This window comes from Enterococcus sp. 12C11_DIV0727 (genome assembly GCF_002148425.2).
Taxonomy (GTDB): Bacteria; Bacillota; Bacilli; order Lactobacillales; family Enterococcaceae; genus Enterococcus_L; species Enterococcus_L lemimoniae.
In genome coordinates, this window is record NZ_CP147248.1 from 230686 (window position 1) to 288356 (window position 57671).

Here is a 57671-nt window from a genome sequence, read left to right on the forward strand (position 1 = left end):
GAGCTGAACGTCCGTTGAAGAAAGAAAGCGACTATGAAAAAGCAGTTGGAGAATTTATCCATGTTTCACTTTATCAAACAATTGATGGTGAAAAGCAATTTGAAGGTATCTTGAAAACCGTTGATAAAGATCAGTTGACCTTAACAGTCAAAATCAAAACAAGAGTCAAAGACTATACATTTGAACGAAAAAACATTGCAAAAGCTCGTTTAGCAATTCAGTTTTAATTAAGAAAAAATAAAGCAGAACTTTCCGGTTTTTGCCTATCAAAGGAAGCAAGGTTCAGCGTTCAAGTTGACCAGCTCCGTTTACCTTTCATTTAGACAGTAGGAGGAAATGATAAAAAAATGAGCAAAGAAATGTTAAATGCACTAGATGCATTAGAAGCTGAAAAAGGTATTTCTAAAGAGATCGTGATTGATGCATTGGAAGCAGCGTTAGTTTCCGCATATAAAAGACATTATGGACAAGCGCAAAATGTTGAAGTTGAATTTGACGGTAAAAAAGGCAACATCCATGTTTACGCCGTTAAAGAAGTAACGGAAGAAGTATTTGATTCACAATTAGAAGTATCATTGAAAGAAGCGATGGAAGTTAATAAAGCTTACGAAATGGGCGATAAGATCCGTTTTGAAGTAACACCAAAGGATTTTGGTCGGATTGCTGCACAAACAGCGAAACAAGTTATTTTACAACGCGTTCGTGAAGCGGAAAGAAACATTATCTACAATGAATTTAGTGCATATGAAAATGATATCATGCAAGGAATCGTTGAAAGACAAGACCGTCGCTATATTTATGTGAACTTAGGTAAAATTGAAGCTGTTTTATCAAAACAAGATCAAATGCCAAATGAATTTTATCAACCACATGATCGTATCAAAGTCTATGTTTCAAGAGTGGAAAATACGTCAAAAGGCCCGCAAGTCTTTGTTAGCCGTAGTCATCCAGATTTATTGAAGCGATTATTTGAACAAGAAATCCCAGAAGTGTATGATGGAATTGTAGAAATTGTCAGCATTGCACGTGAAGCCGGCGATCGTTCAAAAGTTTCCGTTCGTTCAACTGATCCGAATATCGATCCTGTTGGAACTTGTGTGGGACCAAAGGGACAACGTGTTCAAGCAATTGTCAATGAATTAAAAGGCGAAAACATGGATATCGTTGAGTGGAGCGAAGACCCTGCAGTGTTCATCAGTAATGCATTGAATCCAGCACAAGTAGTAGATGTTATTTTTGATCAAACTAATAGTAAAGCTTGTACAGTTGTCGTTCCAGATTATCAGTTATCACTTGCTATCGGTAAAAGAGGGCAAAATGCTCGTTTAGCTGCTAAATTAACTGGCTTTAAAATCGATATCAAACCAGAATCTGAAATGGAAGAGTACTATGCACAACTTGCGGAAAATCAAGAAACTCCTGAAGAGGAAGCTCACGATGATGCAATCGTGGCATCTGATATGACTGCTGATGAATATGAAAACATTGCGTTTGAAGAAAAAACAGCAGAAGACGAAGAACAAGTTTAACCATTTGGAGGGAAGCAAATGAAAAAAAGAAAAATCCCGATGCGTAAATCTGTTGTTTCAGGTGAAATGAAACCCAAAAAAGAATTAGTTCGAATCACACGCTCTAAAGAAGGTGAAGTGGCGATTGATCCCACTGGGAAGATGCCAGGTCGTGGCGCTTACGTTTCACTTGAACCGAAAGAGGTTCAGCAAGCGTGGGACAAACACATTTTAGATCGTGTGCTAGAGACGACATTGACAGATGCGTTTTACCAAGAATTATTAGACTATGTTGAACATCAAAAAGCACGTAATGAGTTGTTCGGAAATGGATAAAGAGAAACTACTAAATTTATTAGGTTTGGCTATGAGAGCTGGGAAACTAGTGACTGGTGAAGAATTGACCATCGGTGATATCCGTAGCAACAAAGCAAAATTTGTTTTTGTTGCCGCTGATGCTAGTGATAATACAAGAAAAAAAATCAAGGACAAGTGTTCTTATTATAATGTTCCTTGTGATGAATCATTTTTTCAAGCAGAGTTAAGTCATGCGATCGGTAAAACACGCATGGTGATTGGTATCAATGATTCCGGCTTTGCGAAGAAATTCAAGGAACTAATCAAAGCTTAGGAAGGTGATTGCATGGGGAAAAAAAGAATTTATGAATTAGCAAAAGAAATAAATCAATCGAGTAAAGATGTTGTCGAAAAAGCACATGCTTTAGGTATGGATGTGAAAAATCACATGGGCGCAATTTCTTCTGAGGACGAATCGAAACTTCGTAACTCATTTGGAGGAACTAAACCTGCCAATACGCAACCAAAACCTGCGGCAAAACCACAAGTAACACAAGGAAATCAGCCGCAAAAAAAACCAGCAAATCCAAAACCAGCTAACCAAAATGGACATAGACCAAACCAACCACAACAAGCAAATGGACAACAAAATCGTCCACAGCAAAATAATCAAAATCGTCCAGCGCAACAAGGACAACAAAATAATCAAAATCGCAACAACCAAAATCGTAACATGCAAGGAAGCAGCCAAAATATGACTCAAAACCGTTCAAATCAAGGGAAACAAAATCGCCCGCAACAAAACAACCAAAATCGTCCAACACAACAAGGACAACAAAATAATCAAAACCGTAACAATAACAATACACAAAATCGTCCGACTCAAGGGAACACGCAACATACAAACCAAAATCGTACGAACCAAAATACAACACAAAACCGTCCGGCACAAACTGGACAACAAAATCGTCCGAGCAACAGCAATGCTCAAGGAAACCAAAATCGTAATAATACCAACACTGGTAACCGCAACAATAGCTTCGGTGGTGGAGGTGGCAGCCAAAATCGTAACCGTAATGGCTACAACAATCAAAACCGCAACCGATTCAACAAAAAAGGCAAAAAAGGCAAATACCAAGAATCCACAAAACCAGCTGTTCCAGCACGTAAATTCCGTGAATTGCCAGATGTATTAGAATATACGGAAGGAATGAATGTAGCGGACATCGCGAAGAAAATTCACCGTGAACCAGCTGAGATCATCAAGAAGCTATTCATGATGGGCGTAATGGTCAATCAAAATCAATCTTTAGACAAAGAAACAATTGAACTATTAGCAGTAGATTATGGTATGGAACCAAAAGAAAAAGTTCAAGTTGATGTAGCTGATATCGATAAATTCTTCGAACCAGAAGCATTAGTTGAAGAAAATCTTGTAACACGCCCGCCTGTTGTAACCATCATGGGTCACGTTGACCACGGTAAAACAACATTGCTTGATACCTTACGTAATTCACGCGTAACTTCAGGTGAAGCTGGTGGTATCACACAACATATTGGTGCGTACCAAATCAATATCGATGGTAAACCAATCACTTTCTTAGATACACCAGGACATGCGGCGTTTACAAGCATGCGTGCTCGTGGAGCTGGTATCACAGATATTACGATCTTAGTCGTTGCAGCAGATGATGGTGTGATGCCACAAACAGTTGAAGCGATTAACCATGCGAAAGCGGCAGAAGTGCCTATTATCGTAGCGGTCAATAAAGTCGATAAACCAGGTGCTAATCCTGATCATGTGAAACAAGAATTAAGTGAACATGGCTTGATCCCAGAAGAATGGGGCGGAGATACGATCTTCGTGAATATTTCAGCAAAATTCAACCAAAATATCGATGAATTATTAGAAAATATTCTATTGATTGCTGAAGTTGAAGATTTAAAAGCTGATCCAACGCAACGTGCGATTGGTACAGTGATCGAAGCTCGTTTAGATAAAGGCAAGGGACCTGTTGCAACGTTACTTGTTCAACAAGGTTCATTAAGAGTTGGAGACCCAATCGTTGTCGGTAATACTTTTGGACGAGTTCGTGTTATGACAAATGATATCGGCCGTCGTGATAAAGCGGTTGGACCTGCAACGCCAGTTGAAATCACTGGGTTGAATGATGTACCGCAAGCGGGTGATCGTTTTGTAGTTTTTGAAGATGAAAAAACAGCTCGTCAAGCAGGTGAAGAACGTGGCAAGCGTGCTCAACTTGAACAACGCTCATCAAATAATCGTGTAACATTAGACAACTTATTTGAAAGCCTAAAAGAAGGCGAATTGAAAGATGTTAATGTCATCATCAAAGCGGATGTACAAGGGACAGCTGAAGCATTAGCAGCTAGTTTACAAAAAATCGAAGTTGCTGGCGTTCGTGTGAAAATCGTTCACTCAGCCGTTGGTGCAATCAATGAAAGTGATGTCACACTTGCAGCAGCAAGTAATGCAATCATCATTGGCTTTAACGTTCGCCCAACACCGCAAGCGAAACAACAAGCGGATCAAGAAGAAGTGGATATTCGCCTACACCGCATCATCTACAAAGCGATCGAAGAAATCGAAACAGCAATGAAAGGGATGCTTGATCCTGAATTCGAGGAAAAAATTACTGGTCAAATGACTGTTCGTGAGCTTTACAAAGTCTCTAAAGTTGGGACGATTGCCGGTTGTTACGTAACGGAAGGCTCTATCCGTCGTGATAGTGGTGTTCGTGTGATTCGTGATGGAATCGTGATCTTTGAAGGGAAATTATCTAGCTTGAAACGTTTCAAAGACGATGCGAAAGAAGTGAAACTTGGCTTTGAATGTGGTGCAATGGTTGAAAACTTTAACGATCTTAAAGTGGATGATGTCATTGAAGGCTTTGTAATGGAAGAAATCAAACAATAAAAAACAATTAAAAATAGAGAGAAGGAGAAACAGTATGGCAAATTATCGTGACCGCCGAGTAGGTCAAGAAATCATGCGTGAAATCAATGATATATTGAGAAAACGTGTGAGAGACCCACGTGTGCAAGACATTACGATCACTGATGTTCGTGTAACAGGTGATCTACAGCAAGCGACGATTTATTACAGTTTGTTATCTGATCTAGCTTCTGATCATCAAAAAGCGCAACAAGGATTAGATAAAGCAAAAGGATTGATCCGCAAAGAATTAGGTCAACGTTTAACACTCTACAAAACGCCTGAGCTGATTTTTGAAAAAGATGAATCTGTGCAATATGGAAATCATATTGATGAATTGATTCGTAAATTGAATCAAGGCGAATAGAGAATCTTCCTACTAGAAAAGTCGAAAAAGCTAAATGAGCCCATTTAGCTTTTTCGGCTTTTTTGTAATAGAATTATTTTTTGTAACTATATTGAAAGAAATTGTAATACTTTTAGCGACCAAAAAAATAGAATTTATGGTATCATTTTAAAAGTATAGATCTCATTAGAGACACTGTTGAAAAAATGGAGGGTTAATAGTGAAAAATAAAAAATTATCATTATTACTAGTTAGCATGATGACAGTTGCGGGAACCGTAGCACCAATTAGTTCATTAGCCGAAACAACTGATAAAAAAATAGAACAACAAGATAAAGAAATCTCAGCGTTAAAAGAAAAACAAAAAAGTGTGACGTCACAAATCACTGCATTAGAAGAGGAAATTTCTTCAATTTATGATGAAGGGATTTCATTGAGCAAAGAAAAAACAGCTTTAAAAAATGAATCAGAACAGCTGAAAAAAGATATTGCTGCATTAGATGTCCGCATCAACAAACGAACAGAAGCCATTCAAAAACAAGGTAGAAACGTTCAAGTAAACGGACAAGGAACTCAAATTCTGGATATGATTTTAAATTCAGAATCAATTTCAGATGCTGTTGGCCGAGTTCAAGCGATTTCTTCCATTTTAACGGCGAATAATGACTTAGTAAAACAGCAAAAAGAAGATAAAAAACTTGTTGAAACGAAAAAAACGAATATCCAAACAAATTTAACTGCTATCGAAGAAGCAGCAAATCAGCTTGAACAAGAACAAGCAAATTTGGTTGCCAAACAAGCCGATTTAAATGTATTGAAAGCAGAGGTTGATTCTGAAACTTCCGGAGCTGAAAGTTCAAAAAATGCGTTGCTAAAACAACAGCAAGAAGCATTAAAAGCTCAGCTTGCAAAGGAAACGAAAAAGAAAGAAGTTAAAAAGGTCGAGACCGCTAAAATGGAGGAAACCAAAACGGATACTTCAACTACAACAGAAAAAGCAACGGCTCCAAGTGAAACTGTAACAGAAACTCCGACTGCACCTTCTAATGCCGGTGAAACCAATGAATCAACTGGTAATACCAATGGGGGAAACAACTCAAACACTCAAGAAAGCACTGGTCCTGCAGAAAAGCCTGAGGAACCTGTAGTACCACCAGTTACTTCTGGTGACGCCACGTTTCAAGCTCTAAACGCTTTACGGGCGGCTCATGGATTGAGTCCAGTTAGTTGGGATGCAGGACTTGCGGCCGCAGCTAGCAGCCGTGCTTCAATCATGCAAGATTTCCAAGTACCGTCAGATCACTGGAATAGAGGAGATGAAGTTATTGCGTTTATGTTTGCTCCAGGTAATTCAGTTATTATGGCTTGGTATAATGAGACGAACATGACCTCTCCATCTGGAACTGGGCACCGTGATTGGGAGCTTAATCCTGGTATGACACGTGTTGGATTTGGCTATGCTGGTGGCGTAATTGTCGGTCATTCTGCTTAACAATTCGATCGAATTGAGTTCATATTATATTGACATAGTCGCGTGAAGCAAAACAACGTAATTTGTTTTGCTTCACGTTTTTTTTGTTGCTACGTACTAACTAATAAAACTGGTTTTGAAAAAATGAATTTTCTTTCTCTTCTATGCTATAATAAATAAGTTAATAATCTAATGGAGGAAAACAATGGACGGTATTTTACCTTTATGGAAAGAAGCGGGCATGACCAGTCATGACTGTGTTTTTAAACTAAGGAAAATTTTACATACAAAAAAAATTGGTCACGGCGGTACACTTGACCCAGATGTTTCTGGTGTTTTACCGATTTGTATCGGCAAAGGGACGAAAGTGATTGAATATATGGTTGATTCTGGCAAGACTTATGAAGGACAAATCACTCTTGGTTTTTCTACAACAACGGAAGATGCCAGTGGGGAAATAGTTGAGTGCGCTGCACTTACTAAAGCTTTCTCAAATGAAGAAATCGATGCTGCTATGCAAACGATGACAGGTGAGATCACGCAAATTCCACCGATGTTTTCAGCGGTCAAAGTCAGCGGTAAACGTCTCTATGAGTATGCTAGAAATGGCGAGGAAGTCGAACGCCCAGTCAGAAAAGCAATGATTTATTCTTTTGAGCGAACAAGTGATCCTGAATTTGACGAAGCAAAAGGAACACAAAGCTGGAGCTTTAAAGTGGTCTGTGGTAAAGGGACTTATGTTCGGACGTTATCTGTAGATACAGGACTTGTTTTAGGTGTTCCAGCACATATGTCAGATTTAACGCGCACAGCAAGCGGTGGATTGACTGCTGAGCAAAGCTTGACGTTAGCCCAAGTGGCAGAAATAATGGAGAAAAATGCAATTACTGAAACCCTATTGCCAATTGAAACAGCAATTGAACGTTTCCAACGAATCGATTTATCTGCTGAACTTTATCAGAAAGTTAAAAATGGGGTTCGTTTAACTCCAACTGAATTATCTCTAAATGAAATGCCAAAAGATTTAGTCGCGCTATTTTATCAAGATCAAGTTGTGAGTTTATACATGGCGCACCCAACAAAACAAAATATATTAAAACCTAGCAAGGTACTAAGAAATAATTAATAGAAAGAAGTTTTATCATGCAAATCATTCCAATCCGACATCCATATACCGCAGACCAAATTCCGACAGATGAAGTTGTTATGGTCTTAGGTTTTTTTGACGGAGTTCATCGTGGACATCAAAAAGTAATTGAAACAGGCAAAAAATTAGCACAAGAAAAAGGCTTAAAGTTAGCTGTAATGACGTTTAACCAACATCCGTCTATCGTTTTCCAAAAAGTTCTACCTGAAAATATGAAATATTTAAATAGTCTAGAACAAAAAGAACGATTGATGGAAAAGCAAGGAGTAGATATTCTATATGTGATCGAATTTACATCAGCATTTGCTCATTTAGCACCGCAAGAATTTGTGGATCAATATATTGTTGGTTTACATGCAAAAGTTGCCGTTTCTGGCTTTGATTATACTTATGGACCAAAAGATATCGCAGATGTTGCTCATTTGCCAGGATATGCTAAAAGCCGCTTTGAAATTGCTACTGTAAGTAAAGAAGAGCTAGATGGTGAAAAAATCAGTTCAACACGAATTCGAGATTTAATGGAACAAGGTAAAATGGAAGAAGTCACTGAATTATTAGGCTATGTATATGAAACTGACGGAACAGTGGTTCATGGGGATGCTAGAGGTCGTTTGTTAGGATTTCCAACTGCTAACATCAAAGTCAAAAGCACGGTGCGTTTACCTAGAATTGGTGTGTATGCCGTGAAGATTCAAATTGGTGAGAGCTGGCATATTGGCATGGGGTCGATCGGACATAATGATACGTTTGGCGATGGTCGCGATCTTACAGTAGAGGTGTATATCTTAAATTTCCATCAAGATATTTATGGTGAGCAAGTCACTGTTCGCTGGAATCATTATTTACGTGATCAAGTTAAATTTGATGGAGCTGAGAGTTTGATTGTACAGCTTAAACAAGATGAACAAGATACAGCTGACTACTTTATATAAAAGAGTTTAGTCTAGATTTTAACAATAAGCTAAATAGGCAGCGTAACTTTTATAGGCTGTTTATTTAGCTTTTTTTGTAAAAAAAGAATAGTGTCATAACGATTTTAGGATGGTTCATTTATTCTATTCTGTCATAATTGAGAACAAGTAAAAATTAATTGCTTACGAACTTTTAGGAGGATAAAGTCTATGAAAAAAATTATTTTAGGAGCAACAGTTGTGCTTTGTTCACTAGTTTTAGTAGGATGCAGAAAAAATTTGGAGAAAAAAGATCATCATGAAACGTCATCCTCTCAAGTGGAGAAAAGTAGTCGTTCTTTAGAATCAAGTAAGAAGCAAGGAGATGAAAAAACGTCGAAATCAACTACAAAAAAGAACAAGGGATAAATAAGTAACGGACGATTCATTCAATTGTTTATAATGTTTGAAGGAAATGTTAAAACAACTATTTTGATAAATCGTTCTGTATCAAGCTGTTTATGTGATGATCTTATAAGTGAAAACAGGAAAAATTGAGACAAAAGCCAGCATTCACCAAAAGTTTTGTTTTACTTTTGATGAATGCTGGCTGATTTAGTAGGAAGCTGTTTTGATTTCATGTAGCAAAGCGAACAGTCGAATTTTAGCCGCCTAAAGCGTCATAAGAATCACTAAAATGATGGATCAGCAAAAGAAGATAGGACTTGCTTCAAGTGGAGGCCCATATACTTATTTTTTAGATAGTAAATGGACATTACTCTGGTCGGCAGTTTTTTATGATTGATTGCAGTAATATTTAACGCATTAAAGTGGCGTTCTAAGTACTGCAGTCTTTTTAATCAATGGCATCACAAAAGGTAATTGGAGTGAGGCCTTAATGTTTGCAATTGCAACAGCGGTTGGTCTTACACCGGAAATGTTGCCAATGATTGTTACGACCAATTTAGTTAAAGGCGCTAGAGACATGGCAAAAGAAGGCACGATCATGAAAAATATCAATGCTATTCAAAACTTTGGCGCCATGGATATTTTATGTACAGATAAAACGGGTACACTAACACAAGATAAAGTGATTTTAGAATATCATTACAATACTTCATGTCAAGAAGATCGAGAAGTCTTACATTCAGCATTTTTAAATAGCTACTTTTAAACAGGCCTGCGCAATCTAATTGATAAAGCAATTATTGAAGCAACGTCAAAAGAGTTATCTATTGATGAAGAAGACTACTTTAAAATTGATGAAATTCCATTTGATTTTAATCGTAGAAGAATGAGTGTGGTGGTAAAAAATAGAAGATCCAATCAAAGTTTTTTGATTACCAAAGGAGCAGTGGAAGAAATGCTGAAAGCTTGTTCTCATATCAACCAACATGGTGAGATTGTTCCAATCACGCCCCAAATAAAGAAGCAAGTATTAAAAACAGTAAACGAATTAAATGAAGATGGATTGCGTGTATTAGCGATTGCCGATAAAAAGGTCAATAATCAATTAGATGACTATTCAGTTGAAGATGAAAAAGAATTGATCTTACAAGGGTATTTAGCATTTTTAGACCCTCCTAAAGAAACGGCAGCAGCTATTAAAGTGCTAGAAAATAATGGTGTTTCTGTGAAAATCTTAACAGGTGATAATAAGTTAGTTACCCGTTCAGTCTGTAAAGAGGTTGGTCTTGGTTCAGAAAAAATGATCAATGGTTCAGCTCTTGCAAAGCTATCTGAAACGGAGTTAGAAGAAACGGTGAATGAATACAACATTTTCACAAAAGTAACACCTGATCAAAAAACAAAAATAGTGAAAGCTTTGAAAAAAAATGAACAAACAGTTGGTTTTATGGGGGATGGAAACAACGATGCAAGAGCGATGAAGGTGTCAGATATTGGAATCTCTGTCGATACAGCAGTTGATATTGCAAAAGAATCTGCAGATGTTATTTTATTGCAGAAAGACTTGATGGTTTTAGAGAAAGGAATAATTTCCGGTCGCAGAGTTTTTAGCAATACAATGAAGTATGTCAAAATGACTGTAAGTTCAAATTTCGGTAATGTATTTTCAGTTATTCCAGCAAGTATCTTTTTACTATTTTTACCTGTTGCACCGATTCAATCACTCTTTTTGAATTTGATTTATGATACACATCTTGTATGTCTGTTCCTTGGGATAATGTAGGTGCAGGGTATGTAGAAAAACCAAAAAAATGGGAAGCTAAATCGATTGGTTCATTCATGAGATGGTTTGGACCAACGAGTTCGATTTTTGATATTGTGACCTATTTATTTATGTACTTTATTATTTGTCCAGCAATTTTGGGCGGAGGCTTTTTCTCATTAACAACGGATGAACAATTACTATTTATAGCTATTTTCCATGCCGGTTGGTTTATTGAATCATTATGGTCATAAATTTTGGTGCTCCATATCTTAAGAACACCGAAAATTCCATTTCTTCAAAGTAAGGCGTCTGGCATTTTAACGTTAGTTACGTCAATTGGGATTTTGGTTGGGACTGTTTTACCTTTCACGCGTCTTGGAGCAAGTATTGGATTTGCACCATTACCTGGAAATTACTTCTTTTATTTGATTCCAACGATCATTGCCTATTTACTTTTAGTAACAGTGATAAAAAAAATTTATATGAGAAAATATCAAGAGTTGCTATAAAAAAAAGCACGGCAGCGTTATGATATGTAATGGTATTTTGACCTTTATGGAGGAGGCAAGGTATCATTTTTAATTTGTATCCAATAATAGTAATAGTTGAGTAAGAGAATAAGAATTTATTGAATCAAATTAGAACATTTTATGATGGGATATGTTAAGATAAGAAACGTCTTCTATAAATAATCTGTAAGATAGAAGGCTTTTAAATTGGAGGAATAGGAAATTGAAAAACGATAATACAAAAATTTCAGCTTACATACATATCCCGTTTTGTGAACATATCTGTTTTTATTGCGACTTTAATAAAGTGTTTTTAGAGGGGCAACCAGTCGATGAATATATTCAAAGTCTTTTGAAAGAGATTCGCTTGACCAAAGAGCAATATCCGAGTAAAACGACCGAAACAATTTACATAGGTGGTGGAACCCCAACTTCTTTATCGGCAAAACAACTGGATGTATTGTTAAAAGGTGTCCGTGAGTTACTACCAATTGATGCTAAAAATGAATTTACAATAGAAGCAAATCCAGGTGATTTAACGCAAGAAAAGCTACAAGTGATGAAAGAATATGGTGTAAATCGCTTATCAATGGGGGTTCAAACATTCGATAATCAATTGTTGAAGAAAATTGGACGCAAACATACAGCAGAAGATGTTTATGAAACAATGAAATTTTTAGAAAGAGAAGATTTCCTAAATGTCAGTATCGATTTGATTTATGCGTTGCCTGGTCAAACACTAGAAGGATTTAGAGATACCTTGAAACGAGCGATCGAGCTTGATTTACCACATTACTCGTTATACTCTTTGATTTTGGAGAATAAGACGATGTTTATGAACTGGGTGCGTCAAGGACGTTTACAGTTGCCAGATCAAGATGTGGAAGCGCAAATGTTTGAAGAGACGATTACTGCAATGGAGAAAGCAGGACGGCATCAATATGAGGTGAGTAATTTTGCTTTAAAGGGACAAGAAAGTCAGCATAACTTAGTTTACTGGAACAATGATCATTATTATGGATTTGGTGCTGGAGCTAGTGGCTATTTAGGTCACACTCGATATAAAAATCATGGACCGATCCAGCATTATTTAAAACCGTTACGTAAAAATCAATTACCAACTTTGGAAACTGAAGTGTTGACCTTGAATAATCAAATGGAAGAAGAATTATTCTTAGGACTACGAAAAAAAATGGGCGTTTCAAAGACAAGATTCCAGGAGAAGTTTGGGTTGACCTTGAATCAGGTCTACCAAGAAACGATTCTTGATTTAATTCAAAAAGGATTGCTACTAGAGGATAAAGAGTATATCCAATTAACTGAACAAGGACTTTTTGTAGGAAATGACGTGTTTGAAGCTTTTCTAATCGATAAGGAAAAGTGATCATAACGGGAACGAAAGTAGAGATGTATAAGCTCTATTTTCGTTCTTTTTTATTGATTTAGCACTCGATGATAAAGAGTGCTAAAAAAGAATGTTTTTCTCTTGACAATTTTAGCAGAACTTGCTATATTAATAATTGTATTAGCACTTGAATAACATGAGTGCTAATGAAGGGTGGTAACTATGATAACAGAAAGACAAAAGAATATTTTGCGACTTATCATCCAAGAATACACCAACACAGGAACACCTGTAGGATCAAAGAAGCTGATGGAAGAAGGAATCAAGTCAAGCTCCGCAACAATCCGTAACGATATGAAGGCTCTGGAAGAGCATGGGTTGCTGTTAAAAACTCATTCATCTTCAGGGAGAATTCCATCAATGGATGGTTATCGCTATTATGTGGATCATTTACTAAATCCAACGGAAGTTCAGCATGATGAATTGGAAACCATTCGTCACTCCTTTGGAAAAGAGTTTCACGAGATCAATGATATCATTGAACAATCTGCGGAGATCCTTTCCAATTTGACGAGCTATACGGCGTTTTCTTTAGGTCCTGAGGTAAAAGAACGAAGACTAACAGGTTTTCGGATCGTTCCTTTAAATGACCGACAAATCATAGCGGTCATTGTGACAGATAAAGGAAATGTCGAAAGCCAAGTATTCGCAATTCCAGCGTCTGTTTCCAGCCAAGATCTAGAAAAAATGACGCAAATCATCAATGACAAGTTGGTGGGGCAACCATTATTAACGATTTATCATCGCCTGCGAACTGAGATTCCGATGATTTTACATCGTTATTTTCAAACACCTGACGGTATGATGAGTTTATTCGATGCTATGTTAGGTCATGCATTTGAAGAAAAAGTCTTCGTCAGCGGTCGTATGAATGTGTTAGATTTTGGTATAAAACAAGATATGGATCAATTGAAATCCGTTTATTCATTTATGCAAAATACAGATGCTATCACGCATTTATTAACGAATGAAGACGAAAATAACTCGTCGATCGCTATTCGAATCGGCTCAGAAATCGGCAATGACTTGTTAGCGAATATGAGTATGATCACCGCTACTTATGAAGTAGCAGGTCACGGTAAAGGAACGATCGCATTGCTAGGTCCAACAAGCATGCCATATTCTAAAATGTTTGGTTTAGTGGATGTATTCCGCGATGAACTAGCTTCAAAACTTGGAGCCTATTATCGTTTTCTTGACGAATAGACACTAAGTGAAAATATAGAATTCTACCAATTCTACGGAAATGAGAAGGGAAGTTGCCAGAGTGAGTAATAAAGAAGAAACAAATGAAGAAATTCAAGAAGAACATACGGAAGCAATTGATGATTCTGGAGTTTCTGAAACAGAAGCTGAGATGACAGAATTAGAAACGGCTCAAGCTGACTTATCAGAAATGGAAGACAAGTTTTTAAGAGCACGTGCTGAGATTGCCAATATGAGCAATCGTTTCAAAAACGAGCGTGAATTGCTCGTTCGTTATCGATCACAAGATTTAGGTAAAAAATTATTGCCCTCGCTTGATAATCTAGAGCGTGCGATGGCAATCGAAGTCGATGATGAGCAAGGCGCAAGCTTGAAAAAAGGCATTTCAATGGTTCTTGAAAGCTTACAAGCTGCTTTGAAAGAAGAAGGAATCGAAGAAATCCCAACGATGGGTGAAGTCTTTGACCCTAATTTACATCAAGCAGTTCAAACGATTCCAGCAAGTGATGAAACACCTGCGGACACAATCGTTGAAGTCTTACAAAAAGGCTATAAGTTACATGATCGTGTTTTACGAGCAAGCATGGTTATCGTTGCTCAATAGCAACATAAAACAATGCTTGTATACTATAAATTAAAAAATTAAATTGAAGATAGGAGATCATTAATTATGAGTAAAATTATTGGTATTGACTTAGGAACAACAAACTCTGCAGTTGCAGTATTAGAAGGCGGAGAAGCAAAAATCATTGCAAATCCAGAAGGAAACCGTACAACTCCTTCAGTAGTGTCATTTAAAAATGGCGAAATTCAAGTCGGTGAAGTGGCAAAACGTCAAGCAGTGACAAACCCACACACGATTTCTTCAATTAAACGTCATATGGGTGAAGCAGGCTTCAAAGTAGAAGTAGATGGAAAATCATATACACCACAAGAAATTTCTGCAATGATCTTACAATATCTAAAAGGTTTCGCAGAAGAATATTTAGGTGAAAAAGTGGATAAAGCTGTTATTACAGTTCCAGCTTACTTCAACGATGCACAACGTCAAGCAACAAAAGACGCTGGTAAAATCGCTGGTTTAGAAGTTGAACGTATCGTTAACGAACCAACAGCTGCAGCTTTAGCGTATGGTTTAGATAAAACAGATAAAGATGAAAAAGTATTAGTATTTGACCTTGGTGGTGGTACATTTGACGTATCGATCCTTGAATTAGGCGATGGCGTATTCGACGTATTATCAACTGCTGGTGACAATGAACTAGGTGGAGATGACTTTGATAACAAAATCATCGACTACATGGTAGCAGAATTCAAAAAAGAAAACGGTGTTGATTTATCTAAAGATAAAATGGCTGTACAACGTTTGAAAGATGCTGCTGAAAAAGCGAAAAAAGATTTATCAGGTGTTACTTCAACACAAATCAGCTTACCATTTATCACGGCAGGAGACGCTGGTCCATTACACTTAGAAATGAACTTAACTCGTGCGAAATTTGACGAATTAACAAGTGACTTAGTAGAACGTACGAAAACACCTGTACGTCAAGCCTTGAAAGATGCTGGTTTGAACCCATCTGAAATCGATGAAGTAATCTTGGTTGGTGGATCTACACGTATTCCAGCTGTTGTAGAAGCTGTACGTAAAGAAACGAACAAAGAACCAAATAAATCAGTTAACCCAGATGAAGTCGTTGCAATGGGTGCTGCAATTCAAGGTGGCGTTATCACTGGTGATGTGAAAGATGTCGTGTTATTAGACGTAACACCATTATCATTAGGTATCGAAACAATGGGTGGCGTATTTACTAAATTGATCGATCGTAATACAACGATCCCAACAAGTAAATCACAAGTATTCTCAACTGCCGCTGATAACCAACCAGCCGTAGATATTCACGTATTACAAGGTGAACGTCCAATGTCAGCAGATAACAAAACATTAGGTCGTTTCCAATTAACAGATATTCCAGCTGCTCCTCGTGGTGTACCACAAATCGAAGTAAGTTTTGATATCGATAAAAATGGTATCGTAAATGTGCGTGCGAAAGATTTAGGTACTCAAAAAGAACAAACAATCACAATCAAATCTTCATCAGGTTTATCAGATGATGAAATCGAACGTATGGTGAAAGATGCTGAATCTAATGCTGAAGCAGATAAAGCACGTAAAGAAGAAGTTGACTTACGTAACGATGTGGATGCTTTGTTATTCACTGTTGATAAAACATTGAAAGAATTAGAAGGCAAAGTAGATGCTGATGAAGTGAAAAAAGCAGAAGATGCTCGTGATGAATTAAAATCAGCTGTTGAAGCGAATGACATCGAACAAATGAAAGAAAAACGTGATTCATTAAACGAAATCGTTCAAAGCTTAACAGTAAAACTTTATGAACAAGCAGCGCAACAACAAGCGCAAGAAAACCCTGAAGCTGCACAAGGTGGAGCAGATGATGTTGTAGATGCTGACTTTGAAGAAGTAGAAGGCGACGATAAATAATCGTTAACAAGCTGGCAAAGACCAAAGTCATCGCTTTGGTCTTTGCCTATCTTTATTTGTAGAGAATCTTACCTATAAATGTAGTGAAGCTATTTTGCTTTTGCTGGATTTGTGGTATGATTACAACGATGTTTTTTACAAATAAATTGGCGTCGATCCTATTTTAGAATAAATGGAATAATAGTTGGAGGGGAACTAATGGCTACGAAAAGAGATTATTATGAAGTACTTGGCCTTGCCAAAGGTGCTTCAGATGATGAAATAAAAAAAGCTTACCGTAAGCTTTCCAAACAATATCACCCAGATATCAACAAAGAAGCAGATGCAGAAGACAAATTCAAAGAAGTTTCGGAAGCCTATGAAGTGTTGAGCGATCCTCAGAAAAAGGCGGCTTATGATCAATATGGTCATGCGGGCACTGATCCAAATTATGGTGGAGGCGCTGGTGGTTTCGGCGGCTTTGGCGGAGGAGGATTCTCTAGCAGCGGTTTTGGTGGGTTTGAAGATATTTTTGATTCATTCTTTGGTGGCGGTTCTCGTAGTGTCGATCCGACAGCACCAAGACAAGGGGCTGACTTACAATATACAGTCAACTTGAAGTTTGAAGAAGCGATTTTTGGTGTTGAAAAAGAAATCAAATATAATCGTGAAGATAATTGTGAAACTTGTGGTGGTAATGGAGCGAAACCTGGTACGCATCCTGAAACGTGTCATAAATGTCACGGATCTGGTTCAATCAATGTGGAACGTCAAACACCACTTGGCCGTGTGATGAGTCGTCAAACCTGTGATGTTTGTCGTGGAACAGGAAAAGAAATCAAAGAACCATGCCCAACTTGTCATGGCACTGGTCATGAGAAAAAAGCGCATAAAGTCAAAGTAAATGTACCAGCTGGTGTGGAAGATGGACAACAAATGCGTTTAGCAAATCAAGGAGAAGCCGGCATGAACGGTGGACCGTATGGTGATTTGTATGTTGTCTTTAGTGTTGAGGACAGTAATATTTTTGACCGTGAAGGTTCAGAAATCTATTATGATTTACCATTAAGCTTTGTTCAAGCAGCTCTTGGAGATGAGGTCAAAGTACCAACAGTTCATGGGGATGTAAAATTAAAAATCCCAGCTGGAACCCAAACTGAAACAAACTTCCGTTTAAGAGGTAAAGGTGCACCACGCTTGCGTGGTGGTGCTAATGGCGATCAACATGTAAAAGTCAAAATCATTACACCGAAAAACTTGAATGACGAACAAAAAGAAGCGTTGCGTACCTTTGCAAAAGCTGGCGGTCAAACCGTAAGTGAACAGCAAGAAGAAGGCTTCTTTGATAAAATGAAGGACGCTTTTGGCGGTAAGAAAAAGAAATAATATAAAAAGCATCTCAAACTGGTCGGCGTTTCATCCAGTTCGAGGTGCTTTTTTATTGATATATCGCTAACATATCTGTAAGACGTCGTTTTAACTCAGTTCTCACGTGTTTTGGTTGTATACACTCGCATTGATAGCCAAAACCTAAAAGAAGATTATAGCCAAACTCATCTTCCATAAAAGGAAAGTCAACGATCACCTTTTCAGGATCATCCGTATGGGAAAATGTAAGTTGTCCAAATTTATCGCGCAACTGTTCCTTGATTTTGTGGGTTACTTTCAATGTGATTGTTGTGAATTCTTTACCATAGAATGGCTCTTTTCCTAGTGGTTTAGCTTTAAATTCTCGAGGATCAAAATGTGATGCTGATAATGTTAATTCACTCATTCTAGAGATTTTAAACGTTCTAAAATCAGCTTTTTCTAAGCAATATGCTTGTAAATACCAGCTGATTTCCTTTAGAACGAGACGATAAGGTTCCACTGTTCTTTGTGTTTTTCTTCCTTGATTGTCCTCATAATCAAAAGAAAGTACACGTTGTTGATCCATTCCAGCTTTTACTACCTCTAAAAAAGGTTGTAAGGTATGGTTATTGGTCCATGGTGTTAAATCAATGACGATTTGGTTGGTTTTAAATTCAATTTCTTCAAGAAATTGGCTAGGAACTAAGGTTTTTATTTTTTCGAAGGTTTGGTTTATTTGAATAGGTGAGATATTGTTGGATAAACTTTCTAAAGCAATCAGCAAAAACGTGATATCCGCCGACGTGAAAAATTGTTTATCTATTTTATAATTTTCCATAATTTGGATTCCACCGTTTACTCCAGGGAAAGAAGTCACTGGGATGCCAGCTTCACTTAGGGAATTAATGTCGCGATAAATTGTTCGAACGGAGACTTCTAACCTTTCAGCTAATTGCGAAGCACTGACTTGTTTTCTTTCTAGCAATATCATGATGATTGCTAGTAATCGTTCTGTTTTCATTTGGCACCTCTTTTTGATCAAGATCTGTTTATTTTATTATAACTAAAAATGCATTAGATTTGGTGGAAAGTAGTAAAAATAGTTAAAACATTATTGAATTTGATTTTGGGTACACTAGATTAGAAAGATTATCGGTTCGTAGCGATCGGTTGAGAGTTGGTATATTGACTTTAGTTATATATATTTATATAATTGCAACAATGGTGTTGCGTGAAGCTGAGCATGATTATGTCAATGATGAAAAAGCAATGAATAGTATGAGAAGTGAGTTGAACATTGATTCCAATCAAGTTCCTCGATTTTTACAGCGCGCTTTTTGTCGCTACATTTTTTTGTAAAGAGAGCTGTTCGCTAAATCTGGCGTAATACGTTTTGTTATAATCGTTAATCCAAACAGCACACTTTCTAAAAGTGACGGCTTTTTTTTGTTGCTGTAACTAATTTTTATTTATAAAAGCAGAGAAAGGAGACTAGGGATGAATCAGTATTTTTTTAAATCAAGTCATCCATTGGTTTCGTCTAGTTATTATCTATTGATGCTATTGATCATAATGAGCACGACTAATCCAATCATTATTAGTAGTTGCTTTCTGGCAAGCTTGAGTTTACGTCTATTCCAATTATTAAATAAGAAAAAGAAAGGCTTGTTTCATCCGTTGGTACTCGTGTTTCTGCTTACAGTAACAAATCCTTTGTTTGTACATCGAGGCGGAACGATTCTTTTTTTCTTTTTGAATAAACCAATCACCAAAGAAGCATTTACCTATGGATTTTTTATGGGATTGATGATTGCTTCAGTAATTTATCTCTTTCAGGCTTTCCAAGCAACCGTTGATTCAGAGCAATTTTTTTATCTTTTTGGCAAGCGGCTACCAAAAGTAACCATGATTTTGACTATGATTTTTCGTTTTATACCTTTGTTTAAACAATATTATCAGGAACTGAATCAGGTCCAAAAAACAGTACAACGTACACAACAGCGGAATTTTAAAGAGAAGGTAGCTTATGGGTTTGATTTGTTCGGCAATCTTTTTTCTTGGGCTCTGGAAAATGGAATGGATACAGCCGATTCAATGAAGGCAAGAGGCTATGGTGTAACGACAAGAAGCAGTCGACTCACCTATCGATGGCGTAAGCTAGATACAATAGCAATAATTTTCTTGATTGGCTGTAGCGGTGTGTTTTTATTGGCTTTGAGTAAAGGGGACTATCACTATAACTTCTATCCTTATAGTGAGTCATTCTTTGTATTCTGGCGTATTCAAGGCTTACAGTATCTACTGATTATAGTAGTCGCATTTATACCTGTGCTTAAGAGAATCAAGGAGGAGATCGTTTGGGCTATCTTGAAATTAAAAATGTAACGTTTCAATACGCCGGCGGGCATAAACCTGTTTTACAGGATCTGTCATTATTGCTTGATAAAGGAGCTTTTATCCTGATCTGTGGTGCATCTGGTAGTGGTAAATCAACGTTGTTAAAACTATTAAAACCGCAAATAACGCCTGCGGGGATTCAATCAGGCGAATTATTTTTTAATAATGAAAAATTATCCGCATTACCTGAGTTATTTTCTACCAGTAAAATCGGATACGTGATGCAACATCCCGAAAATCAAATCGTAACGGATAGTGTTTGGCATGAGCTAGCTTTCGGATTAGAAAACTTGGGAATTCCCCCATTTGAAATCAAAAGTCGGATTGCCGAAATGGTCAGTTTCCTAGGCATCCAAGACTTGATGGAGTACAAAATAAGTGATTTATCCGGCGGGCAAAAACAATTGCTAAATTTGGCAGCGGTGTTGGTGATGCGTCCAGAAATTTTACTATTAGATGAACCGATAACTCAGTTAGATCCAATTGCTGCACAAAATTTTGTCGAAATTTTAGTCCGCTTAAATCGGGAAATGGGCCTCACAATTCTTTTAGCTGAGCACAGTTTAGAAAGTGTTTTTCCATTTGCTGATCAAGTGATTGTCTTAGAGGAAGGACGTTTACTTTTGACTGATACACCTGCTCGAATTTCAACCAAAATCAAAACACAAAAATTCGAGTCCAAACGTTTTCTATTAAGCTTGCCAAGTGCAGTACGTATTTACCACGAGGCTGGTTTTCAAGGGCCGTGTCCAATCACAGTCATCGAAGGCAAAAAACTTTTAGCAACCTATTTTCCAGATCAGTTTTCTATTAACGTTATTAAACAAGTCCCTTCATCAAAAAGCTGTCAAAATGCGGTTAAAAATAGTATTCAATTGAAAAATGGCTGGTTTCGCTATGAGAAAAACGGCAAGGATATTTTAGCAGGAGTTGATCTAACTATAGCAGAAGGGGAAATTTTCTCTTTAGTTGGTGGAAATGGAACTGGAAAAACTACCCTTTTAAAAGTGATCGCAGGTCTTCAATCTTGCTATCGAGGGAAATTACAGTTGTTCGCTCAACCCGCCAAAAAAAATCAGCATCTGGTTGGTTATTTACCGCAAGAGCCACAAATGATGTTTATCAAAGACTCTGTTTTAGAAGATTATCAAAGTTATTTGTTTAGTAAGGGAATAGCAGGGCAAGAGCAAACGAAACGTATTGAAAGGATCACTTCATTGCTAGCGATCAAAGAAAGCGTCCTTCAGCATCCTTTTGATTTAAGTGGTGGACAGTGTCAGCGAGCTGCGCTAGGCAAGTTACTGTTGACGGATCCTAAAATCTTATTACTAGATGAACCTACCAAAGGCATCGATAATTATGGCAAAAATCAACTGATTGAGTTATTGAAGAAATTGGCAAAGCAAGGAAAAACAATTTTAGTAGTCACTCATGATCTGGATTTTGCTGCAGAATTGTCGGATCGTTGTGGTCTTTTTTTCAAAAATAACTTATTAACAACAGCAGAACCAACCTTATTTTTTAGTAATCATACTTTTTATACAACAGCTGCCAGTAGAATTTCCCGTGATACATTTTCTCGTTTAGTGACAACCCAGCAAGTCATCGAAGCATGTCTGGAAAAGGGTGTAAGAAGCATATGAAGCAAATTGGGTTCAAACGAGCTATAATTGTGATGCTAGTGCTGCTATTCTTAGTTGGATTAACGTTTATCCTATTTGAAGTCGGGCAGTATCAAGTGATTTCAATGCTGTTGGTTATCGGAGCCTGTCTCCCAATTTATTACAGATATGAAAAAAGACAGCTGAATATCAAAGAAGTAGTGTTGATTGCGATTTTAACAACAACTGCTGTTTTGGGACGCTTTCTATTCTACATGATTCCGGCAATTACACCGATGACTGCGATCATCATTATTTCTGGGATTTGTATGGGAGCTGAAATAGGTTTTCTTGTTGGTTCATTATCAGCCGTGACATCCAATATGTTATTCGGGCAAGGACCATGGACACCTTTCCAGATGTTTTCTTGGGGACTGATCGGTTTGATTGCAGGTTTGCCTTGGATTCAGAGCTTCATCGGCAAAAGTTATTGTTTTTTGGTGATTTACGGAATTTTAGCTGGGCTTTTCTTTTCATTTTTTATGGATGTATGGACAGTCCTTTCGATTGACCGCTATTTTTCATGGCAAAGATATTTGGCGTTACTAGTGACAGCTTTACCTTATACAGTTTCTTATTGCGTTTCAAATGCATTTTTCTCGTGTTTGTTATTGCGATCAATTCAAAACAAGCTTCAACGTATTTTAATTAAATACGATATAAAATAGAAAAACAAAGGTGGAAATAAAATGAAAAAATTTGTAAGAGCCATACTATTGATGGGTGCTATCTTTTTACTGGGTGCCTGTGGTCAAAAAGCGGAGCAGAAAGAAACGAAGAAGGATGATGCTGACAAGTTAAGTGTCACGATCATATTAAAAGAAGATGACAAAGAATTTGATAAAAAAGAGTTGAAGGTCAAAAAAGATGAATCTTTACAAACAGTGATGGAAGTCAACTATAAAGTAGACATGGATAAAGATTTTGTCAGTGGTATAGATGGACATCAGCAAGATGCGTCAGCTAGTAAATATTGGTTATATGATGTAAATGGCAAACAACCAGATGTAGGTGCAGTGGAATATTTTCTTAAAGATGGCGATATCGTAACGTGGAAATTGAATAAACTATAAGCAGGTGGAAGAAGATCCACTAAAAAATAAAAGAAGCTATTTAAACCCTGACAATCAGTTGTCAGGGTTTGTTTGTTAGAATGAACTTGTCAGTCAGACAATCAAAAATAAAGGAGCAGAATATTTATGGAAACTGTAGCGGCATTTAAAGAAATAATGGCAGAACAAACAGAAATCGCCTTAGCAACAAGCGTTGAGGAAGTACCAAATGTGAGGATTGTTAGCTTCTTTTATGATAAAAGCAAAAAATGCTTATTTTTCTCCACGTTTAAAGGCAATGAAAAAATTACCGAGTTTCAAAAGAATCCCAACGTAGCCTTTACTACAATCCCAACGAAAAATACGAACCATGTCCGGGTCCATTACGCTAAAGTCCAAAAGAGTGAGAGGAGTGTATATGATGTAGCAGAGCAATGGATTCAAAAGATTCCTAGCTATGAAGAAAATATCAAGAATGCAGGTCAAATGTTAGAATTATACGAAATTCACTTTACAGAAGCCATCGTGATTTTAGGCATGTCTAGTAGAGAAACCATCCAGCTGTAAGGCTGAAAAGGAGGATTGTATGAATTATTGGATCGGAGTTGCTTCTAAAGATCATGTGACACTTGGCGTAGCAGGTGGTTTTTGCCAATTATGTCATGGCAAATCAGCCCCACTAAATAAAATGCAAGCAGGTGACTGGTTGATTTACTATGCGCCAAAGCAGAGTTTAAAGACGAAAGAACCTTGTCAAGAATTCATTGCACTAGGTCAGATTTTACCAGGTGAGACCTATGCATTTGAAATGGCTCCAGGTTTTATCCCTAATAGAAAAAATGTTGACTTCTTGAAAGATATCCAGCCAGTTTCATTACAAGCAGTTGCTGATTTTCCATTATGGCAAGAGTACCGATCTCGCTTGAGATTTGGTCATTTTCAAATTCCGGAAGAGCTATTTGATTTTATCATCTCTGGCATGAAAACAGGTGTATAAATAAAAAACAGGACAGACATGAAAAAAATGCTGCTGTCCTGTTTTTTTCATACCCACTTTTAAACATGCGTTAATACCCCCCTTGCACAATAAACAGGCTAAAAACTAGTCTAATGTTTAAAATAGTACTAAATTAATACAACTATCGCCTCTTTTTTGATTAATAGTGTCAATCCTATCTTATTTTCTGAGTTATAATAAAAGAAAATAGTGTTGAAAAGGAGTAGGAAAGATGAAAGACTATATCTATGCAATCAGTGATATTCATGGAGAGTATGAATTGTTTGAAGAATTGATCCAATACTATGATCCAGCAATGCACCAGTTGGTATTGATCGGTGACTTAAATGATCGTGGACCAAAGACAAAAGAGAGCTTTTTACTAGGGAAAAAATTAGTGGAGCAGCACAACGCAATCTATCTTAGAGGGAATCATGAAGAGTATTTTCTCCAGTTTTTAACTAAACCAGAAGATTGGTTTACTAGCTATGTTCGTAATGGCGGGAAAGAAACGATGGAAAGTTTGCTACACAAAGGGGCGACAGCAGAATATTCTCCTACTGAGATTGCGATGATGATTCGCAGTCGCTATAAGGAATTAATCGATTTTTTAATGGAGCGTCCGTTATATTTTGAGTGGAATGACTATATTTTTGTCCATGCTGGTGTCGACTTAACAAAAAAAGATTGGCATGAAACAAGCACGCATGACTTTATCTGGATCAGAGAAGCCTTTCACACTGGAAAAAATAATACAGGAAAAACGATTGTCTTTGGTCATACGATCACTCCAATGTTGCATGGTGACATGGAAACAACTGATTTATGGTGTTCAGATCATAAAATTGGTATTGATGGTGGAGCTGTTTTCGGCGGTTCGGTTCATGGTGTGATTTTTGATGCCAATGGGATCGTGCAAGATATTGAATATCAAAATCTAAAAGGACCTTGGCAACCTGATTTTTAGCAACAAGTGCTGTTCCTTATAGAAGGAGGATAAAGTCTTTTCTAAGCTTTATCCTCTTTCTATATTTCAAGCAGAAAATATGCTAAAATGAAACAGTATGTTAATGAAAAGAGGTATTTAAATATGGCAGAAACCTATAACCAAGAAGTAGTTGCTTTACTTCAAAAAGAATTGACAGAATATCGTCCAAACCAGCTAACAACTGTTCTGACTTTATTAAGTGAAGGCAACACTGTTCCTTTTATTGCTCGCTATCGTAAGGAGATGACGGGCAGTTTAGATGAAGTTCAAATTCGTGAAATCGAAGAACGTTATACTTATTTAGGAAATTTAGAAAAGCGTAAAGAAGAAGTCTTGCGTCTAATTGAAGAACAAGGCAAACTAACAGAAGAGTTGGCTAAATCGATTCAAAAAGCAACAAAGATGCAGCAAGTAGAAGATCTTTATCGCCCTTATAAACAAAAACGTCGGACTAAAGCGACAATTGCCAAAGAAAAGGGACTAGAACCATTGGCGGATTGGCTACTGAGTTTTCCTGTCCAAGCAGATGTAACAGCAGAAGCTGAACAATATGTTGATAGTGAAAAAGAAGTTGAGTCAGCTGAAATAGCCTTACTTGGGGCACATGAAATCATTGCTGAGCGAGTGAGTGATGAGCCAAAATTTCGGACTTGGATTCGTGACTTCACGTTTAAACACGGGCAATATGTCAGCACGGTCAAAGATAAAGAAAAAGACGAGAAATCCGTTTATGAAATGTACTATGATTTTTCCGAACCCGTTAGTAAAATGGTTTCTCATAGAGTCTTAGCGACAAACCGTGGAGAAAAAGAAGATATCTTGAAAGTAGCTCTTTTCGTAGAAGAAGAAAAGATAGCTGGTTATCTAGAGCGCCAATTGATTGGAAACAACAAACAATCACCAACGGCAACTTATGTTGAAACTGCTTATTTAGACAGTTATAAACGGTTTATTGGTCCAGCGATTGAAAGGGAGATCCGCAATGAGCTAACTGAAAAAGCAGATGAACAAGCAATCAATGTTTTTGGGGAAAATTTGCGTAATTTATTATTGCAGCCACCGTTGAAAGGAAAAGTTGTTTTAGGCTTTGATCCTGCTTATCGAACAGGTTGTAAAATGGCCATTGTAGATGCAACCGGAAAAGTCTTAGCAATTCAAGTAATTTACCCACATAAACCTGCTTCTGGAGAAAAACGTGCCGCAGCTGGTCCTGCGTTTAACAAATTGATCGAAGAATTCCAAGTTGAAATGGTTGCAATCGGTAATGGAACAGCGAGCCGTGAATCAGAATTATTTGTGGCTGAACAGCTAAAACAAATCAAACGCGATGTTTTTTATGTAATCGTCAATGAAGCTGGTGCCTCTGTTTATTCTGCCAGTGATGTGGCACGAGCTGAATTTCCAGATTTACAAGTAGAAGAAAGAAGTGCAATCAGTATTGCCCGCCGTTTGCAAGATCCATTAGCAGAACTTGTTAAAATCGATCCCAAAGCAGTTGGTGTGGGACAATATCAGCATGATGTTTCTCAAAAACGTTTGGCGGAACAATTGAATTTTGTAGTTGAAACAGCTGTTAACCAAGTCGGCGTCAATGTAAATACAGCTAGCCCACAACTTTTACAACATATTTCTGGGTTAAATAAAACAACGGCTCAAAATTTAATGGCCTATCGTGATGAAAATGGCGCATTTACAGCCCGTAATCAAGTCAAAAAAGTGCCACGTTTAGGACCAAAAGCCTATGAACAAGCGATTGGGTTCTTACGGATTCCAAATGGGAAAAATATTTTAGATAATACTGGAATTCACCCTGAAAGTTATGATGTAGCTAAAGCAATTTTAGAAAAAGCCAACGTTAAATTAGCAGAACTTGGTACGACAGAAGCTGCGCAACGTTTGAAAGGTTTACCACTAGCACAATTGGAAACCGAATTAGCAGTTGGTAGTGAAACGCTTAAAGATATTATTGCCGCTTTAGTCCAACCAGGTCGGGATATGCGTGATGAAATGCCTGCGCCACTTTTAAGAAAAGATGTTTTATCAATGGAAGATCTAAAATCAGGGATGGAATTACAAGGAACAGTTCGTAACGTCATCGATTTTGGAGCATTCGTTGATATTGGTGTCAAACAAGACGGTTTAGTCCATATTTCAAAACTTAGCTCGAAATTTGTTAAACACCCTACTGATATTGTTGCTGTAGGGGATGTTGTAACAGTTTGGGTAGAAGATGTGGACATGAAGAAAGGGCGTATCAGTTTAACGATGCTGCCACAAGCTGAAAGGAAAGAATAGTCTTGAGTAGTTTTTCTAAAGAAGGAAAACCCGCAAAGCAAGTGTTGACAGATGCGCAATTACAAGCGATGGTAGAAGAGATTTCATTGTCTTTTTTTGGGAAAAAGTTTCGGCATAATGCTTTTTTTAACCGTCGTCTAAGAACCACTGGTGGTCGCTATCATTTAAGCTCGCACAATATAGACTTCAATCCAAAAGTTTTTGAACGTTATGGTGAATCAGAATTGATCAATGTGATCAAGCATGAATTGTGTCACTATCATCTGCATATAGAAGGCAAAGGCTATCAACATAAAGATCCTGAATTTAAGTCATTATTGAAACGAACCGGCGGCAGCCGCTATGTTCGTCCTTTAGTAGAACAAAAACCACAATCATACCATCAGTATCAGTGTGAAAAGTGTCAAACATTGATTCTACGTAAACGCAGAATCAATACGGAACGCTATGTTTGTGGGAAATGTCGAGGAAATTTAGTAGAGTTGCTTCATTCTTGATGACTATAAAGTAAATGAGTTTGGGACAAAAGTGAGTTCTTTTTTGTTAAAATTGCAAATCCCGAATAAGCGCTTCTGTCCCAATCCCATTATTATACTATTGATTAAGAGGAGAAGAGGAATAGCATGATTCAACATTGGAATACAGTTATCGAATATTTATCTGCAAAAGAAGCAACAGCTAGTCGTTATGATCTTGCAATCTTAGCTGGCAACAGTTTGCCTTATCTTGCGGATGAACTGATTCGGTTATATGAAAACGGCCTAGCAGACAGATTAATGTTAGTTGGTGGTGTTGGTCATGCTACGCCTTTTTTACAGAGTAACTTTAAAAAAATGGGGATGGCTATCACTGGCGCAAGTGAAACAGAAATGTATTTGGATTACTTTAAACAAAAATATGATTTAGATAAAACATTATTTTTAACGGAGAAAACATCAACCAACTCAGGTGAGAATGCACGTTTTGCATTAGATACAGTGAAGACCACAAACTGGCATCCTGAAAAAGTCTTATTATTGGCAGATCCTTTATTACAAAGAAGGATCAAGGCTACTTTTGAAAAAGAGTGGCAAGCAACAGATGCTGTTTTTACAAACTATGTATCGATCGTTCCCTTCGTAAAAGCGGCTGAAAATGCGATTATCTTTGAAAAAGAACAACTTAATGGTTTATGGAGTACAGACTACTTTCTTTCTTTAGTTTTGGGTGAAATTCCTCGACTTAGAAATGATGCAAATGGTTACGGGCCTAATGGTCGTAATTATATTGATGCTGTTGAGATACCAAAAGAAGTAAGTCAGGCCTATGATAAATTGTGCCAAGTATACGCATATGAAATGAAAAGATAAGAATTAAATAGTAGAAAAGTAAACGATTGAAGTGGATGAATGATTGACAAAAGTAAGAGCGTATTTTATCATTGAATAGGTAATAATGACATAGATTGCGGTCATGGCGGAATGGCAGACGCGCCAGCTTGAGGGGCTGGTGGGGGCAACCCCGTGGAAGTTCGAGTCTTCTTGGCCGCATAAGTTTTTTAGCAGAATACTTCTTTCAAAGAGGTGTCTTTTAATTTAGCTTTCAATTATTCTACTCCCCATTTAAAAAATGTTAGAAAGCGCTATAATGAGCGTAAGCGTTTTAAATAACTCTTATTTTATTATGTTTTAAGAATGGAGGAATTATCAATAAGATTAAAAGGAAAAATTGCGTTAGTTACTGGAGCTTCAATGGGCATGGGAAAAGAGCATGCAGCTTTATTTATTAAAGAAGGTGCAATCGTTTATATAGCGGATATTGATGATATATCGGGCAAAGAGACCGCTGCTAGTTTAGGAGACAATGCCCAATTTGTTCATTTAGATGTTACCAAAGAAGACCAATGGCAAAAAGCTATTGAACAAATCACTAAAGAACAAGGTGTAATAAATATTCTCGTGAATAGTGCTGGGATTAATGTCTTTAAGAGTCTAGAAAATACAACGCAAGAAGAATTTATGCGAACGATTGAAATCAATCAACTATCGGTCTTCTTAGGAATCAAAAATTCTGTAGCGTTAATTGAAAAGAGTCACTCAGCTTCAATTATTAACATTTCCTCAATTGAAGGCTTTGAAGGTAGTGTCGGCGGATATGGTTACGTTAGCTCAAAATTTGCGGTTAGAGGATTAACCAAATGTGCTGCTTTAGAATTCGCAGATAAGCATATTCGTGTCAACTCAGTTCATCCAGGTGATGTCATTACCCCAATGGTAACGCAAGCAACGGGAGAACAAAAAGCTGCAATTGAACAATTCCAACAAACGATTCCTATGAAAAGAATGGCTGATCCAAAAGAAATTTCAAACTTAGTCTTATTCTTGGTTTCTGATGACTCTTCTTATTCTACTGGTAGAGAATTTATTGCTGACGGTGGTATTTTAGCGTGATAATAAAAAAACTTGTTTCGTTTTGGAATACAAACGAAACAAGTTTTTTTATTGAATGCTTTAGTTGAAGCTGCTAAACCTCTTCTTTAACGGCTTTAAACAAAACTTGGAAGAAATAGGCCAAGCCCACAGTAATGATGATATGCCCTAAACCAGCAATCCCTGAAATAGCAGCAGATTCCGGAGAGCCTAATACTTGTAAAGTCCCTCGAATCATCATCATTAATAACGTAACACCCAAGCCGATATTATAAATAATATAGAATTTTTTATAATTTATTTCTTTTGTCAATTGAAAATTCTTTTCTAATAACAAGACAATCAAGAAAAAGAACATTCCTAAAATCAGTGCATGTGTGTGTAATACACTAAACTGGGTAGTGCCAGTAAAATCATTCCATTTTGTAAATTCACGATAAAAAATACCAGCTATTAATCCAAAAATCATATAAGACATACTAACTCTAACTAATTTTTTCATGGTTCACCTCTATTTTATTTTTTCAAACAAATTAACTGTAACAAATCAATTGATTCATTTCTACGTATTTGCATCCAGCTGTAATCGTAAATTCTATGCATTTCAGATACGCTTTTTGATCATATCTTATATAATAGATGAAAGACATAAACAAATTGGAGTGATCCGTATGGCAATTAGGCGTACTTGGTGGAAAGAAGCAGTGGGCTATCAGATTTATCCAGCTAGTTTTATGGACACAAACAATGATGGTATTGGCGATTTAAATGGAATTCGCTCAAAATTGGATTATCTCAAGTCACTGGGAATTGGTTTTATCTGGATCACGCCAATTTATGAATCACCCAATGTAGATAATGGCTATGATATAAGTGATTATCAAAAAATACTTGGGACCTTTGGCACAATGGAAGAATTTGATTTATTATTGAAAGAAGCTCATGAGCAAGGACTCAAAATAATCATGGATCTAGTGATCAATCATACCTCAAATCAACATTCCTGGTTTGTGGAATCAAGATCATCGCTAAAGGATGATTATCGTGATTACTATATTTGGGCGGATGGAACTATGGATGGGCCACCTAATGATTGGGTTTCAATTTTTGGCGGTTCTGCGTGGGAATATGATGAAAGGACCAACCAGTATTATCTCCATGTTTTTGCTAAAGAACAGCCAGATCTGAATTGGGAAAATCCTCGAGTAAAAAGAGACTTGTTTCAAATGATCGATTGGTGGTTGGACAAGGGGATTGACGGTTTTCAGGTCGACGCAATTTCTCATATAAAAAAAGCACCCTTAGAAACAACTTCAACAAAAGATCCATTTGAAGCATTTAAAAACGTGCCAGGTATTGAAACACATTTAAATGATCTCAGAGATATTTTTAAAAAGCGAGATATTTTAACTGTTGGTGAGGCAAATGGTGTCAGCGCTGCTGAAGCATATCAATGGGTGGGAGAAACTACAGGCTATTTTAATATGTTATTTGAATTTGATCATATTTCTCTTTGGAATAAAGACGAACAAGAAACGGTCGATGTTATCCAGTTTAAAAAGGCACTCACTGCTTGGCAAGAGGCACTAGCCGACGGGCGGGGCTGGAATGCCCTGTATATGGAAAATCATGATATTCCCCGTTCTGTATCTAGCTTTGGTAGTGAAGAGAAGGTATTTTGGCAAGCATCGGCCAAAGCCTTAGCTCTAACATTTTTATTGCTGCAAGGAACCCCCTTCATTTATCAAGGACAAGAAATTGGTATGACGAATCTGCCATTTACTTCAATTAATGAAATTGATGCGGTTGATACGAAAAATTTCTATTATGAAATGATCCATTCAGGGGTAGATCCTAAAAACGCACTGAACCTGATTCGCAAAACTGCCAGAGATAATGCAAGAACGCCGATGCAATGGACGGCTGAAGAATATGCTGGTTTTTCTAAAAGAAAGCCATGGATGAGGATCAATCCAAACAAACAAGAGATCAATGTATTACATGAGTTGAATGATCCAACTTCTGTTTTGAATTTTTATAAAGCAGTGATCCAACTTAGAAAGGAAAACGAAGCCTTGATCTATGGTCGTTATCAACTTTATTTGCCGGATCATCCACAATTATTTGTTTATAGCCGTCGATTAGCAGACGAGCGATTTGTAGTGATCAGCAATTTGTCGAAGGAATTTGCTTCTGCTGATTTACCAGAAAATGTTCAGATTGAAGAATGGGATTTACAACTGTCTAATCTTAACGATCATACAATTCATCAACATACCATTTTTGCTCCTTATGAAGCGAGGGTCTATAAACATAAATAAAAAATCAAGCAATTTTCTTTATTTAAAAAGAAAATTGCTCGATTTTTTATTTCGCTGCGTCGCAATATTCAGCCATATGCATCAATAATTCTTCTAATGAAACATTTTTAGCACTTTGCATTGTAATATTTATTTCGTAAGAACCTAATTTTAAGTTAGCTTGAGCCGCTTTTCTAGTAATCGTACTTAATGAAGCTAGAAATTCTTCTCTATTTTCTAGACGGATGGAGATAAAATTTTGGCCAGACACGTTGAAAACGCCGATATCTGTAACGTCTTTCCAAGGAATCAAGCGATCTTTTGTAGCAAGTGCACTTGAGTAATCGTAAAATCCTTCTTTAGTCAAGATTACGACCGGTTTACCAAGTAAGAGTAGCTTGATCGAATAGCCTAAACAAAAGCCAAAAAAAATAGTTCCAATGATTCCAACTAAAGGAATCAAGAATGACCCACTGCCACCTAAAAAGCCGACATCAAGATCTTGGGGAAAAATCAAAAATACTGATACACCAGTCATAATAACTGATAAAAAAATCAATAACAATTGTTTTCCTTTACTTTGATACACAACAAATTCTTCTTTCATTATTCGCTCCTTAATTTTTTTTACCTATAATAGAATAGCATAAAATTTGACTATTTGGCTGAAAATCAATGAGTTCTAACGAATTCACTTTTTTTTTTAGAAAATTTGCAATTTTTCATTGCTTTTTTTTTCTATGTGGCGTAACTTTAAAGATATAAATTTTGAAAATGAGGGATACAGTATGAGAAATTTTGAAAAATCCAACAAACTTGATGGTGTGAGTTATGATGTACGTGGTCCGGTTTTAGAAGAAGCGGACAGAATGCACGAAGAAGGCATTCGCATTTTAAAACTTAATACTGGTAATCCCGCCCCTTTTGGTTTTGATGCGCCGAATGAAGTCGTTCGCGATATGATCATGAATGTCCGTAATTCAGAAGGATATTCTGATTCAAAAGGGATTTTTTCAGCTCGTAAAGCAATTGAACAATATTGCCAAATCAAAGGCTTTCCTAATGTGACGATCAACGATATTTATACTGGTAATGGTGTGAGTGAATTGATCTCAATGTGTATGCAGGGTTTGTTGAATAATGGCGATGAAGTACTTGTGCCAATGCCAGATTATCCTTTATGGACAGCTTCAATATCGTTAGCTGGCGGAAATCCTGTACATTATATTTGTGACGAGCAAGCCGAATGGTATCCAGACATTGATGATATTAAATCAAAAGTGACAACAAATACCAAAGCTATTGTTTTGATCAATCCAAATAATCCAACAGGAGCTTTGTACCCTAAAGAAATACTGGAACAAATCGTTGAAATAGCGAGACAAAATGATTTGATTATCTTTTCGGATGAAATCTATGATCGTTTAGTGATGGATGGCTTGACTCATATTCCAATTGCGACATTAGCGCCTGATTTATTCGTTGTTACACTAAACGGTTTGTCTAAATCACATCGAGTGGCTGGGTTCCGTTGCGGTTGGATGGTCCTTAGTGGTAATAAAAAACATGTAAAAGGCTACATTGAAGGGTTGAATATGCTGGCGTCTATGCGGCTATGTTCTAATGTATTATCGCAGCAAATTATCCAAACTGCTTTAGGTGGTTATCAAAGTGTGGATGATCTACTCCTTCCTGGTGGTAGAATTTATGAACAACGGGAATATATTTATAATGCGATCAATGATATTCCTGGCCTTTCAGCAGTAAAACCAAAAGCAGCTTTTTATATCTTTCCAAAAATTGATACCGCTCGTTTTAATATTTACGATGATGAAAAGTTTGTCTTGGATTTTCTCCATGAACATCATATTTTATTAGTGCATGGCGGCGGCTTCAATTGGGCACAACCAGATCACTTTAGAATCGTTTATCTACCAAAAATGGAAGACTTGAAATTTACAACCGAAAAAATGCGTGAATTTTTAAGTACCTACAAACAAAAGTAAGCATGTTGCAAAATTAAAAAGAGTGACTCAAAACTTTTCAAGTTTTGAGTCACTCTCATTTTAAGAATGCCCTACATAAAATTATTCTGCAGTTTGACAATCTTTTTTACTAATTACCATCCGATTTGTATATTTTTCTTCCATGTCTGGACTGGGATCTGAAACAACAACCAAATAAGCATTTTCATATTCTTTTTCGACATAGCCTGAATAGCTACTTCTATCCCAACTAAAGCTAATTCGTTTCTCCTGTGTCATGAGTAACACTCCTTATTTGCAAAGTAAAATTATTTTAAATCGTCTCGGTTTAGCAGTAGGTAATGTTCTTGCAGTATATTATGCTATAAAGTACAATAAATGCATAATGCGAATTCGCATATTTTGAAATTTTAGATAGACAAGGCTTTTTAATAGTGGTATAGAATTGAAATCGGCGTAGGAGTGAAAGTATGGATTCTTTTGGAGCAGTCATTAAGGAAATTCGTAAGAATAGAAAATTAACACAAAAAATGTTATCAGAAGACATTTGTTCACAAAGTGTATTGAGTAGGATCGAAAATAATGAAGAGTTGCCCAATGTAGTAGTGATGCAACAAATCTGCCAACGCTTAGGTGTAACAATGGATCAGATTATGCAGTTTAAATCAGATGAAGTTCGACTGATCACTCAAATATTTGAAAAAATAGCGGATTATTTTCGCCATAAAGAATATGAAAAAATAATGACGTATATGAAAGCAACGCAAATTGAAGAACGATTACATTTAGATACTGATTGGCAGCGTTACTATTATTATTTAGGCAGTTGTAAATTTTATTTGTGTAGCGATTTTGAACATGCGATATTAGATCTAAAAAAAGGGCTTTCTTATACATATCAAGCGAACAAGGACAATTTATCAGATTTTGAAATACAAGTGATCAGTTGTATTGGTAGCACCTATAGTAGTATTGGAAAGTTTATTGAAGCTGAGAAGTACTTAAAGTTAAGCATTCATTATTTTCATAAATTACCCAATGAACGAGTAACAGCTGAATTGACTAAGATATTTTATAATTATTCTAAATTCTTAACCGATCAAAAACGGTTAGAAGAAGCACAAATCTATATCGATCAAGGGATCGTCTGGTCAAGACACCGCAATAGCTATTATTATTTAAGTGAGTTGTTTCAACTAAAAAGCCAATTGATGATCGTAAAAGGGCAATCAGAGAAAGCAACTGAGTATCAAATTTTATCTGAACAAATTCGTCGGATCGAAACCATTAAAATCTAACGAAAGTTAAGTAAAAAAATCTGAAAAGGTCTACACCATTCTTGACTTTAACTGATTTTAAGAGTACCGTTAAAGTAGAAAATTAAAGAAAGAAGGATGAAGATGAGAACGTTTATCTTTGCTGAAAAGTTCTTTTTAAAAAGTGATGTAAAAGGACCGGGATATTTAGAAATCACAGATGGAGTATTTGGTGACTTTTATAAAGAAGTACCAGAAAGCGATGCAACAGTGATTAAAGAAGAAGGAAAATGGATTGCACCAGGTTTAGTAGATACTCATATTCATGGTTACATGAATCATGATGTTATGGATAGTGATGCTGAAGGGTTAAAAGTCATGTCAGAAGGATTATTGTCTTGTGGTGTGACATCATTTTTACCAACAACTTTAACCTCAAGCAAAGAACGCTTGAAAGATGTTGCTAAAACAATTGGTGAGGTATATCAAGATGTTCCTGGTGCAAAAGTTCAAGGAATCTATTTTGAAGGACCATTCTTTACCGAAGAACACAAAGGTGCTCAAAACCCTAGCTACTTTGGCGATCCAGATCTTGCAACGTTCAATGAATGGCAAGAAGCTTCTGGTGGTTTGATCAAAAAAATCGCTTTAGCACCAGAACGCAAAGGGGTTAAAGAATTTGTAAAAGCTGTAACGGATGAAGGTGTCGTTGTTGCCTTGGGACACAGTGATGCAACGTTAGAACAAGCAACAGATGCAGTCGAAGCTGGTGCTAGCGTGTTTGTCCATGCTTATAACGGTATGCGTGGACTAAATCATCGTGAACCTGGGATGGTTGGTGCGTTGATGTCATTAAATCATGTGTTCTCTGAATTGATTTGTGATGGTCATCATGTCCATCCAAATGCAGCAGATATTCTGATGGAAAAAGCTGGACATGATCACGTGGCGTTGATCACTGACTGTATGATGGCTGGCGGCATGCCTGATGGTAACTACAATTTAGGTGAATTTCCTGTTGTCGTGAAAGATGGCACAGCTCGTTTAGAATCTGGTAACCTAGCAGGTAGTATTTTGAAATTAAAAGAAGCTATCAAAAACGTGGTTGATTGGGAAATTGCTACACCAGAACAAGCAATCATGATGGCAACATTAGTACCCGCTGTTAGTTGTAAGATCGATGATCAATGCGGGATGATCGCAAACGGACGCGATGCTGACTTTATCGTGTTAGATCCAACGATGGAATTGGCTGCAACTTATTTAGATGGCGTAGAACGTTATCGTGCTTAATATAAATAAAAAACAGATTTTAGCTATTTGGCTAAAGTCTGTTTTTTTATTTAGTCATTTTTAGGTAAGATAGATGAGGTTAGGCTGTTGTTGAAATACGCAATAAAAAAATCTGATAAAAATAAGTCATACACTTCAATATCCGTTTTATAAAGAGAAACCGGGATCACAAAAGTTTGTTCATTGGTCCCGGCAATATAATCACCGTCAATGGTTTGCGCAACGACTAGAAAGCCATGTTCTTGCCAAAGTGAAAGATCATCTAAGGAAATGGTTTCATCAGAAGCAAGGTATTGAATTGTCTCTTCAAATTGTGCTTCAAGTGTTTGGCTGAAAATGATCGTGCTATCCTCATCTTGTTCATTTTCTAAAACGGTACTTAAAAAAATTTGTGGATCTGTTTTTGTGAGTTCTTCTTTGATTTTTTGAAAATCCATCTCTATGCCTCCTGATTTTAAAATGAAGTAAGCTTATTCAAGCTCTTGCGAAATCAGCTGTTCAATCCGTTTCTACCATAGGTCAATATAAAAAAAGTAATACTCTATCGTTCATTTAAGATCGTGACGCGAAAATCAATAGTGGTATTTTTGTTTAAGCCTTTAGCTTCAAGATCGATTTGCTTACATAATAGTGCAGTTCCTTCATAAACGGGTGTTACTCGATAACGAATCGTTTCGCCATTATCTAGTGCTTGGCGAATTTGATTTTCATATTTAGTCATATAAGGTGTATTGACGGGTGTTTGATAAAGTGTAGTGAGATTTCGCTGGTCATCACCAGAACCACCAAGTTGGCGTCCAATCAAATGTCCTCTAGAATGAAGTGTCGGCTCCAAGCCAGAAATAAAGCCTGGGGGACGAATATCTTTATTAGCAGAGGTTCCAGTATTGACCATAGCTGGTTTTAATAACGCATCGGCACCAGTTGCGCGATCAAGTGAATCTAAAGCGTGATAATCAATCCAGCCTTTTTGACTATCTTTCATTTCAGCGGTTGAAAAAGTTGCAGGACCAAGTTCTTTAGGTCCAGGATTTGTGGAACTGACTGGTTTTGCTGTAGATGGTTTGGTTTGCTGTTGCGGCTGATGTGTGTCGATACCAAACATTTCTTGAATAGTATCTGGAACTTGTACTCCAAATACACCTAAAACTAAAATAATTAGCACTGCCACAAGCATCACTGCTGGATTGAAAGGCGGTTTTTGTTTCTTTCTTGCCATGTTTTCTCTCCTAACTTAAATAAAGCTGACTTTTATCGTAGATTTTGCATAAGTCATCCTTCTATTATACGAAAAAAAATCAAAAAATCAAAAAGCTTTTAAGCTATAAGAGGACTAGTTTGCGTTCTTATGATAAAATTCCCTTGAGAGGGGATTTTAAATCATGGCATATATCGATGTAATAAATGAATATAAAAGATATCATATGGGAGATACCACAATTGCTGCAAATGATGGGATTACTTTTTCGGTAGAAAAAGGAGAAGTCGCAGTTATTTTAGGTCCGAGCGGTGCTGGTAAATCAACTGTATTGAACATTTTAGGTGGTATGGATTCATGTGACGAAGGACAAATCGTCATTGATGGAACGGATATTGCAAAATTCAATGAGAAGCAATTAACAACGTATCGTCGAAATGATGTTGGTTTTGTTTTTCAATTTTACAATCTAGTCCCGAATTTAACAACAAAAGAAAATGTTGAATTAGCGTCGCAAATTGTTTCAGATGCCTTAAATCCAGAAGAAGTGTTAAAATCTGTTGGCTTAGGTGCACGACTGGATAATTTTCCAGCACAATTATCGGGAGGCGAACAACAGCGTGTGACGATTGCCAGAGCGATTGCTAAACGCCCTAAACTATTATTGTGTGATGAGCCAACGGGTGCACTTGATTATGAAACGGGTAAGCAAATTTTAACAATTTTACAAGAAACTGCTCGTAATACTGGCACAACTGTGATCATTATTACCCATAATTCTGCCCTTGCCCCAATGGCAGATCGTGTGATCCGTATCAATGATGCAAAAGTTCGAAACGTGACAATCAATGAAGTACCAAAGCCCGTATCTGAGATAGAATGGTAGGTGGTAGTGTTGAAAAAAACAGCCTTACTTAAAACTAGTTTTCGTGAAATCAAACAATCAAAAACGCGCTTTATTTCGATCATGGGTATTATTTTTCTAGGCGTGATGGTTTTTGTTGGTTTAAAAGCGACAGGACCTGATATGACTCAGACCGCAACTAACTACTATCAAAAACAAAAGTTACCCGATGCTCGGATCGTTTCAACGCTTGGCTTAACGGATAACGATATTAACGCGGTTAAACAGGTGAAAGAGGTCGAAACGGTTTTCCCTAGATACACAAAAGATTTAGCTATCAGTGAACGCAATGTAGCGGTGAAATTTGTTAGCTATGATCTAAAAGAAAAACAACCTTTGATTGATTATAAAGTGGTTAGCGGACGTATGCCTGAAAAAAGTGGAGAAATTGTTTTAGATGACCTGGCGCAATTACGCGGGCACTATAAATTAGGCGAAACATTAACCCTTTCAAAAGAAGACAATCAAGATCAGGCTTTGAGAAAAGATCGATTCAAAATCGTCGGATTTGTCCAATCACCTGAATATATTGAAAATACATCAAGAGGAAATACAACGATCGGTAAAGGTTCTTTAGATTTTTTTGCAGTAATTCCTAAAGAAGATCTGGATCTTTCGACGTATACTGAAATTTTGGTGTCTTTCAAAGGATTAAACAGTATTGACAGTTACTCGTCAGTTTACAAGGATAAACGTGTTGCTGCAGTTACCTCTGTTGAACAAGCAATGGAAAAACGACCTGAACAACGGGTACAGGAAATTCGAGAAGAATCAAAAGCTTCTTTTGACAAAGCGCAAAAAGGAATTACAGAGGGTGAAAATGCTTTAAAAGATGCTGAAGCTAAATTACAATCGAGCGAACAGACCTTATCTGCTGGTAAACAAGAATTAGCCCAAGCTCAAGCTGCTTACACCCAACAAATCACAGCTGCAGAGAATGAACTAGCAACAAATCAATTGACTATTACAGAGGGTGAAAATGAGCTCGCTGCGCAAAAAAGTCTACTTGAAACAAAGCAAAATGAATTAGCTCAAGCTACAGCAAAAGTTACTGAAGGACAAAACGCATTACCTGGTTTACAACAACAACGTAATGAACTAGCAACATCCAATGAATCATTGAATCAGTTCGTTAATGGTTATCAAAGTTTAGGTGCATCAGTTGCTCTATTAGATCGAGTGCCTGATGAATTATTAGCAGAAAGTATTGCTGATGCAGCACCCCAACTTCAAGGAGCAGTTCAAAGCTTAGGTGCACCAGCTGAACTAACAACGGCGATCAATCAATTGATCAGTCAACCTGAAAGAAACAATATTGCAGGTGTTATGGGTGTAATCAACGGTGCTTTAGCAAATTTATCAGGCCAACAAGCTCAGGCAACGGAAGGGTTACAAACACTAGATCAAACAATTGCTACCATCAATCAGTCGATTACACAGTATAACGATGGTCAACAACAACTAGATCAAGCCGCAGCTCAAATTGCTCAAGCACAAGCCCAACTAGAGTCTGGAAAAGCACAATTAGCAGCTGGTCAAGCACAATTAGAACAATCCAAAGTAGATGGTCAGGCGAAATTAAATGAAGCGCAAGCCAAAATTGATCAAGGTCAAACAGCTTATGATCAAGGTCTTGCTGAATTCGAAAAGAAAAAAACGGAAACGATCCCTAAATTGAATAATGCTAAACAACAACTGGAAGAGAAACAAAAAGAATTAGCTGATTTAAAAGCAGCAGATTATTATTACTTTACAAGAGATGATAATCCAGGTTATTCAGAATATGAAGATAACGCTAAGCGTATTTCTTCTTTATCAACTTTTTTTCCGATTTTCTTTTTCTTGATTGCGGCTTTAGTGAGTTTAACGACAATGACGCGTATGGTCGAAGAAAAACGAATGGAAATCGGTAGCCTGAAAGCGTTAGGCTATCGAAATGGTGAAATTGCCTTTAAGTTTTTAGTGTATGCGGCAATTGCCAGTATCTGTGGCGCTGTTTTAGGATTATTTGTTGGTTACTATTTATTCCCAACGATTATCTTTGATGCATATGGACAATTGTATAATATTCCTGATTTTGTTACTCCTTGGTATTTAAGTTACAGTTTGATTGGGATTTTAGTAGCGCTTCTATGTACGGCAGGTGCTGCGATGGTGGTTCTACGCATTGATTTATTCAGTACGCCAGCTAGTCTGTTGCGCCCTAAGGCACCAAAAGCAGGGCAAAGAATTTGGTTAGAGCGAATCAAACCAATTTGGAATCGATTGAGTTTTATTCAAAAAGTTACGGCACGCAATTTATTCCGTTACAAACAACGGATGTTGATGACGGTATTAGGTATTGCGGGCTGCATGGCATTGATTATTACAGGTTTTGGATTAAAAGATTCCATTTCTGATATTGTCGAAGTACAATTTAATAAAATTTGGCATTATCAAGCAATCGTAACGTTTAAAGATGAAGCATCTGAGCAAGCAACGCAGCAATATCAAGAGGTATTGGACAAAGTCGAAGGCTTGAAAAAAACCATGCCATTATATGTGGAATCTTTAAAAACAACGAATAATTCGAATGCTAAGCAAGATGTTTCAATCTATGTACCGGAGAATCCTAAAGAAATTGATCAGTTTATTTTATTCAACGATCGACAATCGGGAGATAAGTACCAATTGACCGATGATGGTGTGATCATTAATGAAAAACTAGCTAACCTATTTCATTATAAAACGGGTGATACTCTTGTTTTGAAAGATAGTGATAATAAAGAATACAAGCTTAAAATCAATGCGATAGCTGAAAATTACACGGGACATTTTGCGTATATGTCACCAGTTTATTATGAAAAAATAATGAAAAAAGCGCCACGCTATAACACAGAATTTTTACTTTTTGATCAGGCGCCAAGTGAGAAAGTTGAGGCAAGCATTGGTAAAGAATTGATGGAAAACCAAAAAGTATTAAATGTTTCCTTCCTATCCATTTCAAGTGATGCTTTAGATGATACGATTCACAGTTTAAATATTGTCGTGTGGGTCTTAATCACGGTATCCGGTTTATTGGCCTTTATCGTGTTATATAATTTGACCAATATTAATATTTCCGAACGAATCCGAGAACTTTCTACTATTAAGGTATTAGGTTTTTATGATAATGAAGTAACGATGTATGTGTATCGTGAAAATATTATTTTAACGTTGATCGGTATTTTCTTCGGTTGCTTCTTTGGAAAATTGGTTCACAGTTATGTCTTGACGACGGTTGAAGTTGATATGCTGATGTTCTCACCAACGATCCACTGGTTGAGTTACTTCTACTCAGCGCTACTCACATTATTCTTTACATTACTAGTTATGGTTTTCATGCATAGAAAGTTGAAAAAAGTTGATATGATTGAAGCATTAAAATCAAATGAATAAATGATATTGATAAATGAAGTGAGAGCAAGATAAAACTGATCTTTAGTTTTGTCCCGCTCTCATTTCATTTTTCTTTTTTTGAGAACACATACATCTTTGGAATGATTTTTCAAGATTAGCTGTCATTTTGTACAAATTATTGGTAAAATATAAGTATCTTCGGGAGAACGATCAAAAAGAATGGGTCTTTACTTAAGCAACTGAACAGTGGTTAAATTGAGATTTTTTAGGTAGGCGAAAGGGTGTGAAAACGTGATACAAGGTATTCCAATTGAAACGATTTATCTTTATGTATTGATTATTTGTGCGGTATTGGCCGTCTTATTGGTGATTTTTGGGGATATTTTTGATTTTGATGGGCCAATCGATCCAATGTTGGCAATTCCCTGGTTGGCTTTTACCTCACTATTCGGTTATTTGGGAGAACGGTTATTGGGGTGGAATCATCTGATGCTGTTTCTACTGAGTGGAGCAATTGCATCAATTCTTGTCTTTTTATTGAATTTCTATGTATTGATGCCGTTGAAAAATGCGGAATCAACTATTTCAATTTCAGAGAAAGACATGGAAGGGAATACCGCAACGGTTGTTACACCGATTCCAATCAGTGGAATGGGCGAAATCCAATTCAAAAGTGTCACTGGATCGATCAGCCGGCCAGCTGCTTTTTATGCTCCGCAGAAACGACCAATTGAACGAGGAGCACAAGTTCTGATCATCGAGATCAAAGACCGCGTATGTTATGTGGTTCCTTATGGTGGTAGTTTACAATTATAGAAAAGAAGGGATAGAAGAAAATGGAATTAGGTATTTTAGGACCAATTGTTTTGGTTGTGTTTATTTTATTGATGATGTTGATCGTTTTTATTTCAAAATATCAAACAGCTAAACCAGATGAAGCGTTAATCATTAGTGGTAGTTATTTAGGGAGCAAGAATGTCCATGCTGATGAGCGAGGTAATAAAATAAAAATTGTTCGTGGTGGTGGGGCTTTTGTATTACCTGTCTTCCAACGTTCAAACAGAATCAGCTTATTATCTAGTAAGTTAGATGTATCGACGCCAGAAGTATACACAGAGCAAGGGGTTCCTGTTATGTGTGATGGAACATCGATCATCAAGATCGGTTCTTCAGTAGAAGAAATTGCTACAGCCGCAGAACAATTCTTAGGCAAAACTCGTGAAGAACTTGAAAATGAAGCACGAGAAGTACTAGAAGGACATCTACGTTCAATCTTAGGTTCTATGACTGTCGAAGAAATTTATCAAAATCGTGATAAATTCAGCCAAAGTGTACAGGAAGTTGCCAGTGTCGACTTAGCAAAAATGGGGTTGATTATCGTATCATTTACCATCAAAGAAGTTCGAGACAAAAACGGTTATTTAGATTCTTTAGGGAAACCTCGGATCGCCCAAGTAAAACGTGATGCAGATATCGCTGAAGCTGAAGCTTGGAAAGAAACGCGAATCAAAAAAGCCGAAGCGGAAAAAGAATCACAACAAGCTGAATTACAACGTCAGACTGAAATCGCTGAAGCTTCAAAAGAAAAAGAATTAAAATTAGCTACCTACAAAGAAGCACAAGATATTGCAAAAGCTAAGGCTGACCAAGCCTATAACTTAGAGACAGCTAAAGCCCAACAGGAAGTTATTGCTCAAGAGATGGAAGTTAAAGTCATCGAGCGTCAAAAACAAATCGAGTTGGAAGAAAAAGAAATCGTTCGTCGTGAAAAACAATACGATTCAGAAGTGAAGAAAAAAGCGGATGCCGATCGTTATGCTAAAGAACAAGAAGCGTTAGCACAAAAGGCCCGTGAAGTAGCGGAAGCCGAAGCTGAACGTTTCCGAGTGGAATCATTAGCGGAAGCCGAAGCCAATCAAACACGACTTGCAGGTCAAGCAGAAGCTGAGTCAATTTTAGCTCGTGGTGCTGCCGAAGCCGAAGCGAAACAAAAAATCGCCGATGCTTTCAAGGAATACGGCGAAGCAGCTGTTTTAAGTATGGTTATGGAAATGTTACCACAATTAATGAAAGAAGCCGCACAACCACTTAGCAACATTGATAAAATTTCAGTTGTTGATACAGGTGGCGGTGGCGAAAATGCCGGAGCAAACCGTATTACGAACTATGCTACAAACTTATTAGCTGGCACACAAGAAACATTAAAAGAAACAACAGGCTTAGATGTGAAAGAATTGATTGAAAATTTCTCTAAAAAGGGAACGAACAGTAATGTGAATTTCTATGGAGAAGATCCATCTAGCGATAAAGAATAGTAAGAAACTGCCAAAATCAGGTAAGATTTTGGCAGTTTTTTATTATTTCCGTTCATTATCTTTTTCTGCTTCAACCCGTGCTTGAACTTTCTGTTTCAGTTCTTCCAACTCTTTTTCTTTCTTGGCCAATTCGGCTAAATCTTCATCGATTTCATGTTTTTCTTCCGTTGGTTTTGGCTTAAAGAAAAAGTTTAGTCCAATCCCGATAAAGGTTCCAATGAAGGTATCGATCACCCTTGATAAAGCAAAATAAAACGACTCTCCTTGAGGAATACTTAACGAAATCAGTAGTAAAGTAGCAATTGCCGAAATGATTCCCGAATTATTGTTCATCCCATCAGAGATGACGATCACGATTATGACTAAGAAGGGTAATAAAAACAGTTCGACCAAAAAGTCATTGGAAAAAAGATCCTTCACTAAAAAATACACGATAGCTAAACCGCCACCTAAGGTATTCCCAAGAATCCTTGATTTTCCAAATGTAAGGCTAGTTGTTAAATCTTGCCGTAATGAAAAAACGGCAGCTAAAGCCGCAATCATCGGTGCGCCCCGATCGAATACTTTAAATAAAATAATACATAGCATAACAGCTAAAGCTGTTTTCAATGTGCGCATACCTAAACGAAAAGGACCGACTTCCATGAGCTTTCTCTCCTATAATCAAGATTTAATCAGTTTTCTATTTAATGATAACCGAAATAGAGGTAAAATTACTAGTATTAAAACAAAAGATTAATCATTTTGTGAGGAGCAATCAAATGAAAATTGGATTACGAACAGTTAAAACCGCCGTGAGTGCAACCTTATCAATGATCGTTGCAGGAAGCTTGGGTCTATTATATCCTGCATCTGCTGGGATCATCTCTGTGTTGAGCGTTACCAATACCAAAAAAACCTCTTTATTGACAGGGCTGTATCGACTACTTTCTTTAGCCTTAGCCACAGCGATTGCGTATCTGTGCTTCTCTATTTTAGGGTTCAACGCCTTTGCGTTTGGTGTCTTTTTACTTTTATTTATTCCAGGAGCCGTTTATTTTAAGCTTTCAGATGGAATCGTAGTAAGTTCCGTTTTAGTGACGCAATATCTAGTTGAGCAAGATTTGTCATGGACGATTATTGGGAATGAATTTTTATTGATGACAATTGGAGTGGGTTTTGCGTTACTGATGAATTTATATATGCCGGATACAGAAAAGCGCTTAAAAGAAGATCAAGAAGTAATCGAAACGATGTTCCGTAAAATTTTGAATAATATGGCAGCTTATCTGAATCAACACGTTAAAGAGCGAGATCTATTTGAAAAGTGTAATGATTTGAAAGCCTTTATCAGAACAGGGGAAAATTGGGCGAAAAATCATGCTGAAAATCAATTAATTTCATCGAATCACTATTACATTGAGTATTTTACCATGAGGCGCCTTCAAAGCAATCATCTCAAAGATATGTTACGAATTCTTGAAAATATCACTGTTGAGCCAGAACAAGTAGGAAATATTCAAGAGTTATTACAATACACTGCCGAAACTTTTGCAGAAAATAATGATGGTCAAGAGATCTTAGATCGAATCGATCAAGTCTATGACGCGTATCGCAAAAAAGAATTGCCAAAAACGAGAGAAGAATTTGAAAATCGCGCACAATTGTTTCAGTTTTTACAAATGTTCCAATCTTTTATCGAAATCAAAGTGGAATTCGCTAAGCAGCAAATCGAAAACAAATGATGTCAACAAGATATATGAAGGGGAAGTTTTATAGATGATTCTGGTTGCTATGGATTGGAAATGTGAGTTTTTTTCGTTATTTATAAAGCAAATATTAAAGTTTAGTTACGGAATTCAAAAATCCTAGTATTTGTAAAATCAAGGTGCTATAATTTCATCAAGTTAAAAAAAGACTTTTTCTTAAATGAAACAATAAAAATAGTAACTCTCTAAAAAGGTGGAACCAGAATTAATGACTGAAAAATGGCGTGAAGATCAAGAATATATGTCTTATGTGGAAGATTTATTGGAAACCGAAGAAGTACAGCGTTTAGGGAACTACACGCAGCATGTTCACTCAACTCGTTTAGATCATTCAATCAGTGTTTCTTATTATAGTTATAAATTAGCTAAAAAATGGAATGGTGATGCCAGAGCTACAGCTCGTGCGGGTCTGTTGCATGATTTGTTCTATTACGATTGGCGTACAACGAAGTTTGATGAGGGTTCTCATGCCTATATGCATCCAAGAATTGCGGTAAAAAATGCTGAGAAGTTAACTGAACTTTCAGACTTAGAACGAGATATTATCATCAAGCATATGTGGGGGGCAACAATTGCTCCGCCGAAATACAAAGAAAGCTACATTGTTACAATGGTAGACAAATATTGCGCTGTCAAAGAAGCATCTGAACCGATGACGAATTCAGTAAAAGCAAAATGGCGTCAATATTTTCCAAGAAAACAATCTGTATAAGAAAAACATCGACTGATTTTCAAAAAGAAGATCGGTCGATGTTTTTTGCTGTCCAATTATAAACAAAATTTATAGCCTTTCGGTCAGTTGTTCCTGTTCTAAGTGCTTCAATCGCTTGATTGCCTTGAAATAGGAAGCTAACAAAACGATCACAGAACCAGCCCAAGCAAGTGGAGACGCTAAAGCAGCTCCAACAAAGCCTAGAGAGGCAGTTAAAATAATTGCTGCAAATGAACGCATAATCAACTCCATGATACCAGCTATTGTTGGGATAACACTTTGTCCAAGTCCTTGTAAGGTGTAACGAATAATGAATAAGATCGCCAATAACCAATACATACTGCCGTTGACATTGAAGTAAATTTGAGAAAGGTTTAAGACCTCAGTTTCTTTTGCACTAACAAAAAGGGTCACTAAATTTTGACCAAAGAGAACAACGATGCCGCCTGCTAAAAGACTAAAGCCAATACTCATAACCAAACATTGATTAACCCCTTGTAAAATACGCTTATATTTTTTCGCACCATAATTTTGTGCAGTAAAAGTTGCCATGGCAATACCAAAGGACATCATCGGTTGGGTAGCAAATTGCTCGATTTTTCCCGCTGCTGCTTGGGCTGCAACAACATCAGTACCTAAACTATTAAGCGCTGCTTGTAAAATAATAGCACCAATCGCGATGATTGATGATTGAAAGGCCATGGGTAACGCAATATTTAAATGTGCTCGAAACTCTTGTTTATCAATAGAAAAATCTTTTTTTCGTAATTGAAGATTAGGGATCTTCCAGCGAATATAAATTACGCAGAGGAGACTTGAAACAATTTGAGCCGTGACAGTAGCAATACCAGCTCCCGCAACACCCATATGGAAATTAAGGATCAAAATCAAATCTAAGACCACATTGATAATACTAGCAACAATCAAAAATAATAAAGGCGTACGACTATCACCTAATGCACGAATTATGTTGGAAAGCAGATTAAAAGCCATTGCCGCAAAAATTCCAGCAAAAATAATGGAAATGAAGATCTGAGCGTCATCAATGATTTCAGTTGGTGTTTGCATTAGTACTAGCATTGGACGAACAAAAATCAAACTTAAGGCAGTCAAAACAATAGTCACGATTCCGCTAATAATGATGCCTGTGGCAAAACTTTTTTTTACGCCACGATAATCTTGTCCACCAAAGCGTTGGGATGTCAAGATAGAAAGGCCAGCCGTCAAACCTTGAGCAAAGCCGATGATTAAAAACGTAATGCTACCAGTTGAGCCAACAGCTGCTAGTGCGTCTTTCCCGAGGGTCTGCCCAACAATAATCATGTCCGCCATATTATAGAATTGCTGGAAAATATTGCCAATCAATAATGGAATCGTAAAGAAAAAAATTAGTTTAGCAGGATTGCCATGTGTTAATTCTTTCAATGAAAACATCCTTTCACATTGAGAAGACCGTTCTAGAACGGTACTCTCGGCAGTTTCAAAAAAATAGCGATATCAATAGAATAAATAGAAAAAAATAAAGAAAATTTCCTATTCATAATAGCACAATATCTATCCTTTGCAAGTGCTTTATTGAGCTAAATCAAATTTTAATTTTAACCGTTTTTTTTGACTAATTCTTAGTAATAAAATGTATGTTTTTCTCGTTTCTTTTAGTAAATATTGATATAATTGACCAGCATGGAATTAAGTAGTGGTATGATAGAATAGTTGATGCCAAAATGAGGAGATGACGAAGTGGAACGCAAATTAAATATGCCGATAAAAATCAGTATTTATATGTTCAAATGGCTACTGATTGCATCCTTGATCGGAGTTGTAATGGGGACGTTATCTGCTTTTTTTCTAAAAAGCTTAGATGCAGTAACACAGATCAGATTAGATAACCCTTGGCTATTATTTTTATTACCGGTCAGTGGGGCCATTTTTGCTTTTTTATATAAAAAGTACGGAGGAAATGCCATACGAGGCAATAATCTTGTCATTGATCAAGCGAATGGTGAACAAGAAAATATCCCGTTGCGTTTGATTCCGTTGACCTTGTTCGGCACCATTACGACACATCTATTTGGTGGGTCTGTTGGGCGTGAAGGGACAGCTGTTCAAATGGGCGGAGCTACAGCAAATGCTATAGGTCAGCTTTTTCGTTTGGAAAAGATTGAACGAGAAATTGTGATCATAAGTGGGATTAGTGCGGGCTTTAGTTCTGTTTTTGGGACGCCTTTAGCAGGAACAATCTTTGGTTTGGAAGTCTTGGTAATCGGTCGTTTAAGGTCAGATGGCCTTTTTCCAAGTTTTTTTGCGGCCTTCTTTGCTAATTTTGTAACGGACTCATTTGGTGTAACACACACACACTACAACATGGGTCAAATACCAAATTGGTCTTCGCTGTTATTCGTTAAAATAATGGTCGCAGGCGTTTGCTTTGGGGTGGTTGGCTGGTTATTCAGCCGTTCGATTGTTTGGGTCAAAAAGGTCTACGCACACTGGTTTGAAAATGTTGTTTTACGAAACTTTATAGGTGGAGCGATAGTTGTAGCGGCTGTTTTTGTATTGCAAACACAACGTTACCTTGGACTAAGTTTGCCGTTATTAAAAGATGCCTTTGAAGGCACTAATCATTGGTTTGACTTTCTTGGAAAGTTATTCTTTACAGTGTTATCATTAGGTGCAGGTTATCAAGGTGGAGAAGTGACGCCGTTGTTTGAAATTGGTGCGACATTAGGAAGTAGTTTAGCGTTCGTGTTACATTTGTCAGTTCCGTTTTTAGCTGGCTTAGGTTTTATTGGTGTTTTTTCTGGAGCGACCAATACGCCGGTTGCCTGTTTTATCATGGGAATCGAGTTGTTTGGGAGTGAAGCTGCATTATTCTTTTTTATGATTTGTTTGATTAGTTATATGTGTTCTGGCAATGCTGGAATTTATTCCGCTCAAAAAATCGAAACCGAAAAAGGCAATTTATTTTTACCGATTTTGACCTATTGGCAAGATAGAAAAAAGAAATAACAAACGTGTGATAAACTATATAGTGAGGTGAAGGCATGAAAGATTATCAATACCCTTTAGACTTAGATTGGACAACTGATGAAATGGTGATCGTAACCAATTTGTGGTCAGCGGTCGAACAAGCAAATGAAACTGGGATCGATACAGGCACTTTTTTAAAGACCTATCAACAATTTAAAACGGTTGTTAAAAGTATTGGCGAAGAAAAGCGTTTAGGAAATGAGTTTCAAAAAGCATCAGGATACTCATTATATCGAACCGTTCAACAAGCTAAAAAACAGGAATCAGGTAGATTGAAACTAGGAGCTGATTAAATTGACCTCAGAAAAAATGGTTAGTCAAATCAAAGAATGGCTAAACGAAGCAGCAGGTTATATACAAGTCAGTCTAACAAATAAACTGACAGTTTCTCAAAAATCAAATAGAACGGATTTAGTCACGAATATTGATGAAGAGATACAAGCTTTTTTCATAAAAAAAATCAACCAACATTATCCAAATGATCGGATTTTAGCAGAAGAAAAAGGATTTGATACGATTGATTCTCTAAAAGGACGAGTTTGGATCATCGATCCAATCGACGGTACGATGAATTTTGTAATGGAACAAGAAAATTTTTGTATCATGATTGCGGTATATGAAGAGGAGATTGGACAACTGGGTTTTATTTATGATGTGATGAAAGATGAATTATATTGGGGCGGTAAAAATCAAGGGGTCTTTCTTAATGAGCAAAGACTAACACCGCCAAAAGATGTGGGGCTATCGGAAGGGTTACTCGGTATGAATGCGTATATGTATGGTAAAAACATTTATGCTGCGGGCGAAATCGGTCACGCCAGTATGGGAATCAGGGTTAGTGGATGTGCCGGGGTCGAGTTGATTGCCATGCTTAAAGGAAGTCATATCGGCTATATTTCTAACTTGAGTCCCTGGGATTATGCTGCAGGGTTAGTTTTACTCAATGAGTTTGGCTATCAGTATTCTAATATAGAAGGAAAACCATTGGCGTTTGCAAATCGTGAATATTTCTTAGCGGCAACACCGACAGCTTATACACAGATTTTAGAAAATTTTATTCGGCGATAACACTGTTCAGTGGTTTAAATAGAAGAAAACCAACGAGTGCTTAGCAGAAAAATATTGCATTTTTTCAGTAAATGTGTTATTTTTTCAAAAAAAGGCAATAAAATATGAAGTTTTCACAACTTTTGAAAGCTTTAGACTATATTTCATGAAAAAAGTTTGCTATAATAAACAGTCGGATTTAATGAACAAGTGACGTAAGGCAAAAGGATAAGGAGCAATTACATTGAAATACAGAGAAGATATTAGAAACGTGGCTATCATCGCCCACGTCGACCATGGTAAAACAACATTAGTAGATGAACTTTTAAAACAATCAGATACTTTAGATGGACACACACAATTACAAGAACGTGCAATGGATTCAAATGCGATTGAAAGCGAACGTGGAATCACGATTTTAGCTAAAAATACAGCAGTTGATTACAAAGGTACTCGTATCAACATCTTAGATACACCTGGACACGCGGACTTCGGTGGTGAAGTTGAGCGTATCATGAAAATGGTAGATGGTGTAGTTTTAGTCGTTGATGCCTACGAAGGAACAATGCCGCAAACTCGTTTTGTATTGAAAAAAGCATTGGAACAAAAAGTAACACCAATCGTAGTTGTAAATAAAATTGATAAACCTTCAGCACGTCCCGAGCACGTTGTTGATGAAGTTTTAGAATTATTTATTGAATTAGGCGCAGATGATGATCAATTGGATTTCCCAGTTATTTATGCATCAGCTTTAAATGGAACTTCAAGTGATTCTGATAATCCTGAAGACCAAGAAGCAACTATGGCACCTATCTTTGATCAAATCATTGCACATGTACCAGCTCCAGTGGATAACTCAGATGAGCCATTACAATTCCAAGTATCATTATTAGATTATAATGACTATGTTGGACGTATCGGTATTGGCCGTGTGTTCCGTGGAACAATGAAAGTTGGCGACCAAGTTGCTTTGATGAAATTAGATGGTAGTGTCAAAAATTTCCGTGTAACTAAAATCTTTGGTTTCTTTGGCTTGCAACGTGTTGAAATCAACGAAGCCAAAGCTGGCGATTTAATTGCCGTTTCTGGTATGGAAGATATCTTTGTTGGTGAAACAGTTGCTGACGTGGCACATCAAGAAGCATTACCAATTTTGCACATTGATGAACCAACATTGCAAATGACATTTTTAGTCAATAATTCACCATTTGCAGGTCGTGAAGGTAAATATGTAACGTCTCGTAAAATCGAAGAACGTTTAATGTCTGAACTACAAACAGATGTATCTTTACGCGTAGAACCAATCGGACCAGATTCTTGGACCGTATCTGGTCGTGGAGAATTACATTTATCAATCTTGATTGAAAATATGCGTCGTGAAGGATACGAATTGCAAGTTTCTCGTCCAGAAGTTATCGAACGTGAAATCGAAGGCGTAAAATGTGAGCCGTTTGAGCGTGTTCAAATTGATACGCCAGAAGAATATATGGGTAGTGTTATCGAGTCATTAAGCTTACGTAAAGGTGAAATGCAAGATATGATCCACACTGGTAATGGGCAAATCCGTTTGATTTTCTTAGCACCAGCTCGTGGTTTGATCGGTTATACAACTGAATTCTTGTCAATGACTCGTGGATACGGCATCATGCACCATACATTCGATCAATACTTACCAATGATTCAAGGTACAATTGGCGGACGCCATCAAGGTGCATTGGTTTCAATCGATACAGGTAAAGCAACAACTTACAGTATCATGAGTATTGAAGAACGTGGAACGGTCTTTGTTGAACCAACTACTGATGTATATGAAGGAATGATCATTGGTGAAAACAACCGTGATAATGACTTGACTGTAAACATCACAAGAGCAAAACAAATGACTAACGTTCGTTCTGCTAATAAAGACCAAACATCAGTTATCAAAAAAGCAAAAATCCTTACATTGGAAGAATCATTAGAATTCTTGAATGATGATGAATATTGTGAAGTAACACCAGAAAACATTCGTTTAAGAAAACAAATTCTTAATAAAAACGAACGTGAAAAAGCTAGTAAAAAGAAAAAAGTAGCTGAATAAATTAAAAAGCTGAATAGATGGAACAAGACTTAAAAAGTTTTGTTCCATCTTTTTTGTGGATAACTTTAATGAATAGCGAAAGAAAAGACGTATCTTAACAATAAGAACCTTGATAAATGTAGGTTTTGCTATTTTTAGAAAATCCAATGGTGTTTCACACGTAGTAAATTGTTTCACAGTGAGTAAATCCTCCCTTGAATTGCCGTATAGCCCATGCTAAAATAACAACCAGACACGAGGAACGGAGAGAATTTCATGATTGACATCAAAGAGCTACTGAAAGAAAAATTTGGATATGACGAATTTCGTCAAGGACAAGAAAAAATCATCAATCATGTTTTACATAAAGAAAATGTTCTTGGGATTATGCCTACAGGCGGAGGGAAATCGATTTGTTATCAGCTACCAGCGCTTATGCTAGAAAACTTAACTTTGGTGATTTCGCCATTAATTTCTTTGATGAAAGACCAAGTCGATGCTTTAAATATGATGGGGATTCCTGCGACATTTATTAATAGTACAATTTCCCAACAAGAAATGAACAAACGGGTTCAAATGGCAGTTAATCGCGAAGTCAAGCTTTTATATGTAGCACCTGAGCGGTTAGAATCCTTTGATTTTCAGCAACTGTTATTACATGTTCCAATTGATCTACTAGCGGTGGATGAAGCGCACTGTATTTCACAATGGGGACATGACTTTCGTCCAAGTTACCTACGTTTAGCTGAGATCATTGAGCAATTTCAGCAGCAACCGGCAGTTATTGCATTAACTGCGACAGCAACGCCTCAAGTAGCAGAAGATATCCTTAAACAATTGCATATTCCAAAAGAGAATCAAGTCCAGACGGGTTTTGCCAGAGAGAACTTATCCTTTCAAGTGGTTAAAGACCAAAATCGTGATGTCTTTCTATTAGAGTATTTGAAATTGAACCAAGGACAATCAGGTATTGTTTATGCAAGCACTAGAAAAGAAGTAGAGCGGATTTATCATTTACTTCAAAGCAAAAAAATCGCTGTAGGGATGTATCATGGTGGGATGAATGAGAAACAACGTAATCATAATCAAGAAGAATTTCTATTTGATAAACTCCAAGTAATGGTTGCAACCAATGCGTTTGGTATGGGGATCAATAAAAGTAATGTCCGTTTTGTTATCCATGCTCAAATTCCAGGCAATATTGAATCTTACTATCAAGAAGCCGGTCGTGCTGGTCGAGACGGACTTCCAAGTGATTCCGTGTTATTATATGCACCGCAAGATCTTCAAATCCAACAGTTTTTTATTGATCAATCCGAAATGACGATCGACTATAAACAAAAAGAATATATGAAATTAAGAGAAATGTCTCAATATGCCAATGCCCAAATGTGCCTTCAAAAGTTTATTTTACGTTACTTTGGCGAGAAAGGGTTTGACTGTGGTCGGTGTTCTAATTGCTTGGATGAGCGGGAATTAGTGGATATCACAGTGGATGTTCAAAAAGTACTTTCTTGTGTGAAGCGAATGGGTGAAAAATTTGGTAAGGGCTTAGTTGGGAAAGTCTTAACTGGCTCCAAAGATCAAAAAATCGATCAGTGGCACTTTAATCGTTTGCCTACTTATGGCTTGATGAAGGATCGGACACAAAAAGAAGTCAATCAACTAATCGACTATCTAACAGCAGAAAGATACTTGAATCCATCAGATGGACAATATCCATTGTTGTCTGTTTCGCCAACAGGAGTCCAAGTTCTGTTAGGACAGCAGACAGTTTTTAGAAAAGAAGATCAGCGCGTTCGCAAGGTCGTAGTCAATGACGGACTCTTTGAAACCTTGAGAGAATTAAGAATGGATCTAGCGCAAGAAGCAGGAGTACCGCCATACCTGATTTTTTCAGATAGTACTTTGAAAGAAATGTGCGAAAAACTACCTAAAAATTCAATTCAGTTACTACAGGTAAAAGGTGTAGGTCAGAATAAATTGGATAAATACGGCGAAAAATTTCTGGCGGCAATTGAAACATTCAAACAATTAGAAGAAAAAGATTCAACTATTCATTGAGTGTATTGAATCAATTAAAAAAAGTTAGAGTTCTGCTCTAACTTTTTTATTATCTGTTGATTTCATTTAGGGTAAACTGCAAAGCGCTGATCTTTTAACGGAATGATTTGGATCGGTTCTGCATAAAAGTCAGCAAAGGTTTCTTCATTAAATAATTCACTTTGAGTGCCTTTGGCGAAAATTTCTCCATCTTTCAAGAGCATTAAGTGATCAAAACAGGGCAAAATCTCTTCTGTGTGGTGAGTAACATAGAGCAATGTCGGATGATTTTCTTGCTGGGCAATCCGTTCAATTTGTGATAACAGTTTTTCTCTTGCAAATAAATCTAGACCGTTGCACGGTTCATCGAGAATCAATAATTCTGGATTTGTCATCAATGCTCTGGAAATCAATACTAATTGGCGTTCACCTTGAGATAATACTTCATATTTTTTACCGATCAGTGATTCACCGCCAGCATTTTTCAAAATTGTTTTTGCTTGTTCTAGCTCGTCCTTACTATATTGTTGGTAAAGACCGATACTAGCAAATTTTCCGGAAAGGACGATTCTTTCAGCTGTTTCCCAGTTCTTCATACGATACTGTAAAGCTGTACTGACCCAACCAATTCGTCGTTGCAGCTCGGGGATCGAAGCTTGGCCAAATACTTGATCTAAAACCTCTAAGCGTCCTTTAGATGGCCACAAGTAGCCGCAGATCAATTGTAGTAGTAATGTTTTGCCAGCGCCGTTCAGTCCGAGAATAGCCCAGTTATCAGTTGATTCTACTGACCAATTTACGTTATTTAACAACGACTTTTTATCCCGAATAAATGAGACGTTTTTAAATTCAAATGCTTTCATACTAACTCCTCCTTTGCCTTATTTTACCATTAAAAATCAGGATTAAAAGAGACTCGTTTGAAAAAAATTGAAAGAAGAAAACACTGTCAAGAAAATTTCGTTGACAAAGCTTTCATCCCCCTGTATAATTGCTTTTGTTGCGTTATGAGGTGATGAATATGAAATGGTCTTTACTAGAACTAAACAAATACAAAGACAAACCGTGTGATTTTTCAGAGACACTAGATTTGAAAGAGTCCCTGATGAGTAGAGATAATTTGATTCTAGATGTTAGTCCCGTTAAAGCAACCGGGATCTTAACAGTAGGAAAAGAAGAGTATTTGCTTCATTATAGAATTGATGTTATTGTAACAGTTCCATCTTCACGTTCTTTAACACCTGTTCCTCTAACACTTGCGATTGATGTTGATGAGGTCTTTATGACTCCTGAACAATATCAGCAAAGAGATGAACGTTTGGCAGATGAAGAAATCATTTTGTTGGAAAAACCAACAATTGATTTAGATGAGTCAGTCGAAGATAACATTCTTTTGTCTATTCCAATCCAAGTATTATCAGAAGAAGAACAATCAAGTCAGGACATGCCTAAAGGTAATGACTGGGAAGTTCTGTCTGAAGCGGATTATGCACAAAAAAGACAAGAAGAAGCACAACAAACAATGGATCCTCGTCTTGCTAAACTATCTGAATTATTCAGTGATTCCACTGATGAGGATGACAAGCAGTAAGATTGGAATATATCGTGCATTTTATGCACACATCTTTACAAGGAGGTGGAACACTAATGGCAGTACCAGCTAGAAGAACTTCAAAAGCTAAAAAGGGCAAACGCCGTACTCATTACAAATTAACGATTAAAGGTTTGAATGCATGTTCAAACTGTGGTGAAATGAGAAAAAGCCATCACGTATGTCCAGCATGTGGTCATTACGATGGAAAAGACGTAATCTCTAAAGAAGCATAAAACATTTTTTTGAAAATGTTAAAATCCCTTAGGCTAACCATGGAGCCTAGGGGATTTATTTTTTTACTAAAGATAATCGATTTGAGCGACAATTGTCTGTAATTGTCCAAATTAAAAAAATAAACAAGAATAAATAAAATTAATTGAACTATTTTGTTTTCATATCAAGCATTCTACGTTATAATGATGTAGATTATAAGAAAATTCTAATGAACTTCTTTTCAAAGATAGTGGGAGGATACAAGATGACAAAACAACAATTTGGTGTAGTCGGAATGGCTGTAATGGGAAAAAATTTAGCCTTAAATATCGAAAGTAGAGGCTATTCAGTTGCTCTATTTAATCGTACAGGTTCAAAAACAACGGATGTCGTTGAAGAACATCCAGATAAGAATTTTAAAGCGACTTATACTATTGAAGAGTTTGTAGACTCTATTGAAAAACCTCGCCGTATTATGTTGATGGTTCAAGCTGGTTTTGCAACAGATGCGACGATTCAAGAATTATTGCCTCATTTAGATAAAGGGGATATCTTGATCGATGGCGGGAATACTTTCTTTAAAGATACGATTCGTAGAAATGAAGAATTAGCTAATTCAGGGATCAACTTTATCGGGACTGGTGTTTCCGGTGGTGAAGAAGGTGCGCTAAAAGGTCCTTCAATCATGCCTGGTGGTCAAAAAGAAGCTTATGAATTAGTAGCGCCGATTTTAGAAAAAATTTCGGCTAAAGCAGAAGACGGCGAAGCATGTGTTACCTATATTGGTCCTAATGGTGCTGGTCATTATGTTAAAATGGTGCACAACGGTATCGAATATGGTGATATGCAGCTGATCGCTGAATCGTATGACTTGATGAAAAATATTCTTGGTGTTTCAGTTGATGAAATGGCAGAAATTTTCAAAGAATGGAATCAAGGGGAATTAGATAGTTATCTTGTAGAGATCACAGCAGATATTTTGACACGTATTGACGATGAAGGAACAGGAAAACCAATCGTTGATGTTATTATGGATGCTGCTGGCAATAAAGGAACAGGTA

The 57671-nt window shown here is 36.9% G+C and carries 54 protein-coding genes, 1 tRNA gene and 1 pseudogene (2 of these 56 only partly in view); 47 read left to right on the forward strand and 9 right to left on the reverse strand.

Annotated elements, in window-relative coordinates; translation table 11 throughout:
• From rimP to dnaJ, 16 genes and pseudogenes are all read left to right on the forward strand, one after another.
• Window positions 1-227, forward strand: partial view of a ribosome maturation factor RimP gene (gene rimP, locus A5866_RS01145; RefSeq protein ID WP_086281557.1) — the 3' end only. 247 nt of this gene lie to the left of the window's left edge; 227 of the gene's 474 nt are visible here — the last part of the coding sequence; its start codon lies beyond the left edge, outside the window; the stop codon is at window positions 225-227.
• Between the two features lie 120 nt (window positions 228-347).
• Entirely contained in the window at window positions 348-1529 is a 1182-nt protein-coding gene (gene nusA, locus A5866_RS01150) for a transcription termination factor NusA (RefSeq protein WP_086444612.1), read from the forward strand.
• 18 nt (window positions 1530-1547) lie between these two features.
• Window positions 1548-1844, forward strand: a complete 297-nt coding sequence (rnpM, locus tag A5866_RS01155; protein WP_086281553.1) for an RNase P modulator RnpM — start codon at window positions 1548-1550, stop codon at window positions 1842-1844.
• A complete protein-coding gene (locus A5866_RS01160; RefSeq protein ID WP_086444611.1) occupies window positions 1837-2139 on the forward strand; it encodes a YlxQ-related RNA-binding protein in 303 nt (100 codons plus the stop codon). The genes rnpM and A5866_RS01160 overlap by 8 nt, the downstream gene beginning before the upstream one ends.
• A gap of 12 nt (window positions 2140-2151) precedes the next feature.
• Window positions 2152-4743: a translation initiation factor IF-2 gene (infB, locus tag A5866_RS01165; protein ID WP_086444610.1), complete on the forward strand. Its 2592-nt coding sequence runs from the start codon at window positions 2152-2154 to the stop codon at window positions 4741-4743.
• A 34-nt stretch (window positions 4744-4777) separates the two neighbouring features.
• Complete coding sequence (rbfA, locus tag A5866_RS01170; protein WP_025870867.1) at window positions 4778-5128, forward strand: 30S ribosome-binding factor RbfA; 351 nt, start codon at window positions 4778-4780, stop codon at window positions 5126-5128.
• Between the two features lie 199 nt (window positions 5129-5327).
• The gene (locus A5866_RS01175; protein ID WP_086444609.1) at window positions 5328-6599 is read left to right on the forward strand and encodes a coiled-coil domain-containing protein; all 1272 of its coding nucleotides are present in this window, start codon (window positions 5328-5330) and stop codon (window positions 6597-6599) included.
• A 184-nt stretch (window positions 6600-6783) separates the two neighbouring features.
• A complete protein-coding gene (gene truB / locus A5866_RS01180; protein ID WP_086444608.1) occupies window positions 6784-7704 on the forward strand; it encodes a tRNA pseudouridine(55) synthase TruB in 921 nt (306 codons plus the stop codon).
• A gap of 17 nt (window positions 7705-7721) precedes the next feature.
• Complete coding sequence (gene ribF, locus A5866_RS01185) at window positions 7722-8657, forward strand: riboflavin biosynthesis protein RibF (RefSeq protein ID WP_086444607.1); 936 nt, start codon at window positions 7722-7724, stop codon at window positions 8655-8657.
• Between the two features lie 189 nt (window positions 8658-8846).
• Complete coding sequence (locus tag A5866_RS01190) at window positions 8847-9044, forward strand: hypothetical protein (RefSeq protein WP_086281537.1); 198 nt, start codon at window positions 8847-8849, stop codon at window positions 9042-9044.
• Between the two features lie 406 nt (window positions 9045-9450).
• Window positions 9451-11297 (forward strand): annotated as a pseudogene (mgtA, locus tag A5866_RS01195) (magnesium-translocating P-type ATPase); the annotation flags it as partial.
• Between the two features lie 223 nt (window positions 11298-11520).
• Window positions 11521-12681, forward strand: coding sequence for a radical SAM family heme chaperone HemW (gene hemW / locus A5866_RS01200; protein ID WP_086444606.1), 1161 nt, complete (start codon window positions 11521-11523; stop codon window positions 12679-12681).
• A gap of 183 nt (window positions 12682-12864) precedes the next feature.
• Window positions 12865-13908 carry a heat-inducible transcriptional repressor HrcA gene (hrcA, locus tag A5866_RS01205; protein ID WP_086444605.1) on the forward strand — a complete coding sequence of 348 codons (1044 nt, stop codon included), beginning with the start codon at window positions 12865-12867 and terminating at the stop codon, window positions 13906-13908.
• A 40-nt stretch (window positions 13909-13948) separates the two neighbouring features.
• Entirely contained in the window at window positions 13949-14512 is a 564-nt protein-coding gene (grpE, locus tag A5866_RS01210) for a nucleotide exchange factor GrpE (RefSeq protein ID WP_176332565.1), read from the forward strand.
• A 66-nt stretch (window positions 14513-14578) separates the two neighbouring features.
• Entirely contained in the window at window positions 14579-16408 is a 1830-nt protein-coding gene (gene dnaK / locus A5866_RS01215) for a molecular chaperone DnaK (RefSeq protein ID WP_086281515.1), read from the forward strand.
• A 198-nt stretch (window positions 16409-16606) separates the two neighbouring features.
• Window positions 16607-17773 carry a molecular chaperone DnaJ gene (dnaJ, locus tag A5866_RS01220; protein WP_086281512.1) on the forward strand — a complete coding sequence of 389 codons (1167 nt, stop codon included), beginning with the start codon at window positions 16607-16609 and terminating at the stop codon, window positions 17771-17773.
• A gap of 52 nt (window positions 17774-17825) precedes the next feature.
• Here dnaJ and A5866_RS01225 read toward each other — a convergent pair whose 3' ends face one another.
• Entirely contained in the window at window positions 17826-18758 is a 933-nt protein-coding gene (locus A5866_RS01225; protein ID WP_086281510.1) for a helix-turn-helix transcriptional regulator, read from the reverse strand.
• A 164-nt stretch (window positions 18759-18922) separates the two neighbouring features.
• On the opposite strand from A5866_RS01225, the gene A5866_RS01230 reads away from it, so the two are divergent.
• From A5866_RS01230 to A5866_RS01290, 13 genes are all read left to right on the forward strand, one after another.
• Window positions 18923-19096: a hypothetical protein gene (locus tag A5866_RS01230; protein ID WP_176271481.1), complete on the forward strand. Its 174-nt coding sequence runs from the start codon at window positions 18923-18925 to the stop codon at window positions 19094-19096.
• A 138-nt stretch (window positions 19097-19234) separates the two neighbouring features.
• Window positions 19235-20122 carry an energy-coupling factor transporter transmembrane component T gene (locus A5866_RS01235; RefSeq protein ID WP_086444603.1) on the forward strand — a complete coding sequence of 296 codons (888 nt, stop codon included), beginning with the start codon at window positions 19235-19237 and terminating at the stop codon, window positions 20120-20122.
• The gene (locus tag A5866_RS01240) at window positions 20095-21777 is read left to right on the forward strand and encodes an ABC transporter ATP-binding protein (RefSeq protein WP_086444602.1); all 1683 of its coding nucleotides are present in this window, start codon (window positions 20095-20097) and stop codon (window positions 21775-21777) included. Before A5866_RS01235 ends, A5866_RS01240 begins: the two co-directional genes overlap by 28 nt.
• Window positions 21774-22463 (forward strand): ECF transporter S component, encoded by a 690-nt coding sequence (locus A5866_RS01245; RefSeq protein WP_086281503.1) that lies wholly within the window; start codon window positions 21774-21776, stop codon window positions 22461-22463. Before A5866_RS01240 ends, A5866_RS01245 begins: the two co-directional genes overlap by 4 nt.
• A gap of 21 nt (window positions 22464-22484) precedes the next feature.
• On the forward strand, window positions 22485-22868 hold the full coding sequence (locus A5866_RS01250; RefSeq protein ID WP_086281500.1) for a DUF4430 domain-containing protein: 384 nt from the start codon (window positions 22485-22487) through the stop codon (window positions 22866-22868).
• 126 nt (window positions 22869-22994) lie between these two features.
• The gene (locus A5866_RS01255; RefSeq protein WP_086281498.1) at window positions 22995-23414 is read left to right on the forward strand and encodes a pyridoxamine 5'-phosphate oxidase family protein; all 420 of its coding nucleotides are present in this window, start codon (window positions 22995-22997) and stop codon (window positions 23412-23414) included.
• Between the two features lie 19 nt (window positions 23415-23433).
• Entirely contained in the window at window positions 23434-23844 is a 411-nt protein-coding gene (locus A5866_RS01260) for an EVE domain-containing protein (protein ID WP_086281496.1), read from the forward strand.
• A 232-nt stretch (window positions 23845-24076) separates the two neighbouring features.
• A complete protein-coding gene (locus A5866_RS01265; protein WP_086281494.1) occupies window positions 24077-24811 on the forward strand; it encodes a metallophosphoesterase in 735 nt (244 codons plus the stop codon).
• A gap of 123 nt (window positions 24812-24934) precedes the next feature.
• A complete protein-coding gene (locus A5866_RS01270; RefSeq protein WP_086444601.1) occupies window positions 24935-27127 on the forward strand; it encodes a Tex family protein in 2193 nt (730 codons plus the stop codon).
• A 2-nt stretch (window positions 27128-27129) separates the two neighbouring features.
• The gene (locus A5866_RS01275; RefSeq protein ID WP_086444600.1) at window positions 27130-27624 is read left to right on the forward strand and encodes a SprT family protein; all 495 of its coding nucleotides are present in this window, start codon (window positions 27130-27132) and stop codon (window positions 27622-27624) included.
• A gap of 126 nt (window positions 27625-27750) precedes the next feature.
• Window positions 27751-28476 (forward strand): ElyC/SanA/YdcF family protein, encoded by a 726-nt coding sequence (locus tag A5866_RS01280; protein ID WP_086444599.1) that lies wholly within the window; start codon window positions 27751-27753, stop codon window positions 28474-28476.
• A 97-nt stretch (window positions 28477-28573) separates the two neighbouring features.
• Window positions 28574-28656: transfer RNA gene (locus tag A5866_RS01285), tRNA-Leu, on the forward strand.
• 144 nt (window positions 28657-28800) lie between these two features.
• Complete coding sequence (locus tag A5866_RS01290) at window positions 28801-29556, forward strand: SDR family oxidoreductase (RefSeq protein ID WP_086444598.1); 756 nt, start codon at window positions 28801-28803, stop codon at window positions 29554-29556.
• 73 nt (window positions 29557-29629) lie between these two features.
• Here the strand turns inward: A5866_RS01290 and A5866_RS01295 are convergent, their stop codons facing one another.
• Window positions 29630-30037 (reverse strand): DUF2871 domain-containing protein, encoded by a 408-nt coding sequence (locus A5866_RS01295; RefSeq protein WP_086444597.1) that lies wholly within the window; start codon window positions 30035-30037, stop codon window positions 29630-29632.
• Between the two features lie 169 nt (window positions 30038-30206).
• On the opposite strand from A5866_RS01295, the gene A5866_RS01300 reads away from it, so the two are divergent.
• Window positions 30207-31856, forward strand: a complete 1650-nt coding sequence (locus A5866_RS01300; protein WP_086444596.1) for a glycoside hydrolase family 13 protein — start codon at window positions 30207-30209, stop codon at window positions 31854-31856.
• A 46-nt stretch (window positions 31857-31902) separates the two neighbouring features.
• Here the strand turns inward: A5866_RS01300 and A5866_RS01305 are convergent, their stop codons facing one another.
• Entirely contained in the window at window positions 31903-32442 is a 540-nt protein-coding gene (locus A5866_RS01305; RefSeq protein ID WP_086444595.1) for an STM3941 family protein, read from the reverse strand.
• 181 nt (window positions 32443-32623) lie between these two features.
• Between A5866_RS01305 and A5866_RS01310 the strand changes: the two genes are divergently transcribed.
• Window positions 32624-33841, forward strand: a complete 1218-nt coding sequence (locus tag A5866_RS01310; RefSeq protein WP_086281479.1) for a pyridoxal phosphate-dependent aminotransferase — start codon at window positions 32624-32626, stop codon at window positions 33839-33841.
• Window positions 33842-33922: 81 nt separating this feature from the next.
• Here A5866_RS01310 and A5866_RS01315 read toward each other — a convergent pair whose 3' ends face one another.
• Entirely contained in the window at window positions 33923-34099 is a 177-nt protein-coding gene (locus A5866_RS01315; RefSeq protein WP_086281477.1) for a hypothetical protein, read from the reverse strand.
• A 191-nt stretch (window positions 34100-34290) separates the two neighbouring features.
• Here A5866_RS01315 and A5866_RS01320 point away from each other — a divergent pair, with 191 nt between their 5' ends.
• Window positions 34291-35118, forward strand: a complete 828-nt coding sequence (locus A5866_RS01320; protein ID WP_086281475.1) for a helix-turn-helix domain-containing protein — start codon at window positions 34291-34293, stop codon at window positions 35116-35118.
• Between the two features lie 102 nt (window positions 35119-35220).
• Window positions 35221-36369, forward strand: coding sequence for an N-acetylglucosamine-6-phosphate deacetylase (gene nagA, locus A5866_RS01325; RefSeq protein ID WP_086281473.1), 1149 nt, complete (start codon window positions 35221-35223; stop codon window positions 36367-36369).
• Window positions 36370-36419: 50 nt separating this feature from the next.
• On the opposite strand, the gene A5866_RS01330 is transcribed toward nagA, so the two are convergent.
• A complete protein-coding gene (locus A5866_RS01330) occupies window positions 36420-36806 on the reverse strand; it encodes a hypothetical protein (RefSeq protein WP_086281471.1) in 387 nt (128 codons plus the stop codon).
• A gap of 104 nt (window positions 36807-36910) precedes the next feature.
• A complete protein-coding gene (locus A5866_RS01335) occupies window positions 36911-37588 on the reverse strand; it encodes a DNA/RNA non-specific endonuclease (RefSeq protein WP_086281469.1) in 678 nt (225 codons plus the stop codon).
• A gap of 163 nt (window positions 37589-37751) precedes the next feature.
• On the opposite strand from A5866_RS01335, the gene A5866_RS01340 reads away from it, so the two are divergent.
• From A5866_RS01340 to A5866_RS01355, 4 genes are all read left to right on the forward strand, one after another.
• Window positions 37752-38453 (forward strand): ABC transporter ATP-binding protein, encoded by a 702-nt coding sequence (locus A5866_RS01340; protein WP_086281467.1) that lies wholly within the window; start codon window positions 37752-37754, stop codon window positions 38451-38453.
• A gap of 6 nt (window positions 38454-38459) precedes the next feature.
• The gene (locus A5866_RS01345; RefSeq protein WP_086444594.1) at window positions 38460-41888 is read left to right on the forward strand and encodes an ABC transporter permease; all 3429 of its coding nucleotides are present in this window, start codon (window positions 38460-38462) and stop codon (window positions 41886-41888) included.
• Between the two features lie 252 nt (window positions 41889-42140).
• Window positions 42141-42665 (forward strand): hypothetical protein, encoded by a 525-nt coding sequence (locus tag A5866_RS01350; RefSeq protein WP_086444593.1) that lies wholly within the window; start codon window positions 42141-42143, stop codon window positions 42663-42665.
• Between the two features lie 20 nt (window positions 42666-42685).
• Window positions 42686-44164 carry a flotillin family protein gene (locus A5866_RS01355; RefSeq protein WP_086281460.1) on the forward strand — a complete coding sequence of 493 codons (1479 nt, stop codon included), beginning with the start codon at window positions 42686-42688 and terminating at the stop codon, window positions 44162-44164.
• 42 nt (window positions 44165-44206) lie between these two features.
• On the opposite strand, the gene A5866_RS01360 is transcribed toward A5866_RS01355, so the two are convergent.
• Window positions 44207-44809, reverse strand: a complete 603-nt coding sequence (locus A5866_RS01360; RefSeq protein WP_086281458.1) for an FUSC family protein — start codon at window positions 44807-44809, stop codon at window positions 44207-44209.
• Between the two features lie 116 nt (window positions 44810-44925).
• Between A5866_RS01360 and A5866_RS01365 the strand changes: the two genes are divergently transcribed.
• Together A5866_RS01365 and A5866_RS01370 are read left to right on the forward strand one after the other, a co-directional pair.
• A complete protein-coding gene (locus tag A5866_RS01365; RefSeq protein ID WP_086281456.1) occupies window positions 44926-45888 on the forward strand; it encodes an aromatic acid exporter family protein in 963 nt (320 codons plus the stop codon).
• Between the two features lie 232 nt (window positions 45889-46120).
• Complete coding sequence (locus A5866_RS01370; protein WP_010771925.1) at window positions 46121-46624, forward strand: HD domain-containing protein; 504 nt, start codon at window positions 46121-46123, stop codon at window positions 46622-46624.
• 69 nt (window positions 46625-46693) lie between these two features.
• Here the strand turns inward: A5866_RS01370 and A5866_RS01375 are convergent, their stop codons facing one another.
• Window positions 46694-48049 (reverse strand): MATE family efflux transporter, encoded by a 1356-nt coding sequence (locus A5866_RS01375; RefSeq protein ID WP_086444592.1) that lies wholly within the window; start codon window positions 48047-48049, stop codon window positions 46694-46696.
• Between the two features lie 315 nt (window positions 48050-48364).
• Between A5866_RS01375 and A5866_RS01380 the strand changes: the two genes are divergently transcribed.
• From A5866_RS01380 to recQ, 5 genes are all read left to right on the forward strand, one after another.
• The gene (locus A5866_RS01380) at window positions 48365-49633 is read left to right on the forward strand and encodes a voltage-gated chloride channel family protein (RefSeq protein WP_086444591.1); all 1269 of its coding nucleotides are present in this window, start codon (window positions 48365-48367) and stop codon (window positions 49631-49633) included.
• Window positions 49634-49668: 35 nt separating this feature from the next.
• A complete protein-coding gene (locus tag A5866_RS01385) occupies window positions 49669-49947 on the forward strand; it encodes a UPF0223 family protein (protein WP_086281451.1) in 279 nt (92 codons plus the stop codon).
• 1 nt (window position 49948) lies between these two features.
• Window positions 49949-50722 carry an inositol monophosphatase family protein gene (locus A5866_RS01390; protein WP_086281450.1) on the forward strand — a complete coding sequence of 258 codons (774 nt, stop codon included), beginning with the start codon at window positions 49949-49951 and terminating at the stop codon, window positions 50720-50722.
• 223 nt (window positions 50723-50945) lie between these two features.
• Window positions 50946-52781 (forward strand): translational GTPase TypA, encoded by a 1836-nt coding sequence (gene typA / locus A5866_RS01395; RefSeq protein ID WP_086281448.1) that lies wholly within the window; start codon window positions 50946-50948, stop codon window positions 52779-52781.
• 255 nt (window positions 52782-53036) lie between these two features.
• The gene (gene recQ / locus A5866_RS01400) at window positions 53037-54824 is read left to right on the forward strand and encodes a DNA helicase RecQ (protein ID WP_086444590.1); all 1788 of its coding nucleotides are present in this window, start codon (window positions 53037-53039) and stop codon (window positions 54822-54824) included.
• A gap of 62 nt (window positions 54825-54886) precedes the next feature.
• Here recQ and A5866_RS01405 read toward each other — a convergent pair whose 3' ends face one another.
• Window positions 54887-55666: an ABC transporter ATP-binding protein gene (locus A5866_RS01405; RefSeq protein WP_086444589.1), complete on the reverse strand. Its 780-nt coding sequence runs from the start codon at window positions 55664-55666 to the stop codon at window positions 54887-54889.
• 158 nt (window positions 55667-55824) lie between these two features.
• Between A5866_RS01405 and A5866_RS01410 the strand changes: the two genes are divergently transcribed.
• The 3 genes from A5866_RS01410 to gndA all read left to right on the forward strand — a co-directional run.
• On the forward strand, window positions 55825-56394 hold the full coding sequence (locus tag A5866_RS01410) for a YceD family protein (protein WP_086444588.1): 570 nt from the start codon (window positions 55825-55827) through the stop codon (window positions 56392-56394).
• A gap of 56 nt (window positions 56395-56450) precedes the next feature.
• The gene (rpmF, locus tag A5866_RS01415) at window positions 56451-56630 is read left to right on the forward strand and encodes a 50S ribosomal protein L32 (RefSeq protein WP_010763436.1); all 180 of its coding nucleotides are present in this window, start codon (window positions 56451-56453) and stop codon (window positions 56628-56630) included.
• Window positions 56631-56875: 245 nt separating this feature from the next.
• A protein-coding gene (gene gndA, locus A5866_RS01420; protein ID WP_086281439.1) for an NADP-dependent phosphogluconate dehydrogenase crosses the window boundary here: on the forward strand, window positions 56876-57671 show its 5' portion. The gene runs 626 nt beyond the window's last position; only the first 796 of its 1422 coding nucleotides appear in the window; the start codon lies at window positions 56876-56878; its stop codon lies beyond the right edge, outside the window.

Excerpts from the sequence above, each read along its gene's own strand:
- A5866_RS01265 (WP_086281494.1), top strand. The coding sequence starts at position 24,077 with ATGAAAGACTATATCTATGCAATCAGTGATATTCATGGAGAGTATGAA.
- A5866_RS01225 (WP_086281510.1), bottom strand. The coding sequence starts at position 18,758 with ATGAAAACAGAACGATTACTAGCAATCATCATGATATTGCTAGAAAGA.
- A5866_RS01315 (WP_086281477.1), bottom strand. The coding sequence starts at position 34,099 with ATGACACAGGAGAAACGAATTAGCTTTAGTTGGGATAGAAGTAGCTAT.
- nagA (WP_086281473.1), top strand. The coding sequence starts at position 35,221 with ATGAGAACGTTTATCTTTGCTGAAAAGTTCTTTTTAAAAAGTGATGTA.
- A5866_RS01295 (WP_086444597.1), bottom strand. The coding sequence starts at position 30,037 with ATGAAAAAATTAGTTAGAGTTAGTATGTCTTATATGATTTTTGGATTA.
- A5866_RS01270 (WP_086444601.1), top strand. The coding sequence starts at position 24,935 with ATGGCAGAAACCTATAACCAAGAAGTAGTTGCTTTACTTCAAAAAGAA.
- A5866_RS01310 (WP_086281479.1), top strand. The coding sequence starts at position 32,624 with ATGAGAAATTTTGAAAAATCCAACAAACTTGATGGTGTGAGTTATGAT.
- A5866_RS01320 (WP_086281475.1), top strand. The coding sequence starts at position 34,291 with ATGGATTCTTTTGGAGCAGTCATTAAGGAAATTCGTAAGAATAGAAAA.
- A5866_RS01360 (WP_086281458.1), bottom strand. The coding sequence starts at position 44,809 with ATGGAAGTCGGTCCTTTTCGTTTAGGTATGCGCACATTGAAAACAGCT.
- A5866_RS01280 (WP_086444599.1), top strand. The coding sequence starts at position 27,751 with ATGATTCAACATTGGAATACAGTTATCGAATATTTATCTGCAAAAGAA.
- A5866_RS01260 (WP_086281496.1), top strand. The coding sequence starts at position 23,434 with ATGAATTATTGGATCGGAGTTGCTTCTAAAGATCATGTGACACTTGGC.
- A5866_RS01365 (WP_086281456.1), top strand. The coding sequence starts at position 44,926 with ATGAAAATTGGATTACGAACAGTTAAAACCGCCGTGAGTGCAACCTTA.
- recQ (WP_086444590.1), top strand. The coding sequence starts at position 53,037 with ATGATTGACATCAAAGAGCTACTGAAAGAAAAATTTGGATATGACGAA.
- A5866_RS01300 (WP_086444596.1), top strand. The coding sequence starts at position 30,207 with ATGGCAATTAGGCGTACTTGGTGGAAAGAAGCAGTGGGCTATCAGATT.
- dnaJ (WP_086281512.1), top strand. The coding sequence starts at position 16,607 with ATGGCTACGAAAAGAGATTATTATGAAGTACTTGGCCTTGCCAAAGGT.
- A5866_RS01330 (WP_086281471.1), bottom strand. The coding sequence starts at position 36,806 with ATGGATTTTCAAAAAATCAAAGAAGAACTCACAAAAACAGATCCACAA.
- A5866_RS01190 (WP_086281537.1), top strand. The coding sequence starts at position 8,847 with ATGAAAAAAATTATTTTAGGAGCAACAGTTGTGCTTTGTTCACTAGTT.
- A5866_RS01245 (WP_086281503.1), top strand. The coding sequence starts at position 21,774 with ATGAAGCAAATTGGGTTCAAACGAGCTATAATTGTGATGCTAGTGCTG.
- rbfA (WP_025870867.1), top strand. The coding sequence starts at position 4,778 with ATGGCAAATTATCGTGACCGCCGAGTAGGTCAAGAAATCATGCGTGAA.
- A5866_RS01235 (WP_086444603.1), top strand. The coding sequence starts at position 19,235 with ATGAATCAGTATTTTTTTAAATCAAGTCATCCATTGGTTTCGTCTAGT.
- ribF (WP_086444607.1), top strand. The coding sequence starts at position 7,722 with ATGCAAATCATTCCAATCCGACATCCATATACCGCAGACCAAATTCCG.
- rpmF (WP_010763436.1), top strand. The coding sequence starts at position 56,451 with ATGGCAGTACCAGCTAGAAGAACTTCAAAAGCTAAAAAGGGCAAACGC.
- A5866_RS01290 (WP_086444598.1), top strand. The coding sequence starts at position 28,801 with ATGGAGGAATTATCAATAAGATTAAAAGGAAAAATTGCGTTAGTTACT.
- truB (WP_086444608.1), top strand. The coding sequence starts at position 6,784 with ATGGACGGTATTTTACCTTTATGGAAAGAAGCGGGCATGACCAGTCAT.
- A5866_RS01405 (WP_086444589.1), bottom strand. The coding sequence starts at position 55,666 with ATGAAAGCATTTGAATTTAAAAACGTCTCATTTATTCGGGATAAAAAG.
- A5866_RS01385 (WP_086281451.1), top strand. The coding sequence starts at position 49,669 with ATGAAAGATTATCAATACCCTTTAGACTTAGATTGGACAACTGATGAA.
- A5866_RS01250 (WP_086281500.1), top strand. The coding sequence starts at position 22,485 with ATGAAAAAATTTGTAAGAGCCATACTATTGATGGGTGCTATCTTTTTA.
- A5866_RS01305 (WP_086444595.1), bottom strand. The coding sequence starts at position 32,442 with ATGAAAGAAGAATTTGTTGTGTATCAAAGTAAAGGAAAACAATTGTTA.
- rnpM (WP_086281553.1), top strand. The coding sequence starts at position 1,548 with ATGAAAAAAAGAAAAATCCCGATGCGTAAATCTGTTGTTTCAGGTGAA.
- nusA (WP_086444612.1), top strand. The coding sequence starts at position 348 with ATGAGCAAAGAAATGTTAAATGCACTAGATGCATTAGAAGCTGAAAAA.
- infB (WP_086444610.1), top strand. The coding sequence starts at position 2,152 with ATGGGGAAAAAAAGAATTTATGAATTAGCAAAAGAAATAAATCAATCG.
- A5866_RS01370 (WP_010771925.1), top strand. The coding sequence starts at position 46,121 with ATGACTGAAAAATGGCGTGAAGATCAAGAATATATGTCTTATGTGGAA.
- A5866_RS01355 (WP_086281460.1), top strand. The coding sequence starts at position 42,686 with ATGGAATTAGGTATTTTAGGACCAATTGTTTTGGTTGTGTTTATTTTA.
- A5866_RS01160 (WP_086444611.1), top strand. The coding sequence starts at position 1,837 with ATGGATAAAGAGAAACTACTAAATTTATTAGGTTTGGCTATGAGAGCT.
- A5866_RS01335 (WP_086281469.1), bottom strand. The coding sequence starts at position 37,588 with ATGGCAAGAAAGAAACAAAAACCGCCTTTCAATCCAGCAGTGATGCTT.
- grpE (WP_176332565.1), top strand. The coding sequence starts at position 13,949 with ATGAGAAGGGAAGTTGCCAGAGTGAGTAATAAAGAAGAAACAAATGAA.
- A5866_RS01410 (WP_086444588.1), top strand. The coding sequence starts at position 55,825 with ATGAAATGGTCTTTACTAGAACTAAACAAATACAAAGACAAACCGTGT.
- hrcA (WP_086444605.1), top strand. The coding sequence starts at position 12,865 with ATGATAACAGAAAGACAAAAGAATATTTTGCGACTTATCATCCAAGAA.
- A5866_RS01255 (WP_086281498.1), top strand. The coding sequence starts at position 22,995 with ATGGAAACTGTAGCGGCATTTAAAGAAATAATGGCAGAACAAACAGAA.
- A5866_RS01340 (WP_086281467.1), top strand. The coding sequence starts at position 37,752 with ATGGCATATATCGATGTAATAAATGAATATAAAAGATATCATATGGGA.
- dnaK (WP_086281515.1), top strand. The coding sequence starts at position 14,579 with ATGAGTAAAATTATTGGTATTGACTTAGGAACAACAAACTCTGCAGTT.